Source organism: Rhizobacter terrae (assembly GCF_003852895.1).
Taxonomy (GTDB): Bacteria; Pseudomonadota; Gammaproteobacteria; order Burkholderiales; family Burkholderiaceae_C; genus Albitalea; species Albitalea terrae.
In genome coordinates, this window is the sequence record NZ_QUSW01000004.1 from 569,190 (window position 1) to 623,838 (window position 54,649).

The 54,649-nt window shown below is 68.2% G+C and carries 48 protein-coding genes (1 of these 48 running past the window's edge); 20 read left to right on the forward strand and 28 right to left on the reverse strand.

Annotation, left to right across the window (positions count from 1 at the left end; genetic code table 11):
• From DZC73_RS17375 to DZC73_RS17400, 6 genes are all read right to left on the reverse strand, one after another.
• On the reverse strand, positions 1-1,921 hold the 5' portion of the coding sequence (locus DZC73_RS17375) for a circularly permuted type 2 ATP-grasp protein (protein WP_124541605.1). 536 nt of this gene lie to the left of the window's left edge; only the first 1,921 of its 2,457 coding nucleotides appear in the window; it begins with the start codon at positions 1,919-1,921; its stop codon lies beyond the left edge, outside the window.
• An 89-nt stretch (positions 1,922-2,010) separates the two neighbouring features.
• Complete coding sequence (locus tag DZC73_RS17380; protein ID WP_124541606.1) at positions 2,011-5,415, reverse strand: transglutaminase family protein; 3,405 nt, start codon at positions 5,413-5,415, stop codon at positions 2,011-2,013.
• A 123-nt stretch (positions 5,416-5,538) separates the two neighbouring features.
• Complete coding sequence (locus DZC73_RS17385) at positions 5,539-6,339, reverse strand: transglutaminase family protein (RefSeq protein ID WP_124541607.1); 801 nt, start codon at positions 6,337-6,339, stop codon at positions 5,539-5,541.
• 6 nt (positions 6,340-6,345) lie between these two features.
• Positions 6,346-7,326, reverse strand: coding sequence for an alpha-E domain-containing protein (locus tag DZC73_RS17390; protein ID WP_124541608.1), 981 nt, complete (start codon positions 7,324-7,326; stop codon positions 6,346-6,348).
• A 6-nt stretch (positions 7,327-7,332) separates the two neighbouring features.
• Positions 7,333-8,769, reverse strand: coding sequence for a circularly permuted type 2 ATP-grasp protein (locus DZC73_RS17395; RefSeq protein ID WP_124541609.1), 1,437 nt, complete (start codon positions 8,767-8,769; stop codon positions 7,333-7,335).
• A gap of 24 nt (positions 8,770-8,793) precedes the next feature.
• Entirely contained in the window at positions 8,794-11,253 is a 2,460-nt protein-coding gene (locus DZC73_RS17400) for a DNA internalization-related competence protein ComEC/Rec2 (protein WP_124541610.1), read from the reverse strand.
• A 48-nt stretch (positions 11,254-11,301) separates the two neighbouring features.
• Here DZC73_RS17400 and DZC73_RS17405 point away from each other — a divergent pair, with 48 nt between their 5' ends.
• The 3 genes from DZC73_RS17405 to DZC73_RS17415 all read left to right on the forward strand — a co-directional run bounded on the left by DZC73_RS17405 (position 11,302) and on the right by DZC73_RS17415 (position 12,845).
• The gene (locus DZC73_RS17405) at positions 11,302-11,757 is read left to right on the forward strand and encodes a RidA family protein (protein ID WP_124541611.1); all 456 of its coding nucleotides are present in this window, start codon (positions 11,302-11,304) and stop codon (positions 11,755-11,757) included.
• A gap of 2 nt (positions 11,758-11,759) precedes the next feature.
• Complete coding sequence (locus tag DZC73_RS17410) at positions 11,760-12,236, forward strand: disulfide bond formation protein B (RefSeq protein ID WP_124541612.1); 477 nt, start codon at positions 11,760-11,762, stop codon at positions 12,234-12,236.
• 120 nt (positions 12,237-12,356) lie between these two features.
• Positions 12,357-12,845 (forward strand): hypothetical protein, encoded by a 489-nt coding sequence (locus DZC73_RS17415; RefSeq protein WP_124541613.1) that lies wholly within the window; start codon positions 12,357-12,359, stop codon positions 12,843-12,845.
• A gap of 17 nt (positions 12,846-12,862) precedes the next feature.
• Here the strand turns inward: DZC73_RS17415 and DZC73_RS17420 are convergent, their stop codons facing one another.
• The 6 genes from DZC73_RS17420 to DZC73_RS17445 form a co-directional block, all read right to left on the reverse strand.
• The gene (locus DZC73_RS17420; RefSeq protein ID WP_124541614.1) at positions 12,863-13,573 is read right to left on the reverse strand and encodes a tetratricopeptide repeat protein; all 711 of its coding nucleotides are present in this window, start codon (positions 13,571-13,573) and stop codon (positions 12,863-12,865) included.
• Between the two features lie 52 nt (positions 13,574-13,625).
• Positions 13,626-15,956 carry a DNA topoisomerase IV subunit A gene (gene parC, locus DZC73_RS17425; RefSeq protein WP_124541615.1) on the reverse strand — a complete coding sequence of 777 codons (2,331 nt, stop codon included), beginning with the start codon at positions 15,954-15,956 and terminating at the stop codon, positions 13,626-13,628.
• Positions 15,957-15,985: 29 nt separating this feature from the next.
• Positions 15,986-16,687, reverse strand: a complete 702-nt coding sequence (locus DZC73_RS17430) for a lytic transglycosylase domain-containing protein (RefSeq protein WP_235835174.1) — start codon at positions 16,685-16,687, stop codon at positions 15,986-15,988.
• A complete protein-coding gene (locus DZC73_RS17435; RefSeq protein ID WP_124541616.1) occupies positions 16,684-17,211 on the reverse strand; it encodes a GNAT family N-acetyltransferase in 528 nt (175 codons plus the stop codon). Before DZC73_RS17435 ends, DZC73_RS17430 begins: the two co-directional genes overlap by 4 nt.
• Positions 17,211-19,208: a DNA topoisomerase IV subunit B gene (locus DZC73_RS17440; RefSeq protein WP_124541617.1), complete on the reverse strand. Its 1,998-nt coding sequence runs from the start codon at positions 19,206-19,208 to the stop codon at positions 17,211-17,213. The genes DZC73_RS17435 and DZC73_RS17440 overlap by 1 nt, the downstream gene beginning before the upstream one ends.
• Before the next feature lie 76 nt (positions 19,209-19,284).
• A complete protein-coding gene (locus DZC73_RS17445) occupies positions 19,285-19,947 on the reverse strand; it encodes a TetR/AcrR family transcriptional regulator (protein WP_124541618.1) in 663 nt (220 codons plus the stop codon).
• Positions 19,948-20,070: 123 nt separating this feature from the next.
• On the opposite strand from DZC73_RS17445, the gene DZC73_RS17450 reads away from it, so the two are divergent.
• Positions 20,071-20,841: a sterol desaturase family protein gene (locus DZC73_RS17450; RefSeq protein ID WP_124541619.1), complete on the forward strand. Its 771-nt coding sequence runs from the start codon at positions 20,071-20,073 to the stop codon at positions 20,839-20,841.
• A gap of 41 nt (positions 20,842-20,882) precedes the next feature.
• Here DZC73_RS17450 and DZC73_RS17455 read toward each other — a convergent pair whose 3' ends face one another.
• Together DZC73_RS17455 and DZC73_RS17460 are read right to left on the reverse strand one after the other, a co-directional pair.
• Complete coding sequence (locus tag DZC73_RS17455) at positions 20,883-21,554, reverse strand: hypothetical protein (protein WP_124541620.1); 672 nt, start codon at positions 21,552-21,554, stop codon at positions 20,883-20,885.
• Between the two features lie 129 nt (positions 21,555-21,683).
• Positions 21,684-24,308 carry an ATP-binding protein gene (locus tag DZC73_RS17460; protein ID WP_124541621.1) on the reverse strand — a complete coding sequence of 875 codons (2,625 nt, stop codon included), beginning with the start codon at positions 24,306-24,308 and terminating at the stop codon, positions 21,684-21,686.
• A gap of 168 nt (positions 24,309-24,476) precedes the next feature.
• On the opposite strand from DZC73_RS17460, the gene DZC73_RS17465 reads away from it, so the two are divergent.
• From DZC73_RS17465 to DZC73_RS17490, 7 genes are all read left to right on the forward strand, one after another.
• Positions 24,477-25,739, forward strand: a complete 1,263-nt coding sequence (locus tag DZC73_RS17465) for an MFS transporter (RefSeq protein ID WP_124541622.1) — start codon at positions 24,477-24,479, stop codon at positions 25,737-25,739.
• A gap of 2 nt (positions 25,740-25,741) precedes the next feature.
• Positions 25,742-25,867 (forward strand): hypothetical protein, encoded by a 126-nt coding sequence (locus DZC73_RS30480; RefSeq protein WP_268879048.1) that lies wholly within the window; start codon positions 25,742-25,744, stop codon positions 25,865-25,867.
• Between the two features lie 63 nt (positions 25,868-25,930).
• The gene (locus tag DZC73_RS17470; RefSeq protein WP_124541623.1) at positions 25,931-26,722 is read left to right on the forward strand and encodes an SDR family oxidoreductase; all 792 of its coding nucleotides are present in this window, start codon (positions 25,931-25,933) and stop codon (positions 26,720-26,722) included.
• Positions 26,723-26,724: 2 nt separating this feature from the next.
• A complete protein-coding gene (locus DZC73_RS17475) occupies positions 26,725-27,264 on the forward strand; it encodes a class I SAM-dependent methyltransferase (protein WP_198414872.1) in 540 nt (179 codons plus the stop codon).
• A 42-nt stretch (positions 27,265-27,306) separates the two neighbouring features.
• Positions 27,307-28,188 carry a 4-hydroxy-tetrahydrodipicolinate synthase gene (gene dapA, locus DZC73_RS17480; RefSeq protein WP_124541624.1) on the forward strand — a complete coding sequence of 294 codons (882 nt, stop codon included), beginning with the start codon at positions 27,307-27,309 and terminating at the stop codon, positions 28,186-28,188.
• A gap of 153 nt (positions 28,189-28,341) precedes the next feature.
• Complete coding sequence (gene bamC / locus DZC73_RS17485) at positions 28,342-29,382, forward strand: outer membrane protein assembly factor BamC (protein ID WP_124541679.1); 1,041 nt, start codon at positions 28,342-28,344, stop codon at positions 29,380-29,382.
• A gap of 46 nt (positions 29,383-29,428) precedes the next feature.
• Entirely contained in the window at positions 29,429-30,208 is a 780-nt protein-coding gene (locus DZC73_RS17490; RefSeq protein WP_124541625.1) for an MBL fold metallo-hydrolase, read from the forward strand.
• 132 nt (positions 30,209-30,340) lie between these two features.
• Here DZC73_RS17490 and DZC73_RS30290 read toward each other — a convergent pair whose 3' ends face one another.
• From DZC73_RS30290 to DZC73_RS17505, 3 genes are all read right to left on the reverse strand, one after another.
• Positions 30,341-30,556: a hypothetical protein gene (locus DZC73_RS30290; protein ID WP_124541626.1), complete on the reverse strand. Its 216-nt coding sequence runs from the start codon at positions 30,554-30,556 to the stop codon at positions 30,341-30,343.
• Between the two features lie 138 nt (positions 30,557-30,694).
• The gene (locus DZC73_RS17500; protein ID WP_124541627.1) at positions 30,695-31,186 is read right to left on the reverse strand and encodes a hypothetical protein; all 492 of its coding nucleotides are present in this window, start codon (positions 31,184-31,186) and stop codon (positions 30,695-30,697) included.
• Positions 31,183-32,322 carry a JmjC domain-containing protein gene (locus DZC73_RS17505; protein ID WP_124541628.1) on the reverse strand — a complete coding sequence of 380 codons (1,140 nt, stop codon included), beginning with the start codon at positions 32,320-32,322 and terminating at the stop codon, positions 31,183-31,185. The genes DZC73_RS17500 and DZC73_RS17505 overlap by 4 nt, the downstream gene beginning before the upstream one ends.
• A gap of 35 nt (positions 32,323-32,357) precedes the next feature.
• Between DZC73_RS17505 and DZC73_RS17510 the strand changes: the two genes are divergently transcribed.
• Positions 32,358-32,879, forward strand: a complete 522-nt coding sequence (locus DZC73_RS17510) for an FKBP-type peptidyl-prolyl cis-trans isomerase (RefSeq protein ID WP_124541629.1) — start codon at positions 32,358-32,360, stop codon at positions 32,877-32,879.
• Here DZC73_RS17510 and pabB read toward each other — a convergent pair.
• Positions 32,845-34,290, reverse strand: a complete 1,446-nt coding sequence (pabB, locus tag DZC73_RS17515; RefSeq protein WP_161974625.1) for an aminodeoxychorismate synthase component I — start codon at positions 34,288-34,290, stop codon at positions 32,845-32,847. The two genes, DZC73_RS17510 and pabB, sit on opposite strands and share 35 nt — an antisense overlap.
• On the opposite strand from pabB, the gene DZC73_RS29750 reads away from it, so the two are divergent.
• The 4 genes from DZC73_RS29750 to bioF all read left to right on the forward strand — a co-directional run bounded on the left by DZC73_RS29750 (position 34,289) and on the right by bioF (position 38,164).
• Positions 34,289-34,843, forward strand: a complete 555-nt coding sequence (locus DZC73_RS29750) for a chorismate--pyruvate lyase family protein (RefSeq protein ID WP_161974626.1) — start codon at positions 34,289-34,291, stop codon at positions 34,841-34,843. The two genes, pabB and DZC73_RS29750, sit on opposite strands and share 2 nt — an antisense overlap.
• 96 nt (positions 34,844-34,939) lie before the next feature.
• Positions 34,940-36,298: an adenosylmethionine--8-amino-7-oxononanoate transaminase gene (gene bioA, locus DZC73_RS17525; RefSeq protein ID WP_124541632.1), complete on the forward strand. Its 1,359-nt coding sequence runs from the start codon at positions 34,940-34,942 to the stop codon at positions 36,296-36,298.
• Positions 36,295-36,972: a dethiobiotin synthase gene (gene bioD, locus DZC73_RS17530; protein WP_124541633.1), complete on the forward strand. Its 678-nt coding sequence runs from the start codon at positions 36,295-36,297 to the stop codon at positions 36,970-36,972. The genes bioA and bioD overlap by 4 nt, the downstream gene beginning before the upstream one ends.
• Before the next feature lie 13 nt (positions 36,973-36,985).
• Positions 36,986-38,164: an 8-amino-7-oxononanoate synthase gene (gene bioF / locus DZC73_RS17535; RefSeq protein WP_124541634.1), complete on the forward strand. Its 1,179-nt coding sequence runs from the start codon at positions 36,986-36,988 to the stop codon at positions 38,162-38,164.
• Between the two features lie 22 nt (positions 38,165-38,186).
• Here the strand turns inward: bioF and DZC73_RS17540 are convergent, their stop codons facing one another.
• The 5 genes from DZC73_RS17540 to lepB form a co-directional block, all read right to left on the reverse strand.
• Entirely contained in the window at positions 38,187-41,288 is a 3,102-nt protein-coding gene (locus DZC73_RS17540; RefSeq protein WP_124541635.1) for an efflux RND transporter permease subunit, read from the reverse strand.
• On the reverse strand, positions 41,285-42,577 hold the full coding sequence (locus DZC73_RS17545) for an efflux RND transporter periplasmic adaptor subunit (protein WP_161974627.1): 1,293 nt from the start codon (positions 42,575-42,577) through the stop codon (positions 41,285-41,287). Before DZC73_RS17545 ends, DZC73_RS17540 begins: the two co-directional genes overlap by 4 nt.
• A 155-nt stretch (positions 42,578-42,732) precedes the next feature.
• Positions 42,733-43,182, reverse strand: coding sequence for a dUTP diphosphatase (gene dut, locus DZC73_RS17550; RefSeq protein ID WP_124541637.1), 450 nt, complete (start codon positions 43,180-43,182; stop codon positions 42,733-42,735).
• The gene (coaBC, locus tag DZC73_RS17555; RefSeq protein ID WP_198414873.1) at positions 43,179-44,405 is read right to left on the reverse strand and encodes a bifunctional phosphopantothenoylcysteine decarboxylase/phosphopantothenate--cysteine ligase CoaBC; all 1,227 of its coding nucleotides are present in this window, start codon (positions 44,403-44,405) and stop codon (positions 43,179-43,181) included. The genes dut and coaBC overlap by 4 nt, the downstream gene beginning before the upstream one ends.
• Entirely contained in the window at positions 44,390-45,199 is an 810-nt protein-coding gene (gene lepB, locus DZC73_RS17560) for a signal peptidase I (RefSeq protein WP_124541638.1), read from the reverse strand. The genes coaBC and lepB overlap by 16 nt, the downstream gene beginning before the upstream one ends.
• A 113-nt stretch (positions 45,200-45,312) precedes the next feature.
• On the opposite strand from lepB, the gene egtD reads away from it, so the two are divergent.
• Entirely contained in the window at positions 45,313-46,281 is a 969-nt protein-coding gene (egtD, locus tag DZC73_RS17565) for an L-histidine N(alpha)-methyltransferase (protein WP_124541639.1), read from the forward strand.
• A gap of 30 nt (positions 46,282-46,311) precedes the next feature.
• Here the strand turns inward: egtD and DZC73_RS17570 are convergent, their stop codons facing one another.
• The 3 genes from DZC73_RS17570 to DZC73_RS17580 form a co-directional block, all read right to left on the reverse strand.
• Entirely contained in the window at positions 46,312-47,823 is a 1,512-nt protein-coding gene (locus DZC73_RS17570; RefSeq protein ID WP_124541640.1) for a tripartite tricarboxylate transporter permease, read from the reverse strand.
• A 10-nt stretch (positions 47,824-47,833) separates the two neighbouring features.
• Positions 47,834-48,322: a tripartite tricarboxylate transporter TctB family protein gene (locus DZC73_RS17575; protein WP_124541641.1), complete on the reverse strand. Its 489-nt coding sequence runs from the start codon at positions 48,320-48,322 to the stop codon at positions 47,834-47,836.
• Positions 48,323-48,432: 110 nt separating this feature from the next.
• A complete protein-coding gene (locus DZC73_RS17580; protein ID WP_124541642.1) occupies positions 48,433-49,389 on the reverse strand; it encodes a Bug family tripartite tricarboxylate transporter substrate binding protein in 957 nt (318 codons plus the stop codon).
• Positions 49,390-49,597: 208 nt separating this feature from the next.
• On the opposite strand from DZC73_RS17580, the gene DZC73_RS17585 reads away from it, so the two are divergent.
• From DZC73_RS17585 to DZC73_RS17595, 3 genes are all read left to right on the forward strand, one after another.
• A complete protein-coding gene (locus tag DZC73_RS17585) occupies positions 49,598-50,275 on the forward strand; it encodes a response regulator transcription factor (RefSeq protein WP_124541643.1) in 678 nt (225 codons plus the stop codon).
• An 8-nt stretch (positions 50,276-50,283) separates the two neighbouring features.
• Positions 50,284-51,705 (forward strand): sensor histidine kinase, encoded by a 1,422-nt coding sequence (locus DZC73_RS17590; protein ID WP_124541644.1) that lies wholly within the window; start codon positions 50,284-50,286, stop codon positions 51,703-51,705.
• A 179-nt stretch (positions 51,706-51,884) separates the two neighbouring features.
• Positions 51,885-52,370: a hypothetical protein gene (locus DZC73_RS17595; RefSeq protein WP_124541645.1), complete on the forward strand. Its 486-nt coding sequence runs from the start codon at positions 51,885-51,887 to the stop codon at positions 52,368-52,370.
• A gap of 699 nt (positions 52,371-53,069) precedes the next feature.
• Here the strand turns inward: DZC73_RS17595 and DZC73_RS17600 are convergent.
• Both DZC73_RS17600 and DZC73_RS17605 read right to left on the reverse strand, forming a co-directional pair.
• Entirely contained in the window at positions 53,070-53,762 is a 693-nt protein-coding gene (locus DZC73_RS17600) for a hypothetical protein (RefSeq protein ID WP_124541646.1), read from the reverse strand.
• Between the two features lie 86 nt (positions 53,763-53,848).
• Complete coding sequence (locus DZC73_RS17605) at positions 53,849-54,457, reverse strand: HAD family hydrolase (RefSeq protein ID WP_124541647.1); 609 nt, start codon at positions 54,455-54,457, stop codon at positions 53,849-53,851.
• Between the last annotated feature and the right edge of the window lie 192 nt (positions 54,458-54,649).

Genomic DNA, 54,649 nt, shown 5'->3' on the forward strand with positions numbered 1-54,649 from the left:
GGTCCAGCCAGGCCAGCGCCAGCGGCAGCGTCGCACCGCGCCGGAAGATGGGGTCCGACGTGAGTTGGTTCAGCGTGCGCCAGTTGTCGGCCGACATGCGGTCGCGCAGGTTGAAGGCCACGCGCGAGAGCTGCTTGAAGCGCTCGCTCAAGGCTTCGTCGGGGTGCGTCGCGGCGCGCAGCAGGTCGGGCCCCGGGTTGTCGGTGTTCTCGATGATCCCCAGCCGCTGCGCCAGCACCAATGCGGGCGGCACGCCCTCGGCCTCTTCGGCGTTGTCTTCGAGCACGCCGCCGATGGCCGTGCGCAACAGCCGCACCGCCATCTCGCAGCGCTCGCCGTAGCGGCCATACCAGAAGAGGTTTTCCGCCGAGCGCGACGGCAGGTTCGCGCGCGCCGACACCAGGTCCGTGGGCTGCACGGTGCGTGACATCAGCGAGAAGGCGACGTTCACCGGCGCATCGGACAGCACCCAGGTGTCCTTGGAGCGGCCGCCGCGCTGCATGGCGATGCCGCGGGTGTCGCCCTCGCCCGCCACGCGGGTCAGGCCGCCGGGCATCACCTTGTAGCCATCGGGCGTGGCCACCGCGAACACGCGCAGGCCGACGTTGCGCGCCCGCATGTTCTCTGAAAGGTCGTCCGGCCCGCGCTCCAGCACCGGGGCCTGCGAGCCGTGCACCCACTCCTGCGCGACGTAGCGGTGCGGCAAGGTGGCGATGCGCCTGCGAAGCGCATCGCGGTCCGCGCCCTGGAAGTCCGCGCCGAAAACGGCACGCTCGCGGCTGGAACGGTCCAGCGGCTTGATGAGGACCTGCTCCAGGCTTTGCCATGCATCGTCGAAGGCCGCCGGCTCGCCCATCCACCAGGTGGCAATGGACGGCAGCTTCAGCGGCTCGCCCAGCAGCTTCTCGCTGAGCGCAGGCAGGTAGCCCAGCAGCGCGCCGGATTCCAGCACGCCCGAGCCCAGCGCATTGGCCACCATCACCGTGCCGCGGCGGGCGCAGTCGGTGAGGCCGGGCACGCCCAGGGCGGAGTCGGTGCGCAGCTCCAGCGGATCGCAGTAGTCGTCGTCCTGCCGCCGCACGATGGCATGCACGCGCTTGAGGCCCTCGACGGTCTTCATCCACACCCGGCCATCACGCACCGTGAGGTCACTGCCTTCCACCAGCGCGAAGCCGAGGTAGCGGGCGATGAGCGCATGCTCGAAGTAGGTTTCGTTGTACGGGCCCGGGGTGAGCAGCACGGCCAGCGGCGCATCGTCGCCCTTGGGCGCCAGGTGCAGCAGCGACTCGCGCAAGGCGGCAAAGAAGGCCGCGAGCCGCTCGACGTGCAGGTCGCGAAAGAGCTGCGGGAACACGCGCGAGATGACCAGGCGGTTCTCCAGCGCATAGCCCGCACCGGAGGGCGCCTGCGTGCGGTCGCCCACCACCCACCAGTGCCCGTCGGGCGATCGCGCCAGGTCGGCCGCGTACTGGAACAGGTGCACGCCGCCCGGCGGGCGGATGCCCTGGGCCTGGTGCAGGAAGCCGCTGTGGCCGAAGATGATGGACGGCGGGATGTGCCCGTCGCGCAGCAGCTGCTGCGGCCCGTAGATGTCGGCCAGCACGCGGTTGAGCAGCTCGGCGCGCTGGGCAATGCCCGCCTCGATCTGCTCCCATTCACCGGACGAGATGATGAGCGGCAGCGGATCCACCTCCCACAGGCGATCAGCGCCCTTGGGGTCGGCGTAGACGTTGTAGGTGATGCCGTTCTCGCGGATCTCGCGTTCGGTCATCGCCAGGGTGTCGGCGACTTCGGCGCCCTGGCGGCCGGAGAGCGAGCGCAAGAAGGCATCCCAGTGCGCGCGCGGGGTGCCGGAGGCCGAGAGCAGTTCGTCGTAGCGGCCTTCCAGGGCGGAGTAGCCCGAGAGGAGCTGCCTGAGCATCGGAGGAGAAGCGGGAGAGGACACGTGGGGATTGTCGGTGCTGGCGGAAACTCCCCGCCTTGCGAAAAACACTCAGTGCCCTGCGCCCATCAGGCCCGGCGAAGATCCAGCGTGAACGGGAAGTTCGGATTGCGTGCTTCCTTCGTCACGCCCATCGTTCCCGGCGTGTGCCCGATGCGGAAGAAGCGCGCCAGCCGCCGCGCCTCGGCCTCGTAGGCGTTCACCGGGAAGGTGCTGTAGTTGCGTCCGCCCGGATGCGCCACGTGGTACTGGCAACCGCCCATGGATCGGTTCATCCAGGTGTCCACCAGGTCCAGCGTCAGCGGCGCATGCGGTGCGATCGTCGGATGCAATGCCGACGGCTGGCTCCAGGCCCGGTAGCGCACCGCACCCACGTACTCGCCCACCTTGCCCGTGGGCTGCAGGGGAACGGCGCGTCCGTTGCAGGTGAGCACGTGCCGGTCGTCGACGAGGCCCGTGGCCTTCACCTGCAATCGCTCGACGGACGAATCCACGAAGCGCACGGTGCCGCCGACGGCGCCCTCCTCGCCCATCACGTGCCACGGCTCCAGTGCCAGGCGCAGCTCCACGTCCACGCCGCGCGCATTGAAGTCGCCGATGCGCGGGAAGCGGAAGTTCAGGTGCGGCGCGAACCACTCCGGGTTGACGGGGTAGCCGAAGTCGTTGAGCTCGCTGAGCACGTCCTGCAGGTCGTCCCACACGAAGTGCGGCAGCATGAAGCGGTCGTGCAGTTCGGTGCCCCAGCGCTTGAGTTTTTCGGGCCGGTAGGGCTTCTGCCAGAAGCGCGAAACCAGAGCGCGCATCAGCAACTGCTGCGTGAGGCTCATGCGCGCGTGCGGGGGCATCTCGAAGGCGCGCATCTCCAGCAGGCCCAGGCGGCCGGTCGGCCCGTCGGGCGAATACAGCTTGTCGATGCAGAACTCGGCGCGGTGGGTGTTGCCCGTCACGTCGATGAGCAGGTTGCGCATCAGCCGGTCGATGAGCCAGGGCGGGCACGGCTGGCCTTGTTCGGTCAAACGGCGCAGCTCGGCGAAGGCGATCTCGATCTCGTAGACCGAGTCGTTGCGCGCTTCGTCGATGCGCGGCGCCTGGCTGGTCGGGCCGATGAACAAGCCCGAGAACAGGTAGCTCAGCGACGGATGGTTGTGCCAGTAGGCCACCATGCTGCTGAGCAGCTCGGGCCGGCGCAGGAAGGGCGAGTCCGCCACGGTGGCGCCGCCCAGCACGAAGTGGTTGCCGCCGCCGGTGCCGGTGTGGCGCCCGTCGAGCATGAACTTCTCGGTGCTCAGCCGCGTCTCGTGCGCCGCGTCGTACAGGTGCGTGGTCTGGTCGACCAATTCGTTCCAGCTGTGCGCGGGGTGGATGTTGACCTCGATCACGCCCGGGTCAGGCGTCACCCGCAGCGTGGCCAGCCGCGGGTCCTTGGGCGGTTCGTAGCCTTCGAGGACGACGGGCAGGTTCATCGCCTGCGCGGTGTCCTCGATGGCGGCGACGATCTCCAGGTAGTCCTCCAGCGCGGACACCGGCGGCATGAAGAGGTAGAGCCGGCCGTCGCGCGGCTGGGCGCACAAGGCGGTGCGGGTGATCCAGGCGGCGGATTGGAAGGGAGCGGGCCTGGCGTCCTGCCCAGCGGCGCTCGCGCCGGCCTCGCCGTCGCCGGTCCCCTTACCTGCACCTTCGCCACGACCCGCCAGGGCCGCGCGTCTCGCATCCATGCTGTTGTCGCCGCCCCAGCGCGACTCGTCCGCCCCCACGGCATGCCGGAAGCGGCGGTAGGGCGGCAACGGGGCGAAGGGTTGCGTCGGGTCGGGCTGGTGAATCCACGGGTAGTCGCTGGCCGACGTCCACGGCTGCGAGTCCAGCGGCAGCCGATAGCCCATGGCCGAGTCGCCCGGCAGCAGGTAGCAACGCTCCGCGCGCAGGAACCACGGCCCCGTCTGCCAGCGCGGCAGCAGGTCGGGCTGCGTGTTGCGCTTGATCGGCAGCACGTGGCCCACCACCTTGTCCAGGCCTTGCGAGAACACCTGGCGGATGCGGTCTCGCTCCAGCGGGTCGGACAGCCGTGCGTCGAAGGGGTCGACGTTGGTGGGCAGCTTGCGTTCGCGCCAGAGGTAGTACCAGACGTCCTCGTAGGCGGCGAAGATGTGCTTCGCGTCCAGTTCGAGCCGCCGCGCCACGCCGTCGAGGAACTGCTGCGACTGCGACTCCGTGACCTTGTAGTCCTGCCGCTCGCTGGCGAACAGCTCGGGGCTGGTCCACAGCGGCTCGCGGTCCTTGCGCCAGAACAGGTTCAGCGACCAGCGCGGCAACTGCTCGCCGGGGTACCACTTGCCCTGCCCGTAGTGCAGCAGGCCGCCATCGCCGTACTTGGCGCGCAGCTTGTCCATCAGCTCGGCGCTGAGCGCGCGCTTGGTGGGGCCCAGCGCCTCGGTGTTCCATTCGGCGCCGTCGCGGTCGTCCACAGACACGAAGGTGGGCTCGCCGCCTTGCGTGAGCCGCACGTCATGGCGGCGCAGGTCGGCGTCCACGCGCGTGCCCAGGTCCTGGATGTCCAGCCACTGCTCCTCGGTGTAGGGCAGCGTGACGCGCGGTGCTTCCCACACGCGCGAGACCTTCATGTGGTGCTCGAAGGTGGTCTCGCATTCGTCCAGCGCACCGGTCACGGGTGCGGCGGACGACGGGTCGGGCGAACACGCCAGCGGGATGTGTCCCTCGCCGGCGAGCAGGCCGGAGGTCGGGTCCAGGCCGATCCAGCCCGCGCCGGGCAGGAACACCTCGCACCAGGCATGCAGGTCGGTGAAGTCCACCTCCGTGCCGCTGGGGCCGTCGAGGGATTTCACGTCGCTCTTGAGCTGGATGAGGTAGCCCGACACGAAGCGTGCCGCGAGCCCGAGGTGGCGCAGCAGCTGCACCAGCAGCCAGCCGGAGTCTCGGCAGGAGCCGCTGGCCTTGGTCAGCGTTTCCTCCGGCGTCTGCACGCCCGGCTCCATGCGGATGAGGTAGCCGATGTCGCGCTGCAGCCGCTGGTTGAGCTCGACGAGGAAGTTGGTCGTCTGCTTCTTCTCGCGCGGGATGCCGGCGAGGTACTTCTCGAAGGCCGGCGTGAGCGGCGCCTTCAGCAGGTAGGGCGCGAGCTCATGCGACAGGCTCGGGTCGTACTCGAAGGGGAAGTTCTCGGCCGACGGCTCCAGGAAGAAGTCGAAGGGGTTGAGCACCGACATCTCGGCGACCAGGTCCACCTCGATGCGGAAATGCGTGGTCTTCTCCGGGAACACCAGCCGCGCGAGGTAGTTGGACTGCGGGTCCTGCTGCCAGTTGATGAAGTGCGGCTCCGGCTCCACCCGCATCGAGTAGCTGAGGATGCGCGTGCGCGAATGCGGCGCCGGACGCAGGCGCACGACATGCGGGCCGAGGTTCACCGGCCGGTCGTAGGTGTAGTGGGTGACGTGGTTGAGAGCGACGTGGATGGACATGCTTGCGTGCCTTCGAGTTCTTGCTTGTTTTTCGCTGGAACACCCCTCATCCCCGCGAACGCCGGGATCCATCGTGCCGCCCATGGATTCCGGCCTTCGCCGGAATGAGGGAGCGGGTGTGACCTAGGAATCGCCCGAGCGGATCGCCACATTGACCCGCATCGCCTCCTTGCCGCCGCCATGCCGAACGCCGCGGATCGGCAAGCAGGCCGCGTAGTCCGGGCCGACTGCCAGGCGCACGTGGCGCTCGTCCATCAGGCAGCGGTGGGTGATGTCCACGCTCAGCCAGCGCCGCGCAGCCACGTCGGCACAGACATCGATCCAGGCGTGGCTGGCCAGCGCAGGCGAGTCGGGTGCGTAGAAATAGCCGCTGACGTAGCGCGCCGGAATGCCATTGGCGCGGCAGGCGGCAATGGTGACGTGGGCCTGGTCCTGGCAGACGCCGGCGCCCAGTTCAAGCGCATCGGCGGCCGACGTCTCGACGGTGGTTTCGCCGGCCTTGTAGGTGATGCGCTCGAACACGCGCCCCGCCAGCTCCAGCGCGGATGCCTCCGTCACGCCATCGTCGAACACACCCATGCCCAGTTCCTTCAGCCCCGCGTTCTCCGCCGTCAGCGCCGTGGAGCGCAGGTACACCATCGGCGGCGGGCAGGCCGCATCATCGTCCAGCCATGGTGACGCATGCGTGACCACCAGGCCCGTGGCCTTGATGACGCCGCGCCACAACCGGCGTGCGATGGACCAGGTGTGCGACTCGTTGCCGTAGCCGTCGCGCTGCGGATAGAGCTTGCCCGGCGCATGCAGCGTCCAGTGCACGACCGTCTGGTGCTCGCTGGGCTGCGGCGTGAGACGAAGCGACTGCAACGAGTAGTGCAAGGGCGTGCTGTACTCGTAGTGCGTCTCGTGCTCGATGCGCAGCTTCATGCGGGGTCAGGCCTCCACCGGCACCAGGAAGTCGCGGCTGATGCCCAGGCCCAGCGTGCCCACGCGCTCCAGGAACTGCGTGAGGTAGGCATGCAGGCCGGTGGCGAGGATCTCGTCGATGCGGCCGTATTGCAGGTCGGCGCGCAAGCGGCCGGCCTTGCGCAAGGTCTCGCCGGACTGCTCGTTGGCCACCATGCGCAGGTTGGCCACCACCTCGTTCATGCAGGCAGCCAGCGAGCGCGGCATGTCGGGCCGCAGGATGAGCAGCTCGGCCACCTTCTCCGGCTTGATGACGTTGCGGTAGGCCTTGCGGTAGACCTCGAAGCCCGACACGGACCGAAGAATCGCGGACCAGTGGTAGAAGTCGTACTCCACGTCCTGCTTGCCGTTGCCTTGAGACTGGCTCTGGCTCTGGCCGAAGTACTCGCTCTCCACTGCATGGAACTTCACGTCCAGCAGCCGCGCGGTGTTGTCCGCACGTTCGAGGAAGCTGCCGATGCGCAGGAAGTGGAAGGCCTCGTCCTGCAGCATGGTGCCCACCGTCACGCCGCGAGACAGGTGCGAGCGGAACTTCACCCACTCGAAGCCGGCGCCCGGGTCCTTCAGGAAGTCGCCCTGCGCCACCATGCGCTGGAACTCGATCCAGGTCTGGTTCTGCGTTTCCCACACCTCGGTGGTCAGCGTGCCGCGCACCGCGCGTGCGTTCTCGCGTGCGGCCATGAGGCAGTTGCGGATGCTCGACGGGTTGTTGGCATCCGAGACCATGTACTCCATGACGTGGCGGGCCTTCACCGTGCCGTAGCGCTTGGCGAAGTCCCCGCTCAGTTCGGAGATGGACAAGAGGCCCTTCCAGCCTTTCTCGGCGGCATCGGCGGATTGCGGCAGCAGCGACGTCTGGTAGTTGACGTCCAACATGCGCGCGGTGTTCTCGGCCCGCTCCATGTAGCGGGCCATCCAGAAGAGGTGGTCGGCGGTTCTCGACAGCATGTTGTTTTAAGCCTCCAGCACCCAGGTGTCCTTCGTGCCGCCGCCTTGCGACGAGTTCACCACGAGTGATCCTTCCTTCAACGCGACGCGGGTGAGTCCACCCGGCACCATCTGCACGGTCTTGCCCGAGAGCACGAAGGGCCGCAGGTCGATGTGCCTGGGCGCCACGCCGCTTTCCACGAAGGTCGGGCAGGTCGACAGGCTCAGCGTGGGCTGCGCGATGTAGCCGTGCGGGTTGGCTTCGAGGGCCTTGCGGAAATCGGCGATCTCCTGCTTGGTGGAAGCCGGCCCGACCAGCATGCCGTAGCCGCCCGCGCCGTGCACCTCCTTGACCACCAGTTCGGGCAGGTGGTCAAGCACGTAGCGCAAGTCGTCGGCCTCGCGGCACAGGTAGGTGGGCACGTTCTTCAGGATGGGCCGCTCGCCGAGGTAGAACTCGATCATCTTGGGCACGTACGGGTAGATGGACTTGTCGTCCGCCACGCCGGTGCCGATGGCGTTGGACAGCGTCACGTTGCCGGCGCGGTACACGCTCAGGAGGCCCGGGCAGCCCAGCGTCGAGTCGGGCCGGAAGGCCAGCGGGTCGAGGAAGTCATCGTCCAGCCGGCGGTAGATCACGTCCACCCGCTTGGGGCCTTGCGTCGTGCGCATGTAGACGAAGTTGTCGCGCACGAAGAGGTCCTGCCCCTCCACGAGTTCCACGCCCATCTGCTGAGCGAGGAAGGCATGCTCGAAGTAGGCGCTGTTGTACATGCCGGGCGTGAGCAGCACGACCGTCGGGTCGTTCACAGCGGCCGGTGCGACCGCGCGCAAGGTCTCCAGCAAGAGGTCGGGATAGTGCGCGACCGGCGCGACGCGGTGCTCGCTGAACAGGTCCGGGAAGAGCCGCATCATCATCTTGCGGTTCTCCAGCATGTAGCTCACGCCGCTGGGCACGCGCAGGTTGTCTTCCAGCACGTAGTAGGTGCCGCTGCCGTCGGCATTGGCGGCACGAACGATGTCGATGCCCGCGATGTGCGAATAGACGCCGGCCGGCACGTCCACCCCCATCATCTCCGGCCTGAACTGCGCGTTCTTGAAGATCTGGTCGGCGGGCACGAGGCCGGCGCGAATGATCTCCTGGTCGTGGTAGACGTCGTGGATGAAGCGGTTCAGCGCCGTGACGCGTTGCCGCAGGCCGCGCTCCATCTCCTGCCACTCGTGCGCGGGGATGACGCGGGGAATCAGGTCGAAAGGAATGAGGCGCTCGGTGCCGGAGCCGTCCTCGTCCTTGGCGCCGTAGACGGCGAAGGTGATGCCCACGCGGCGGAAGATCATTTCCGCTTCCTCGCGGCGCGAGCGCATCACGTCGGGGGGCTGCTGAGAAAGCCAGCGCTGGTAGCTGCGGTAATGCTCGCGCACCGTGTCGCCGGTGGCTTGCATCTCGTCGAAGCTGGGTCTCATCTGCTCATCTCCTCCGCAGGCAGGTTAGCAAAAACCAGGCCAAACAGCGCATACCCCTTCGACCCGCTCTTGCGCCGTGACTCCTCGCGACCCATGGTGCCAGTAGCGCGCATCGGCGTCACGTTGGCAAACACCCTGCCCCGGCTGCAGGCTGGACCAGGACCATGCGCCGCACGACGGGCTGGAGATCGTGGTGATGTGGCGGTCCGCGTACCGCGCGAACACCAGTGGCGCGGGGTGCCCGAACGGGTTGCGGTAGCCCGCCTGGAAGACGGCAAAGCGCGGATGCACGGCATCGATGAAGGCCGGGGTCGACGAAGTCTTGCTGCCATGGTGAGGCACGACGAGCACATCGCTCGCCAATCGCGCAGCCGACGTGCTCCCTACCATCCACGTTTCGCCCTCGCGCTCGACATCGCCGGTGAGCATGGCGCTGCCACCCAGGCCGATGACACGAACGACACAGGACATGGCGTTGGACTTGAGCTGCGCGTCATACGCCTCGGCCCGCGGGTGCAGCACCTCGAATCGCACGCCGTCCCACTCCCACGACTGCCCGGCCATGCAGCGCTGGTGCGGCGGGCTCAGGGCCAGCAAGGGATGGGCGTCTTCCAGCGAGCTGTGCATCTCGCGCACCGCAACGGCAGTCACGAGGCTGGCGGCACCGCCCACGTGGTCCGCATCGCGGTGGCTGAGCATGAGGCGGTCGACTTGCCGCTCGCCCCGTGCATGCAGCAGCGGCACCAGCACGCGCTGCCCGGCATCCGCCCCCGGGCCGTATTGCGGGCCGGTGTCGAAGACCATGAGATGTCGCTGTGTCCGCACGAGCACGGCGGTGCCCTGGCCGATGTCGGCGGCCACCAGCTCGAACTGGCCGGGCGGCGGGCGGACGACGCTGGGCATCAGCAAGGGCAGCACCATCGGCACGGCCAGCAGCCGGCCCCGCCACGGCAGCGGCATGACCAGCAAGGCTGCACCGCCCAGTGCCGCGGCCTGCGCCCACGCCGGCGCAACGGGGACCGTCCAGACCGCGGCCGGCCAGGCGGTCATGGCCGCCAGCCATCCACACAGCAGGTTCACCACCCACGCCCCGGCCAGCCACAGCGGCGCGGCGATCACGCCCAGCATCGCCAGTGGCGTGATCACCAGCGTCACCAGCGGGATCGCCACCAGGTTGGCGAGGAAGCCGACGATGGACACCTGCTGGAAGAACACCAGGGTGAGCGGCGTGAGGCCGACCGTCGCGACGACCTGGCTGCGCAGCTCGCCCCGCAGCGTGTCCCATGCGCGCCGCATCCCGACACTTGGCGATGGGGACTGCGCGGTGACTGGCCCCGAGGCCATCAGCAGCCCGACCGCCACGAAGGACAGCCAGAACCCGGCCTGCAGCAAGGCCCAGGGTTCCAGCGCCGACACCAGCACGGCCGCGAGCAACAGCACCAGCGGCCAGGGCCAGCGGCGGCCGGTCGATTGCAGGAGTGTGACCAGCGCGAGCATCCAGATCGTGCGCTGCGACGGCACGCCCCAGCCGGAGAACACCGCGTAGGCCCAGGCGGCCAGCAGCCCGCCCCATCGGGCCGCCAGCGGCGCCGGCAAGCGCAAAGGCAGGTGCGGATGCCGCCGCCACGCCCAGCCGATCAGCCTCGCCGCGAGCCACGCGAACATCGTGATGTGCAAGCCGCTGATCGACACCAGGTGCGCGATGCCGGCGTTGCGGAAGAGGTCCCAGTCCTCGCGTTCGATGGCCGACTGGTCCCCCACGGCCAGAGCCGCCAGCACGCCGGCCGCACGGCGGTCGGGCACCGTCACCTCGATGGCATCGCGCAGCGCCTGTCGCCAGCGCTCCACCGGGTGGGCGGCCTCGCGCCCCAGCAGGCGAGGCGGCACGGCATCCCGCACATGGCCGGTGGCGCGGATGCCCTGCGACAGCATCTGAAGCTCCGCATCGAAGCCATGCGGGTTGACGAGCCCGTGCGGCTGCTTGAGCTTCACGCCCAGGCGCCAGCGCTGCCCGGCGCCAAGCGCCATCTGCGGCTGGGTGAGCACGGCGTCCTCGTGGAATCCCGCATACCAGCCCAGGGCCAAGGTGGGCGGAAGCTGCACCGGGCGATCACCCTGCGCGGCCTGCTCCACCTCGAAGCGAAAGCGCACGCCCGACGGCCCGCGCTGCGGCAGGCCGGCCACCACGCCGGTGACGACCAGCTCCACGCCCTCCAGCGACGGGTCCAGCGCCCCGGCCAGCCGCGACGCGGCCTGCCACTCGGCCGTGCCCCAGCCCAGCACGGCCAGGCCCAGCAGCGGCGCCATCCACACGCGCCGCCACCGCCAACCAGCCAGGCACATCGCCAGCCCGGCCAGGCAGGCGGCCTGGTGCCACGCGGCCGGTAGCAAGGCCGCCTCCTGCAACTGAACGGCCATGCCCGCCAGCCAGGCCGTGCAAAGCCCTGCGATGCGCCAGCCTGTGAGATGCCTGAGGTCCGTCATGGGGCGCGCAGTGTAGGATTTGCGGCCTCCCCTTCGGACTACAAAATCATGTCCATCTACGACCGCCTCAAGGACCTGGGCATCGAGCTTCCGCCCATTGCCATCCCCGCCGCTGCCTACGTGCCCTTCGTGCGCACCGGCAACCTGGTGTTCCTCTCGGGCCACATCGCCAAGCGCGATGGCAAGCCCTGGGTCGGGCAGCTCGGCCGCAACATCGACACCGCCACCGGCAAGCTGGCTGCGCGCGCCGTGGCGATCGACCTGCTGGGCACGCTGCACGCTGCGGTGGGCGACCTGAACAAGGTGGAACGCATCGTGAAGGTGATGAGCCTGGTCAACAGCACGCCCGAGTTCATCGAGCAGCACCTCGTCACCAACGGCTGTTCCGAGCTGCTGGGCGAGGTGTTCGCCGACAAGGGCGCCCACGCCCGCAGCGCCTTCGGCGTGGCGCAGATCCCGCTGGGCGCCTGCGTCGAGATCGAGCTGATCGCGCAGGTGTCCTGAGCATGCTGCCGCGTTGGACTTCACGCCAGTGGCTGCTGGCGGTGGCGGTGCTGTGCGCCGCGAGCATCGGGCTGGCGCTGCTGGCGCAGTACCGCTTCGGCATGGAACCGTGCCCCTACTGCATTCTTCAGCGGCTGCTGTATGCGGCCATCGGCGTGCTCGCGCTCATCGGCGCGGTCCTGCCCGGCATGCTGCGCAAGCTGCTGGCCGTCGTGGCATTGCTGCTGTCGGCCTGCGCGGCGGCAGCGGCCGTCTACCAGCACTTCGTGGCCGCCAAGTCGGCCTCGTGCGCCCTCACCTTCGCCGACAAGATCATCACCGCCTTGCGCATCGATGAGTTCGCGCCCTCGCTGTTCGCCGTCCGTGCGAGCTGTGCGGACGCAGCGGTGTCGGTGTTCGGCGTGCCCTTCGAGTTCTGGAGCCTGCTGCTGGCGCTGCTGCTGGCGGCCATGACGGTGCTGGCGCTGCGCAGCCGTTGACGCACATCAAGGGAAGACCGCACCCGCTGGTTGCACATCCCCCCGCGGCGGGCATGAGGCACTAGAGTTGTTCAATTCCGCGCCGGCTCCATGGCCGGCGCGCCAACTCTTGGAGCCGCCATGCCGAATCGTTCCGAATCGCCCAGCTCGTTCCAGATCCCCTTCCAGGTGCCGTTCCAGATGCCGCTGGCACCGTGGTTCGTGAACTCCGCCAACCAGGCCCAGGGCGAGACCGACTCGCCGGCCGCGGTGTGGGGCCAGGCGCTGGAAGCCCAGATGCGCCTGTGGGGGCAGATGGTGGACCTGCAGCGCAAGTTCTGGTCGTTCTACATGCCGCTGATCGAGCGGGCACCGGTGTTCACCAACGGCGGCGCCCGGACGGTGGCCGAGGAAGAGCACGGCCTGGAGCCTGCGGAAACGGCAGACGGCATTCCCGATGCCATGGAGTTGCAGCTGCGCACCTGGAACCACTTCCTCGACGCGCAACGCAGTTTCTGGACGAAGCTGCCGTGGACAGCCGCTGAAGCCGAGGCCAGCGAGCAGGAACCTGCCGACGACGAGGAGCCCGCCCCCGCGCCGAAGCCGCGCAAGACCCCGCGCCGTCGCTGACCCCGCGAGCGGGCCGGCTACTCGAAGCGGCCCATCATGTCCTGGAAGCCGCCCACGGTCTTGAAGACCTGGTCGAGCATGGAGCAGGCGTTGCTCACGGTCTTCATCCAGTCCGGGTGTTGATCGGCACCGGCCGATCCTCCGCCAGCCGCACCGCCACCCCACCCGTTCCCGCCGGGCATGTTCATCGGCGGCTGAGGCGCGCCCCAGCCTGGCATGGCTGGCACCGCCATGGCCGGCGGCAGCATGTTCTGCATCATCGCCAGCATCTGCTGCGACATCGCCTCGCCCGGCTGCAATTGCTGCGCGTTCATGAAGGCGCGCCAGGCATCGTGGAGGTTGCCCATGGACATGAGCACCGTGCCGGCCGCTGCGTGGTAGGGCGCGAACTGAGGGCACTGGGCGATCGCCTGGTTCAGTTCGAACAACGCCTGCTGCCAGTGCGGCCACGCGAACGGGGCCTGCCCCAGGGCGGTCTTCGCCCGCCCCGCACAAGCATGGGCATGGGCCAGCGCCGCATGCACCCCATGAGGGATGAACACGCCCCATTGCTGGGCTGTGCCCATGGACTGCTGGATCCAGCCGATCGCCTGCTCATAGAGCTGGGCCGCCATCATCGCGTTGCCCTGCGACTCGGCCATCATGCCCTGCTGGCCCATGGCCGCGCCGGACATGAGCTGCTGGTTCAGCGTCGCGTTGATCGCGGGGTTCATCGCCGGGTTCATCATGGCCCGCCCTCCTTCGCGCAGGCAGTATGCGCGCGATGAACCGCGGCTTCAATCAGGTCTTGGCCGCCGCCAGCACCCGCATCGCCTTGACCATCAGCTCCTGCTTCTTGCCCTTGCGCGCCCGCTTGCCCTCGTAGCCGGCGAGCGAGCCACCCTTGAGCGTCTCGTCCTTGGGCGTCGTGCCGCCTCGCCCGGTGCCCAGCACCTGCAGCACGTCGGTGAAGGCAGCCACGCTGACCAGCGCGTCCTTGGGCTCCATGTCGATGAGCGTGAGGCCGCGGCCGCCGTTGGGCTGCAGCTTCAGTTCGTCGATGCCGAACACCAGCAGGCGGCCCTGCAGCGTGAGGCAGGCGATGCGCGTGGCGGCATCGGCCAGGCTGGGCGGCAGCGGCTTGTCTTGCGCCTCCAGGCTGAGGAAGGACTTGCCGCCGCGCTGGCGCGAGGTCAGGTCGCCCACCCGTGCCAGCAGGCCGAAGCCGCCGGTGTTGGCCAGCACCAGGGTGCGGTCGGCGGCGCCTGCGAAGTAGTGCGAAGGCTGCGTGCCGGTTTCCAGGTCGATGAGCGTGGTGATCGGCTGGCCGTCGCCGCGCCCGCCGGGCAGCTGGCTCACGGGCGCGGAGTAGACGCGGCCGTTGCTGCCGAAGACCAGCAGCGTGTCCACCGTGCGGCAGGGGAACACGCCGTACAGCGCATCGCCCGACTTGAACTGCAGGCCGCCGGCTTCCACCTCGTGGCCCTTGAGGGCACGCACCCAGCCCTTCATGCTGACCACCACCGTCACCGGTTCATCGACGACCTTCACCTCGGCCACGGCCTTCTTCTCGGCCTGGATGAGCGTGCGGCGGTCGTCGCCGTACTGCTTGGCGTCGGTCTCGATCTCCTTGACCACCGTGCGCTTGAGGCTGGACGGGTTGTCCAGGATGTCCTGCAGCTTGCCCTGCTCGACGCGCAGGTCCTTCAGCTCCTGCTCGATCTTGATGGCTTCCAGCCGTGCCAATTGGCGCAGGCGGATTTCGAGGATGTCTTCGGCCTGCCGATCGCTGAGCTTGAAGCGCGCAATCAGCGCTTCCTTGGGCTCGTCGGCGTTGCGGATGATGCGGATGACTTCATCGATGTTCAGCAGCACGAGCTGCCGGCCTTCGAGCACGTGGATGCGGTCGAGCACCTTGCCCAGGCGATGCCGCGTGCGCCGCTGCACCGTGCCCATGCGGAAGTCGATCCACTCCACCAGCATCTGGCGCAGGCTCTTCTGCGTCGGCCGGCCGTCGGCGCCCACCATCGTGAGGTTGATGGGCACCGAGCTTTCCAGCGTCGTGTGCGCCAGCAGCGTGGTGATGAGCTCGCTTTGCTCGATGCGGCTGGTCTTGGGCTCGATGACGATGCGCACCGGCGAGTCCTTGCTCGACTCGTCGCGCACGGCATCCAGCAGCGAGAAGATGGTGGCCTTGAGCTGCGTCTGCTCCGCAGTGAGCGACTTCTTGCCTGCCTTGACCTTCGGGTTGGTCAGCTCCTCGATCTCCTCGAGCACCTTCTGCACGCTGGTGCCCGGCGGCAATTCGGTGACCACGAGCTGCCACTGGCCGCGGGCGAGGTCCTCGATCTTCCAGCGGGCGCGCACCTTCAGGCTGCCGCGGCCGCTGGCGTAGGCCGAGCGGATGTCTTCCGCACTGCTGATGATCTGGCCGCCGCCCGGGTAGTCGGGGCCGGGCACGAGCACGGCGAGTTCTTCCTCGCTCAGCTTCGGGTCGCGGATCAGCGCGACCGTGGCCGCCGCGATCTCGCGCAGATTGTGCGAAGGCACTTCGGTGGCCAGGCCCACCGCGATGCCGCTCGCGCCATTGAGCAGCACGAAGGGCAAGCGCGCGGGCAGCAGCTTGGGCTCCTGCTGCGAGCCGTCGTAGTTGGGCACGAAGTCGACCGTGCCTTCATCGAGTTCGTCGAGCAGCAGGCGCGAGATGGGCGCCAGCCGCGCTTCCGTGTAGCGCATGGCCGCCGCGCCGTCGCCATCGCGCGAGCCGAAGTTGCCCTGGCCGTCGATGAGCGGGTAGCGCTGCGAGAAATCCTGCGCCATGCGCACCAGCGCGTCGTAGGCCGCCTGGTCGCTGTGCGGGTGGAACTTGCCGAGCACGTCGCCCACCACGCGGGCACTCTTCACCGGCTTGGCACCGGAGGCGCCCGAGAAGCTCAGGCCCATGCGCTCCATGGCGAAGAGGATGCGCCGCTGCACCGGCTTCTGGCCGTCGCACACGTCGGGCAGGGCACGGCCCTTCACCACGCTCAGGGCGTATTCGAGGTAGGCACGCTCGGCGTAGTGGGCGAGGGTGATGGCGTCGCTGGAGCCGCCGTCGCCGCCGGAGAAATCGATGGTCGTCTGGGTCGTCATTGTTGTTGTCGCTTCGGCCGCACGCGTCTTCAGCGCGGGTCGGCCTGCTGGATGTGCAATTGATGAGCGCCTCGCTGCAGGTTGTTCTGCAGCAAGGCCCAATAGAGTTCGAGCACCAGGTGCACATGCGCCTGGGTCTCGGGAATGTCCGGCATCTTGCCGCCGCTCTTGCGCACCGTGCCTTCGCCGGCGTTCCATGCGGCCAGTGCGACGTCGATGCTGCCGAAGCGGCGCAGCAGGTCGGCCAGCATGCGGGCGCCGGTGAGCACGTTGGTGCGCGGGTCCTTCAGGCGTTCAGCGGCGGGCTGCTGCGCTTCAGCTTTCGTGGCGTAGCGGTCGGCCGTCTCGGGGGTGATCTGCATGAGCCCGATCGCGCCCCGCGGCGACACGGCCTTGTCGTTGAAGCCGGACTCGACGGCGATCACGGCCTTGAGCAATTCGATGTCCACGCCATGCGCCTTCGAGGCCTCGCGCAGCACCGGCGACAGGCGCTTCACTTCAGGGGCGAAGTCCAGCCAGGTGATGAGGCCACCCGCACCGTCTGTCTTGCCCGGCACCCGCGGGTCCACCGCCTGGCGCTCGCCCAGCACGAGGCGGTAGCGCGAGTCGATCTGCGTGGTCGCCACATGCGCCACGCCGGCACCGTCGACGTAGCCCCACAGCTGCGCCTGGGCCAAGGTGCACCAGGCACCGGCCAGCACGGCAGCGAGCAGGCGGCCCATGCGGCTCATGCAGCGCCCTTCTCCTGCGCGCTGCGCAAGGCGGCGTATTCGCTTTCGAGCATGGACATGACGATGAGCGAGTCGTACCCGCTGTCCGTCTTCACGCTCTCGCGCAGCCGCCCTTCCTCCACGAAGCCTTCGCTGCGGTACAGCGCCTGCGCGCGGTCGTTGAGCGACTTCACGTCCAGCCAGAAGCGGTGCGCGCCCAGATCGCGGAAGGCCATCTGCATCAGCAGCCGCACGCAAGCCCGGCCATAGCCCTGCCCCTTGGGCTGCAGCACGATGCGCTTGAGCTCCACCGAACGATGCGGGTTGCGGCAGCCCTGCAGGATGACGAAGCCCGACGACTCATAGCTCGTCCCGGTCTCCACGATGAAATGCCGGAAGTCCGGGAAGCGCACCGCGCCCTCATGCTGCGTGCGTTCCCACGGTGTGATGAACGGCCGGTTGCCTTCGTCCTGCTCCACCGAGATGACGAAGTCCAGGTCCGACAGCATGGTCGGGCGCAGACGGATGCTGGGGCGGTCGGCCATCAGATGTCGACTTCGACGGCGTCGCCGTGAAGCTCCATCAGCTCGCGGCGCGCCTGCGCCTCGCCCTTGCCCATCAGCCGCGTCAGCGAATCGGTGGTCGCCGCAAAGTCCAGCGCACCGAACTCCACCTGCAGCAGGCGACGCGTGTCCGGATTGAGCGTGGTCTCCCACAACTGCTCGGCATTCATCTCGCCCAGGCCCTTGAAGCGGCCGATGCTCCAGGAGCCTTCGCGGGCGCCTTCCTTGCGCAGCTTGTCCAGCGTGGCGGTGAGTTCGCCATCGTCCAGCGCATAGATCTTGGCCGCGGGCTTCTTGCCGCGGGCCGGCGCATCCACGCGAAACAGCGGCGGCTTGGCCACGTAGATGTTCCCGCGCTCGATGAGCTTCGGGAAATGCCGGAAGAACAGCGTCAGCAGCAGCACCTGGATGTGCGAGCCGTCCACGTCGGCGTCGGAGAGGATGCAGATCTTGCCGTAGCGCAGGCCACTGAGATCAGGCGTGTCGTTCGGGCCATGCGGGTCCACGCCCACCGCCACCGCGATGTCGTGGATCTCGTTGTTGGCGAAGAGCCTGTCGCGCTCCACCTCCCACGCATTGAGCACCTTGCCGCGCAGGGGCAGCACGGCCTGCGTCTCCTTGTTGCGGCCCATCTTGGCGCTGCCGCCGGCGGAGTCGCCCTCGACGAGGAACAGCTCGTTCATCCCCAGATCGCGGCTCTCGCAGTCGGTGAGCTTGCCCGGCAGCACGGCCACGCCGGATCCCTTGCGCTTCTCGACCTTCTGGCTCGCGCGCTGGCGCGTCTGCGCCTGCTTGATGACGAGTTCGGCGAGCTTCTTGCCGAGGTCCACATGCTGGTTCAGCCACAGCTCCATCGCCGGCTTCACGTAGGTGGACACCAGGCGCAGCGCATCGCGGCTGTTCAGGCGTTCCTTGATCTGCCCCTGGAACTGCGGGTCCAGCACCTTGGCGCTGAGCACGAAGTTGGCGCGGGAGAACACGTCCTCGGGCATCAGCTTCACGCCCTTGGGCAGCAGGCTGTGAAGCTCGATGAAGCTCTTCACCGCGCCGAAGAGGCCATCCTTCAAGCCGGATTCGTGCGTGCCGCCCGCCACCGTGGGAATCAGGTTGACGTAGCTCTCGCGGATGGGCGCGCCCTCCTCCGTGAAGGCCACGCACCACGCGGCGCCCTCGCCCTCGGCGAAATTCTCGGTCTCGCCGCCGTCGGCGTAGTGCTCGCCCTCGAACAGCGGAATCACCGGGTCGGCGGTGAGCGTCTGCATCAGGTAGTCGCGCAGGCCGCCCTTGTAGACCCAGGTCTGCACCTCGCCGCTCTTCTCGTTCTTGAGCGACACGGTCACGCCCGGCATCAGCACGGCCTTGCTGCGCAGCAGGTGGGTCAGCTCGTTCTTCGGGAACTCGGCGCTCTCGAAATACTTCGGGTCGGGCCAGGCACGCACGGTGGTGCCGTTCTTGCGGTCGCCGGCCGAGGCACGACGCGTCTTCAGCGGCTCCACCACGTCGCCGCCCGAGAAGGCGATGTCCGCCACCTGCCCCTCGCGCCAGACCGTCACCTCCAGCCGCTTGGCCAGCGCGTTGGTCACGCTCACGCCCACGCCGTGCAGGCCGCCGGAGAAGCTGTAGGCGCCGCCCGCGCCCTTGTCGAACTTGCCGCCGGCATGCAGCCGGGTGTACACGATCTCCACCACCGGCACCTTCTCTTCGGGGTGCAGGCCGATGGGAATGCCGCGGCCGTCATCCTGCACGCTCACCGAGCCATCGGCATGCAAGGTCACGTCGATGCGCTTGCCGTGGCCGGCCAGGGCCTCGTCGGCCGCGTTGTCGATCACCTCCTGGATGATGTGCAGCGGGTTGTCGGTGCGGGTGTACATGCCCGGCCGCTGCTTGACAGGCTCGAGTCCCTTGAGGACGCGGATCGAGGCTTCGCCGTAGGTGGCGTCGGCCTTGGAACTGGGTTTGCTGGGGGGTTTGGTAGCCATCGCGGCGGATTGTAGGCAGAGCCCGCCGTGCGAAATTCCCGAAGCCCCCGGATGTCAGCGAATGCGACTGCGGGCGTCAATTGATCGCCAATCGCACCAGCGCCTCCACGCCGAACTCAAAGGTCTTGTCCCAGTGGGCGGACTGGAAGAACTCGGCGCTGTCCATGAGGTTCGGGCAGTGCTCGGCGATGTACTCGTTGCTGACCGGTTCAGCAGCCGACGGCCCCTTGGCGTAGCCGGAGGTCTCGTCGATGCAGGCGCCCACGAGGTAGTAGCCGAGCACCCTGAATTGCCGCGCTGCCAGTTCGCGGTCGGGCACCACGGCACGGACGATCTCCAGGATGGATTCGATGAAACGCACGCCCGCCGGCATGTTCAGCCGGTGCACCGCCACCAGCGGGAACAGCGCCGGGAAACGGTGGGCCATGTCGCGGTAGGCGTGCATGGCCGAGCGCAGGCGCTCGACGGGCGGCAGGCCGTCGCCTGGCATCTGCACGGAGTTGATTGCGTACTCCACCAGCGCGTCCATCAGGTGCTGCTTGCTGGGGAAGTGGTGGTAGATGCTCATCGCCTCGCAGCCCAGGCGTTCGCCCAGCTTGCGGGTGCTGAAACCGGCCAGCGTCTCCTCGGCCACCAAGGCCAGCGCCGCCGACACGATGCGCTCTCGCGACAGGGGCTGGGCGGTCGCCTTGCCCGCGGCCTTCTTACTCGGGGGCTTCTTACTCGGGGTTTTCGCCATGACACGATCTTACACCGTAAGTCTACAGTTCCCAACATCGCCTTACGGTGTAAGACATCTTCCACGGCCCCCGACATAGCCCGTGACGCCAGCCCGGCGCCGCCTCTCCTGGAGATCACCACCATGGACCCCGCAGACCTCATCGGACTCCTGATTCCCGCCACCTACCTCGTCATGCTGGCCATCGAGAAGTGGCGCCCGGCCCGCGCCTTCCCCGAACGCCGCGGCTGGACATGGATCGGCATCGGCTTCCTGCTGCTGATCGGCATCGTGTCCGGCGTCGTGCCGCTGGCCGTGCCGACCGACTGGCTGGCCGCACACCGGCTCATGGACGGTACGGGCCTCGGAATCATCGGCGGCACCGTCGTCGGCTACATCGTGCTGTCGGCGGTGATGTACGCCTACCACCGCACCGTGCATGCCGTGCCGGCGCTGTGGCGGCTCACGCACCAGATCCACCACAGCCCGCAACGCGTGGACATGTCAGGCTCGGTGCTGTTCCACCCGGTGGAGATGGTCATCCAGGTGCTGATGCAGCTGTTCGTCACGCTGATCGTGCTGGGGCTGGACCCCATCGCTGCCGCGCTCACCGGCTACGTGGCCGCGTTCTACGGCATGTTCCAGCACTGGAACGTGAACACGCCGCAATGGCTGGGCGTACTCATCCAGCGGCCCGAAGCGCACTGCGAGCACCACCGCAAGGGCGTGCATGCGAACAACTACGGCGACCTGCCGATCTGGGACATCCTGCTGGGCACCTTCCGCAATCCGAAGACCTTCAGCGGCGAATGCGGCTTCGAGTCGCCGGTGGACCGCCAGCTCGGCGCGATGCTCGCCATGAAGGACGTGAACGAGCCGGTCTACGGCCCGGCCAGCGCGGGCGTGCAGCATTGACGCCTCGAAAAAGGGCGGGCCAGCCCGGCCCGCCCGCGGCATCAGTTGAAGCTCCACTGGTCCTCTTCCCAGTCCTCGATGCGCTTCCAGTTCTTGTTCATGCTGGCATCCCACTTGGGCTTGAGCAGCAAGTACGCGAAGGTCGTGCGCGGCTCCAGCTCGATGGTGGTGCTGCCGCTGCTGTCGCTGCCGCCATGGGCCGTGACCTTCACACCCTTGACGGTGGCCGACACGTCCAGCGAGGCGCTGTTGCTGAAGGCCTGCGCCGTCTTGGCCTGCATGGCGACGATGACCTTGTGCACCAGCCGCCCGTCGTTGCCGATGCGCTTGAGCGACTCGATGACGTGAGGCGTGGCGTTGGCCGCGGCCACGAGGTCCTTGGGCAGGATCTCGAACAGCACGAGCTTGAGCGTGTCCTCGCGCATCTGCTTGCTGGCATCCGCGGCGCTGATCTTGCCCACCAGGGGCACGGTGACCGACAGGTCCACGTTCTTCTCGGTGGCACTGCTCTGGTCGATGTCCAGCGTGGTGACCTTGCGGATCTGCAACTTGTCGGCCGGCACCGAGTCCTCGACGAGGATGTGGTTCTGGCCGATCAGCGGCGTCTCCTTGTCGCCGACGCAGGCGATGTAGACGCTGGGCGCGTTGCCGCGGAAATACTTGATGCCGAACGCGGTGACGTGGTTGGTCGTGATGGTGACGTCTTGAGACATGATGGAACTCTCCCGTTGGATGTGCCGTGCGAACTTGCACGGTGACTCAACAGTAGGCAGCGAACCCCTGCGGCGGCATGCGTGGCGCCACGCAAAGACGGGGTGCCGGGCACCCAATGTCAGTGCATCTCAGCGCATCCGCCCGGCAGCCTCGGGCTGCAGTGCAGCACTGCGCGACACCGCCTCGCCGCGCGACGCCACGCCCAGCTTGGCCAGCAGGGCCGACACGTGGTGCTCCACCGTCCGCTCCGAGCGGTGCAGCCGTGCCGCGATCTCGCGGTTGCTGCTGCCTTCGCCCAGCAGGTGCAGCACCTGCCGTTCGCGCGGCGTGAGGCCCAGCGGATCATCCCGCGTGCGGTTCTTGGGCCCGACCCGGGCATGCCGCAAACCCAGCGCACGCAGGCGCCGCCGCGCGATCGAGGCGGCCGGTGCCGCGCCCAGGGTATCCAGCAGGGCCAGGGCCTGCTGCTGTGCGTTGCCGTCACCGCCCAGCAAGGCCAGGGCCTGTTCGTAGACGCAGCCCCGGCGCGCCCAGGCCTGGGACGCGGCCTGCCAGTGCCCCGCCAGCTCCAGCCGGGCCGGCTCGCAGACCTGCTGGAGGAAGCGGGGCGGCATGCTGGCCGGCAGGCGCCCCACCCGGCGCAGCCAGCAGGCCAGCTGGCCCATGCGCCAGGGCTCTGCGGCGCGTTCCGCCATGGGCAGCGCGTCCAGCGCGATGCACGCCACGGCCTCGTCGTCACCGCGCAGCCATGCAGCTTCCACGCGGACCACGGCCGGCGGCAGGTACCAGGGCGCGAGGCCCAGGGCCCGCACGCCATCGATGTGATCGCGCCAGTAGGCCTGCACCGCAGCACCGCCATCGCCTCGCCGCAGCGCGCGGATCATCTCCACATGCAGTGCCTGTTCGGCCTCCACCGGCGTGAGCTCGGGCAGTTGCCTCACCGCCTGCAGTTCGGCCGGCACCTCGCTCCAGCGGCCCAGCTCCAGCAAGGCGTAGGCACGGCGGATGCGCAAGCGGGCCACGTACATGTCCAGGTCGCGCGACTCGCAGAAGGCGATGCCCTCTGCGCACACCTGCAAGGCCTCGTCATGCCGGCGGTGCACCAGCATGAGCGACGGCAGGTTGGTGTAGGCCCGCGCCGCATGCTCCTCCTGGCCGGACTCCAGCGCCAGCGCGAGGCTGCGGCGAAGCTGCCGCCAGTGGGCCGGCTTGTCCTGCGTGCGCAGCGATGCGGTGCCCACGGTGTTGAGCGCATAGCTCGTGACCTCGGCATCGCCCAGGCCCTCGGCCAGGCGCAGGGCGCGGCGCCCCCAGCGCAGCGAGTCGACGGCCAGCTCATCCAGCACGTGCACCTGCGCCATCGTGGCGTAGGCCATGGCCAGCTCGCGCCGGTCGGACTGTTTCTCCAGCAGCCGAACCGCGGCCTGCGCGTGCGGCAAGGCCGCGGCCGGGCCGGTTCGGAAGTATTCGAGCCGTGCCATCCAGCGCAGGTTGATGCCGGCGCCGCGCACGTCGCCCATGCGTTGCCGCAACGCCAGGGCCTGCTGCCGCGAGGCCATGGCCTCGCCGATGGCATTCACGAACATGCTTTCGTTGGCCTGCGCCTCCAGCAGGCCGGCCTGCGCGCTCGCCTCCAGCGGCCCGGCGTGCTCCAGGGCCAGGCCGTAGAGGCCGGCCGCCTGCCGGTGCGCCGAGGCCTGGGCCGCCTCACGCGCCGCCACGCAGGCCAGCGAGAACACCTCGCCCAGCAGCCCCGCCCGCTGCGCATGGTGGACCTGCCGGCTGGCCATGCCGGGACGTCCAGCCAGCAACGCGAACATGCCCGCATGCAAGGCCTTGGCGCGTGGCGCAGCGATGGCGTCTTCCACGCTTTGCCGCGCGATCTCGTGGCGGAAGCTGAGCTGCCCGTGCTGCTCCACCAGCAGGCCGGCGCCCAGGCATTCGGCAATGGCCTGGGGCGAGCCGGCTTCGGTGGCCAGTGCGCGCTCCAGCGGCACCGTGGCCACGCTCACCTGCTCCAGCATGGCCCTGGCTTGCGCCGACACGCCCGCGACGCGGGCCAGCACGGCGTCGCGCACGGACGCCGGCAGGCCGGCACCCGGCGTGGCCAGCAACTCGGTCACGTAGAAGGGGTTGCCCTGCGTGATGCGGTGCAGGTGGCGCGCATCCCGGCCCGCGCGCCGGGCCAGCTCGTCGACCCCTTCGGATGACAGCGGCAGGAGCCTCATGCGCAAGGTCGATGGCGCCGGCAGCCGGCCCAGCACCGCTCGCAACGGGTGGTCGGGGTCCAGCCCCTCGTCACGGTGGGTCAGTACCAGCAGCGAGCAGGTCGCGTCCAGCCGCCGGCCGATGAAGCGGATGAGGTCCAGCGTCGCGCCATCGGCCCAGTGCACGTCCTCGAACACCATCACCGCCGGCCGTGCCCTGTCCCGCAGCAGGGCGAGCATGCCCGACAGCACGCCCTGGATGGGTGCGCTGCCGCGCACCGCCTCGGCCAGCGAGACGGGCAGTTCGTCCACCATGTCGATCAGCGGCCCCAGCGGCGGGGCCGACAGCAGCGGCTCGCAGGCGCCCCACCACCATGACGCCTGCGCCTCGGTGCGGCGGCGCAGCTCGCGCAGCAGGCTGGTCTTGCCCACGCCGGCCTCGCCGTGCAGCAGCACGCAACCGCCCTCGCCTTGCCGCAGGCGCATCACGCGATCGGCCAGCACGACCAGGGCGTGATCGCGCTCGACCAGGGGGAAGTCGTCCATGGTTCGTGTGGGCAGGTCCCGACGGAACCAAGGCTAGCGCGATCGGCCCACCCGAACATCCCTGGCCATGCGTTCAAGCTAGGGAGCACGAGCATGCAAATTGGGGATGCCCTGCGCACAAGCCCCCGCTGCGACAAGCGGAAACAGTTGTAGATACATTCGTCCGCCATGAACACCGCCTCCCATCCCGCGGCGGCGCAGCGCCTGTCCATGACCCAGGTGCTGCTGTGCGGTGCTGCCATCGTCACGTTGTCCATGGGCATCCGCCATGGCTTCGGGCTGTGGCTCGGGCCCATCACCACCGAACGGGGCTGGACGCGCGAGACCTTCGCCTTCGCGCTGGCCGTGCAGAACCTCGCCTGGGGCGCAGCCGGGCCGTTCGCGGGCGCGCTGGCCGACCGGTTCGGCGCCTTCAAGGTGCTCATCGCAGGCAGTCTGCTGTATGCCCTGGGGCTGGTGCTGATGGGGCTGTCGACCACGGGCCTGGCCTTCACTGGCAGCGCGGGGCTGCTGCTGGGCATGGCGCAGTCGGGCACGACCTACGCGGTGGTCTACGGCGTCATCGGCCGGCAGGTGGACCCCGCCAAGCGCAGCTGGGCCATGGGCGTGGCAGCGGCGGCCGGATCGTTCGGCCAGTTCCTGATGGTGCCGGTGGAGAACGGGCTCATCAACGGCGTTCATCTGCCTGCGCTGGGCATCGCCATCGAGGGCGCCGGCTGGCAGCATGCGCTGTTCTACCTGGGCTGCCTGGCGCTGGCCATCATCCCGCTGGCCGCCGGCCTGAAGGAGCCCGACGCCGGCCCCCGCAGCGCGTCGCACCAGAGCCTGGGCCAGGCCCTGCGCGAGGCCTTCGGCTACCCGAGCTTCCGCTGGCTGATGGCAGGCTACTTCGTGTGCGGCTTCCAGGTGGTGTTCATCGGCGTGCACATGCCCAGCTACCTGAAGGACCACGGCTTGTCGCCCAGCGTCGCGACGACCGCGCTGGCGCTCATCGGCCTGTTCAACGTGTTCGGGACCTACGCGGCGGGAACGCTGGGGCAGCGGCTGGCCAAGCGCCACATCCTGTCGACCATCTACGCGCTGCGGTCGGTGGCGATCATCATCTTCCTGAACGTACCGCTCACGCCGATGAGCGTGTACGTGTTCTCGGCGGTGATGGGCGTGCTGTGGCTGTCCACCGTGCCGCCCACCAACGCGGTGGTGGCACAGATCTTCGGCGTGCAGTACCTGTCCATGCTGGGCGGCTTCGTGTTCTTCAGCCACCAGATCGGCAGCTTCCTGGGCGTGTGGCTGGGAGGCAAGCTGTACGACAGCACAGGCAGCTACGACGTCGTCTGGTGGATCGCGGTGGCGCTGGGCATCTTCGCGGCCATCGCCAACCTGCCGGTGAAGGAGTCGGCGATCCCGCGCGGGGCGCCGGCGGCAGCCTGATGATGCGGCGGCTGCGACGCAGCCTGCTGTGGCTGGCAGCGGGCATCGTGCTCGCACTGGTCTTCCTGGCCTACCTGCGGCCTGACATGGCGATGGCGGTGGCCAACCAGATCTGGGCGTGTTTCTAGGCCCTGCGGAGATTGTCGCCAAAGCGAATATCTTGGCGATGCCGCTGGGCTACATTCGCCGGCATGAATGTCATCGTGATCACCGGCGCGTCCGACGGCATCGGCGCGGAGATGGCCCGCCAGTGGGCGGGCCGCGGCAAGGATGTCGCACTCGTGCTCGCGGCGCGCAGCGTGGACAAGCTCGAAGCCGTGGCCACCGAGTGCAAGTCGCGCGGCGCGCAGGTGCTGGTGCAGCGCTGCGACGTGGGCGTGCAGGCCGACTGCATCGCGCTGGTGGATGCCGCGCTGAAGGCCTTCGGCCGCATCGACACCTTCGTCAACAATGCCGGCATGTCGGCCCACGCCACCTTCGAGGACGTGACCGACCTGACCTGGTACGAGACGCTGATGCGCATCAACCATTGGGGCAGCGTGTGGTGCACGCATGCAGCGCTGCCTCATCTGAAGAAGACGCAGGGCCGGCTCGTGGCCGTGGCCAGCCTTGCCGGCCTGGTGGGCGTGCCCGGACGCACGGCCTACAGCGCCACCAAGTTCGCGATGACCGGCTTCTTCGAGGCCTTGCGGGTGGAACTGCAAAACAGCGGCGTGAGCGTGACCATCGCCTACCCCGGCGTGGTGGCCACCGAGATCCGCTACCGCGGCTTCAATGCCGCGGGCCAGGCAGCCGGCAAGAGCGGCCTGGATGAATCCGGCGCAATGAGCGTGGAGGAATGCGCCCGGCTCATCGTGCAAGGCACAGAGGCGCGGCAGCGCGACATCGTCATGAGCACCAAGGGCAAGCTGGGCCGCTGGCTCAAGCTGATCGCGCCGGGCATGGTGGACAAGATGGCGCTCAAGGCGCTCAACAAGCATTGAGCATGCACGCGGGGCTGGCGCCATCGGCCTGGGTGGGGCGCTGGGCGCACCTGGCGCCCGCAGGCGGCTCGGTGCTGGACGTGGCTTGCGGGTCGGGCCGGCACGTGCGCTTCTTCGCCGAGCGGGGCTGCCGCGTCACCGGCGTGGACCGCGATGCCCGGGCGCTGGCCCCCCTGGCCGGCATGGCCGAAACCGTCGTTGCCGACATCGAGAACGGGCCCTGGCCCTTCGCCGGACGCCATTTCGATGCGGTGATCGTCACCCACTACCTCTGGCGCCCGCTGCTGCCGGCCATCGTCGATGCCGTCGGCCCTGAGGGCGTGCTGATCTACGAAACCTTCGCCCTGGGGAACGAGTCGGTGGGCAGGCCGTACAACCCCGACTTTTTGCTGCGGCCCGGCGAGCTGCTGCAGGCGGCGGACGGCCTTCGGGTGCTGGCCTACGAGGACGGTTTCCTGGCCGATCCCGACCGTTTCGTGCAGCGCATCGCCGCCGTGCGGCAAGGTGCACGAAGCCATGGGCCCCGGCGTTACCCGCTGTGATCCCGGCCGCGGGCTAAAATCGTCGGATTCAGAGGAAACTGCATGAACCCCATTCTTGGCAGCATCGTGGCGCTGGTGACGCCCATGCGTGAAGACGGCAGCGTCGACTACGACGCCCTGCGCCGCCTCATCGACTGGCACGTCGCCGAAGGCACCGACTGCATCGGCGTCGTGGGCACCACCGGCGAATCACCCACGGTCTCGGTCGAAGAGCATTGCGAGATCATCCGCGTGGCCGTCGACCACGCCAAGGGCCGCGTGCCCATCATGGCCGGCGCCGGCGGCAACTCCACCCGCGAAGCCATCGAGCTCGCCAAGTACGCCAAGAAGGTCGGCGCCGACTGCACCCTCTCGGTCGTGCCCTACTACAACAAGCCTTCGCAGGAAGGCATCTACCAGCACTTCAAGTCCATCGCCGAGGCGGTGGACATCCCCATGGTGCTGTACAACGTGCCCGGCCGCACCGTGGCCGATATGCAGGTCGACACCGTGCTGCGCCTGGCGCAGATCCCGGGCATCGTGGGCATCAAGGAAGCCACCGGCCAGATCGACCGCGCCGGCTGGCTCATCAAGCAGGCGCCCAAGGGCTTCGCCATCTACTCCGGCGACGACAGCACCGCCGTCGCGCTCATGCTGCTGGGCGGCCAGGGCAATGTCAGCGTCACCGCCAACGTCGCCCCGAAGCTGATGCACGAGATGTGCATGGCTGCCATCGAAGGTCGCGTGCGCGAGGCCAGCGCCATCCACCTGAAGCTGCTGCCGCTGCACAAGAACCTGTTCTGCGAATCCAGCCCCGCACCCACCAAGTGGGCGATGAAGCAGCTGGGCCTGTGCGGCGAGACGCTGCGCCTGCCCATCGTGCCGCTCACCGCCGCCGGGCAAGCCACCGTGGGCCAGTCGCTGCGCGACAGCGGCCTGCTCTGAGACCCCCACTCTTCCGATCAACACCGGGCCTGCCCACGAGGCCAGCCCACCGGAGACCTTGACGTGATTCTTTCGCCCCGCTCGACCCCTGTGCGCATCGCCTGCCTGGCTTTCGTGGCTGCCCTGTCGGCATGCTCGTCGATCGACAACTTCATGAGCGGGGAGAAGGTCGACTACCGCAGCGGCGGCCAGACGCGCACCCAAGGCCTGGAAGTGCCACCCGACCTGAGCCAGATCAGCCGCGACGCGCGCTACACGCAGCAAGGCGGCAGCATCAGCGCCACGCAGTTCCAGGCCGGCAACAACGCCACCGCCGCCGTCAACAACAGCGTGGCGCCCAAGGACATCGGCCCCGTGAAGCTGGTGCGTGAAGGCAACCAGCGCTGGCTGTCGGTGCCCATGCCGCCCGAGCAGGTGTGGCCGCAGCTGCAGGGCTTCTGGAAGGAGCGCGGCTTCAACCTCGTGGTCGACCAGGCCGACACCGGCGTGATGGAGACTGACTGGGCCGAGAACCGTGCCAAGCTGCCCAACGACTTCATCCGCAACACCGTCGGCAAGGTGTTCGACTCGCTGTACTCCACCGGCACCCGCGACAAGTTCCGCACCCGCGTCGAGCGCGTGGCCGGCGGCAGCGAGATCTACGTGACCCACCGCGGCGTGGAAGAGGTCTACAGCGGCGACCGCAAGGAAACCACGGTGTGGCAGCCGCGCGCGGCCGATCCGCAGCTGGAAGCCGAGATGCTCCAGCGCATCCTGCTGCGCCTGGGCGTGAAGGAAGAAGTGGCCAAGACTGCCGTGGCCGCGCCTGTCGCCGCGCCGGCCCATGCCCGCGCCGTGGAAGGCCAGGCCGCCGCCACGCTGACGGTGGACGACGCGTTCGACCGCGCATGGCGCCGCGTGGGCCTGGCGCTGGACCGCAGTGGCTTCACGGTGGAAGACCGTGACCGTACGCAAGGCTTGTACTTCGTTCGCTACGTCGATCCGGCACAAGCCGGCAAGGACGAGCCGGGCTTCCTGGCCCGCGTGTTCAGCTTCGGCAAGAAGGACGAGAACACCGGCCCTGTGAAGTACCGCGTGCAGGTCAAGGGCCAGGGCGACGTGTCCACCGTGACGGTGCTCAACGCGCAAGGCCAGCCGGAGAACGGCGAGGCCGGCCAGCGCATCGTCAAGCTGCTCGTCGAAGATCTGAAGTGAAGCGTGTCCCGAGGCGATTGACGTCTCGGGCCTGCCGCCAACCTCCATGCTCCGGTTCTGCAGTCTCGGAAGCGGCAGCAGCGGCAACGCGACGCTGATCGAAGCCAGCAGCGGCATCACCACCAGCCGGGTGCTGCTGGACTGCGGCTTCACGCAGCGCGAACTCAAGATCCGCCTGGAGCGTGCCGGGCTGACCGTCGACGGCATCGATGCGATCTTCGTCACGCACGAGCACGGGGACCACATCGGCTGCACCACGGCGCTGGCCAAGCGGCATGACATCCCGATCTGGATGAGCCGCGGCACCTGGCGCGCGGCCGGCCAGCCCGACCTGGGCGACCTGCTGCACTTTGCGCGCGATGGCGATTGCATCGAACTGGGCGACGTGCAGCTCATGCCCTACACCGTGCCCCATGACGCGCAGGAGCCCTTGCAGGCCTGCTTCTCCGATGGCGCCTTGCGCCTGGGCGTGCTCACCGATGCAGGCAGCATCACCGAACACCTTCTCGCGATGCTCAAGGGCTGCGATGCCCTGCTGCTGGAGTGCAACCACGACCGTGAGTTGCTCGCGCAGTCGCGCTACCCCTGGTCGCTCAAGCAGCGCATCGGCGGGCGACTGGGCCACCTGGCCAACGACACGGCTGCAGAGATCCTTTCAGCCTGCATGCACAGCAGCTTGCGCCACGTGGTGGCGGCACACCTGAGCCGCGAGAACAACCGACCTGAACTGGCCCTGACTGCACTGGCCCAGGCCGTGGGTGCGGATGCGTGCGACATGCGCGCGGCGGGGCCGCAATGGGGTTTTGACTGGATTGATCTGGCCTGAGAACTCAGGCCAGCAAATGGACCAACAAATCGGCCAGCAAAAAGCCCAGCTTCAAAGTGGTCTAGGCAAGAAAATCGCGGGCAACAAAAAAGCCGCCCGAAGGCGGCTTTTTCATGAACCGGTGTGAACCGATTACTTGGAGGCAGCGCTGGCAGCGGCCGAAGCAGCGTCGGCAGCCGACGAAGCAGCAGCGGCGGCGCTGGAAGCAGCAGCGTCAGCAGACGAAGCAGCCGGAGCCGGGGCAGCCATCGGGGCGGGAGCCGGGGGAGCAGCTTCTTCCGGCTTCTTGCCGCAGGCGGCGAGAGCGACGGAAGCAACCAGGGATGCCAACAGAAGCGACTTTTTCATACTTGTCCTCAAAGCTAAAGGTCGAACAATTACCGGTAATTGTGGGACCCCTCCAATTCCACAGAGCCCCAACGCTCAAAAGACCACGAGAGCTCGAGCATCTCAATGGCCTAGCCGACCATTATATGCGGAAGACTGTCACAGTCCGAGGACCGAGGCGGGGAAGCTCTCTACCGAGCGTTGCGAAACCGCATCAAACAGCTCGCGGTTCCGAATCATGTCACCGTTTTCATGCGTGAGGCCACCACGATAGCGCAGCGGGTCGAACAGGCGCACACACACTACCGGAGGAGCCAGAAGCATGCACGGCAACTCGGCGTTCTCGTCGTCTTCGAGGGCCTTGCATTCCATCACGTGGGCATAGGTGCGGCGCCATTCAACGAAGCGTGCATGCTTGCGAGGCATCTCGTCGAAGTGCCGCGCCACCATGAAGAGCTTGCGATGCGGCAGCACCCAGCTCGTGAGCGCCTCCAGCACCGGCGCATCGGACAAGGGCCAGTCGGCGAAGTCCTCGTCGCACAGGAAGACCTCGCGGCAGCCCTTGTGCGAGAACTCCTTGAACGCGGCGCGCAATGCATCGTGGAACTCTAAGCGAGTCGTGATGTCCACGTGCCCGGATTCATCATTCATTGGTCGTGCTCCTCGTCGCCTTGCGAATGCAGCCAGCCGGCCTCGGCCCATTCTGCAATCAATTGCCGCGCCTCGTCACTGGCCTTGGCCCATTGCGAGGCCGTGAGCCGCCGCTGATCCGACAACTGGCGCATCAGCATCGCGTCCTGCCCCGCGGCGCGGTAGGACTCGCCGTTGATGAACACATGCTCGTCGTCGTAGAGCATGCGGGTGCGCCGATCCAGCGCGATGTCGGCCTCGGGTCGCAGTTCATCGCCGTCGTCGAAGGCAACGATGGGTTTGGGCTCGCTCAGCCATTCGCCCAGCGACACGGCCAGGGCCTTCTGGTTCTCGGCCAGCTTGGCCACGGCTTCCTTCGTGAACTCCAGCAACGTCGATGGAATGCGGCCCGGCGCATCGGTCGCGGGCTGCGACGGGTCGCGGTACAGCGTGGGCTGGGCCGCGGGCTCCTCGCCGTCGAGCAGGCGCTGCAACACCTCGCGTCCCACCTCATCGCGAGCCGGCGCACGAAAGCCGATCGAGCAGGTCATGCACTCGCCTTCAGCCACGCCATCGTGCGCCCAGCGCGGCGGCAGGTACAGCATGTCGCCGGGCTCCAGCACCCACTCCTCTTCGGGCTGGAAGTTCGACAGGATCTTCAGCGGCAGGCCGGGCACCAGGGCCGCATCGTTCATGCGGCCGATGCGCCAGCGGCGCTTGCCATGCACCTGCAGCAGGAACACGTCGTAGGAATCGAAATGCGGGCCGACGCCTCCGCCATCGGTGGCGTAAGACATCATGAGATCGTCCAGCCGGGCGTCGGGCACGAAACGGAAACGGCTGAGCAATTCATGGGCGGCCGGCACGTGCAGGTCCACGCCCTGCACGAGCAGCGTCCAGGCATTGGTCTTCACCGTCGGCAACTGGCGGCGGGCGATGGGGCCCTGCTTCATCGACCACTGGCCATCCTTCAGCTGGACCAGCCGCGACTCCACCTCGTCGCTCGCGGCCATGGCGAAAAGGTCGTTGCGGGCCACCGGCGGCACGATGCCGGGAATGGCCTGCCGGATCAGCAGCGGCTGCTTCTGCCAGTGGCGCCGCATGAAGACCTGCGGCGTGAGCCCGCCCAGGAGCGGGGATGCGAGAGAGACGTCCATGGAACTGGATTGTGGCCTGTGCGATCATTTCCGGGATGAACATCACCGCACCGTGCGTCGTCAGCCTTGTCTGGCGGCTCGAAGACACCCAAGGCAACATCATCGACGAACTCAAGGACCCGGTGGAGTTCTTCTTCGGCGGCGACGACCTCCTGGCCAAGGTGGAAGAGGCACTGGCCGACCAGGACGTGGGCTTCGAGGCCAAGCTGCACCTCGAACCCGAGCATGCCTTCGGCGAGTACGACCCCGACCTGGTCTTCTTCGAGGAGCGCTCGGTGTTCCCCGACAAGGTGGAGCCCGGCATGCAGTTCGACGGCGTGCCCGAAGGCGCGACCACGCAAGGGATGCCGGTGGACGCGATCTACACCGTGACCGAGGTCTACCCTTCCCACGTGGTGCTGGACGGCAACCACCCGCTGGCCGGCATCGCGCTGCGCCTGGAACTGAAGGTGCTGGACGTGCGCGAGGCCACCGACGAGGAGATCGAGGCCGGCAGCGTCGGCCAGCCGGTGTTCTCGGTGGTCAACGCGGCGCCGCCGGGCTCGCAGATCCACTGAAGCCCGCGTCCAGCACGCGCACGAGGCGCTCGCCCTTGGCGACCGTCTCGTTCCATTCGCTGGCGGGGTCGGAATCGGCCACGATGCCGCCGCCCACCTGCACCATCACCTTGCCCCGCGCCACCACCGCGGTGCGGATCACCACCGACAAGTCCATGTTCCCGCGGCAATCGATGTAGCCGATGGACCCTGCATAGAAGCCACGCCGCAGCGGTTCCAGCGCCTCGATGGCCTGCATGGCCGCCAGCTTGGGCGCGCCCGTCATGGAGCCCGGAGGCCAGCAGGCGCGCAGCAGGTCGGCCGGGCCGAGGCCCTCGCGCAAGGTGGCCTGCACGGTGGACACCATCTGCCACACGCTGGCGTAGGGCTCCAGCGCGAAGAGGTCGGGCACGCGCACGCTGCCGAGTTCGGCCACGCGGCCGATGTCGTTGCGCATGAGGTCGACGATCATCAGGTTCTCGGCGCGGTTCTTCTCGCTGGCGGCGAGCCAGTCGCGGTTGGCCGCGTCTTCGTCGGGCGTGCGGCCGCGGGCCACGGTGCCCTTGATCGGCCGGGCCTGCACGGTGCGCCCCTGCAGCTTCAGGAACCGCTCGGGTGAACAGCTGGCGATGCTGAAGTCCGGCGTCTCGATGAAGGCCGTGAAAGGCACGGGATGCGCCGCCACGAGGTCTTCGTACAGCGACCAGGCATCGCCCTGGAAGGCCGCATCCTCCCGCCGCGTGAGGTTCACCTGCAGGACTTCGCCGTTGGCGATGGCCTCGCGAATGTGCTCGACGCCGGATTCGAACCCCTCCCGCGACATGCGCAACTGCCGGGCGCCGGCCATCCACGGACGACGCGAGGGCGCCGGTCGCCGGGCGCGTGCCAAGGTGTCGGCCCAGGCCGCGAGGCGATCCGTGGTGGTCCAGGGCCATCCATCGCCTGGGCCGCTCGATGTGCATTCCCACCATTGCCGCGAGGGCTGGTGGTAGGCCAGCACCTGGTCCACCGCCATCCACCACATCTGCGGCAGCGAGGGTTCGTCTTGCGCCGTCTCAGGCAGCCGATGCAGGTGGCGTGCAGCGTCGTAGCCCAGCACGCCCACCCATCCGCCGATGAAGCCCAGCCCCTCGGGCACGGGCTCGTCGGCCACCACGCGAACCTGCTTGGCCGATGCCATGGCCTCCAGCGCCTCGAAGGGATCGGCGAAGCCCATGTCCGCCTGACCGGTCCGCCGCAAGACCGTGCCGCCCGCATCTGTGTAAAGTGTGGCCCGCGCCGCTCCTGCGACGTAAGACCATTGGCCCTGCCCTTCCATCGGCAAGGCACTTTCCAGCAGGACACCGGGCGCATCGCCCCGCAACGCCGCCATCGTCTCCCGCGGCCCATGCGGCAGGTCGATGCGCCGCACGCTCACCACAATCTCGCTCATGTCTTCAAGTTCTTCCAACCCGCCCCGGCGCGAACGCTTTGCCGACGCGGCAGCCACACCCGCACAGGCCACCCTCGAACGCCAGGTGCTGCGCCTCTTGATGGCGCAGGACGGCTCCACCACGCGGCTGTGCGAAGCCGTGGCAGGCGGTCCGGTCGAGCTGGTGCTGATCAAGCAGCACGTCACATCCGCCGTCCCCGCCATCGTCCGCGAGCAATTGCCCGGCACGCAGTTCATCGAGCGCATCACCAGCCTCGCCGCGCACGGCCAGGTGCTGATGGACAACCTCACCTACATCTCGCTGGACGGCCTGGAGCCTGCCATCGAAGCTGACCTGCGCGCAGGCACGCTGCCGATCGGCCACCTGCTGGCCAGGCTGTGGGTGCGGCGCGAGCGCATCACGCAGGCCGACGAGTTGATGGACCGGCTGTGGGACACCGTGGGCCAGCCCGATGCACCCGCCACGCGGGCGTACCGCATCGCCACGCCGACCGCGGCGCGGATGGTGATCGCCGAGACGTACCGGCGCGGGATGCTGATGGATCGCGCCTGAGCGCGGAGGTCGGATGATGAACTGCAACTTGGGCGACATTCTCCGCCATGCCCGGCGAGGTACATTGCGCGCCTTTCCCGCGAGCCGGCCGAATCGATGACCCCCACCCGCAACCAAGACCTGCTCACGCGCAGCCGCCGCGCGGTGTGGCACCCCTGCACGCAGATGAAGCACCATGAGTCGCAGCCGCTCGTGCCCATCGTGCGGGCCGAGGGCGCGTGGCTGTTCGATGCGGACGGAAACCGGATCCTCGACGCGGTGAGTTCGTGGTGGGTGAATCTCTTCGGGCATGGGCATCCGCACATCAAGGCGGCCTTGCATGATCAGGTCGAGACGCTGGACCACGTGATGCTGGCGGGCCTGACCCACGAGCCGGTGATCGAGCTCTCGGAGCGATTGTCCACCTGGACTGGTCTAGGCCACTCGTTCTACGGCAGCGACGGGGCGAGCGCCACGGAGATCGCGCTGAAGATGAGCGCGCATTCATGGCGCAACCTGGGGCGGCCCGGCAAGAACGGATTCGTGAGCCTGGCCCAGGGCTACCACGGCGAGACCGTGGGTGCGCTGGGCGTGACGGACATCCCGTTGTTCCGCACCGCGTACGGCCCCCTGGTGCGGCCGGCCGCGGTGGTGATGAGCCCCGATGCAAGACGAGCGGAACCCGGCGCCAGCGCGAAGGACCATGCCGAGCTCGCGGCGCGCGAGCTGGAAGCGTGGCTCGAGGCGCACCACGAGGAAACCGCAGCCATCATCCTGGAGCCCCTGGTCCAGTGCGCCGCCGGCATGGCCATGCACGACGCCCACTACCTGCGCCGCGTCCGCGCCCTGTGCGACCGCTTCGAGGTGCACCTCATCGCCGACGAGATTGCCACCGGCTTTGGCCGCACGGGCGAGCGCTTCGCCTGCGACGCGGCGGGCATCCGGCCGGACTTCATCTGCCTGTCCAAGGGCCTCACGGGCGGCACGCTGCCCTTGTCGGTGGTGCTCACCACCGACGCGGTGTACGACAGTTTCTACGACGACGACACCACACGCGGCTTCCTGCATTCGCACTCCTACACCGGCAATCCGCTGGCATGCCGCGCGGCGCTGGCCGCCACCGAACTGCTCGACGATGCGCAGATCGAGCGCAACCGCGCGACGGCGCAGGCGCTGAGCCGCGCTGCCCGCGTGCTGGACGAGCATCCACGCATCGCCCATGCCCGGCACCTGGGGATGATCTGGGCGTGGGACGTGCAGACCGACGACCCGACCTTCTCGCGCCGCTACCACCGCGCCGCATTGGCCGAGGGGCTGCTGCTTCGCCCCATCGGCCGCACGCTGTACTTCATGCCGCCCTATGTGATCGACGAGGAAGCCATCGAGCATCTCGTGAAGGGCGCGATGAGGGCACTCGACCGCACACTCGCGCAGTCGTCGGCGGCGCCAACGCAACCCACACAGGCACTCGCATGACCGCCTGGTTCGTCACCGGCACCGACACCGAAGTCGGCAAGACCCTGATCGCCGCGGCGCTGGTCCACCGGCTGCGCGAGCGCCATCCGCGAGTGGTGGGCATGAAGCCCATCGCCGCGGGCTCCATGCAGTTGCCTGACGGCTCGATCGGCAACGAAGACGTGGCCGCCTTGCGCGCAGCCAGCTCCGTCGACGTGCCGCCGAACCTGATGAACCCCTACCTGCTGAACGCACCGGTATCGCCGCACATCGCGGCGAAGAAAGAAGGCGTGCTCATCGACATCCGCCAGATCGTCGACGCCTTCCACGCACTGCAGGAACGCGCCGACGCGGTGATCGTCGAAGGCGCGGGCGGCTTTCGCGTGCCCATCACCGACACCATCGACGGTGCGGACCTCGCGCAGGCACTGGGGCTGCCCGTCATCCTCGTGGTCGGGCTGCGGCTGGGCTGCCTCAACCACGCGATGCTGAGCGCGGAGTCCATCCAGGCCCGCGGGCTGCGCCTTGCCGGCTGGGTCGCCAACCGCATCGCGCCCGACATGCCCGAACAAGCCGCCAACCTCGAATGGCTGGCTCGCCGGCTGGACGCGCCCTGCCTGGGCGACGTGCCCTGGCTGCCCACACCCGATGCCCGCGTGGCCGCGCAGCACCTGCGCCTGCCCGCCCCGCACTGAGAACGGAACACCCATGAGCTTCCTCGACACCTATGCCAACGAACTGGCCGCGCTCGACGCGGGCAAGCTGCTGCGAACGCGCCGCGTGGTCGACGCCGCCAAGGGCTCGCGCCTGCGCGTGGGCGGCCGCGACATGCTGGCCTTCTGCGGCAACGACTACCTCGGCCTGTCGCAACACCCTGCGCTGATCGAGGCCAGCCTGCGCGGCGCGCAGCGCTACGGCGTCGGCGCCACGGCCTCGCCGCTGGTATGCGGCCACAGCGCCTCGCACGAGGCGCTGGAGCAGGAGATCGCCAACTTCCTCGATCTGCCCCGCGCGCTCTATTTCTACGCCGGCTTCGCCACCAACGTGGGCATCGTGCCCGCGCTGGTCGGCCGCGGCGATGCCGTGTTCTGCGACGCGCTGAACCACGCCTGCCTGATCGACGGTGCCCGACTGTCGCGTGCCGAGATCAAGGTCTATCCACACAGCGACCTCGCCGCGCTGGAAAAACTGCTGGGTGAATCCACCGCGCAACGCAAGCTCATTGCCACCGACGCGGTCTTCAGCATGGACGGCGACGTGGGACCTCTGCGGGAACTGCTGTCGCTGGCCGAGCGCCATGACGCACTGCTGCTCATCGACGATGCCCACGGCTTCGGCGTGCTGGGGCCGGACGGCCGCGGCACCGCGGCGCACTTCAACCTGCGCTCGCCGAACCTGCTGGTGATGGGCACGATGAGCAAGGCCGCCGGCGGTGCAGGCGGTTTCGTCGCTGGGCACGAGACGATGATCGAGTGGCTGATGCAACGCACCCGCAGCTACATCTTCGCGACTGCCGCACCGGCGATGGTCACCGAGTCGCTGCGCGCGAGCTTGAAGCTCATCGAGACCGAAGACTGGCGGCGCGAACGCCTGCGTTCCCACACCGCTCGCCTGCGCAGCGCGATCGCCTTGCCTGCCGGCGCCGATGTCGACGCCCTGCCCCGCCTGCTGCCCTCGCCCACCGCCATCCAGCCGCTGATCGTCGGCGAGAACGGCGCCGCGCTGGACCTGATGGCCCACCTCTGGCGCGAAGGCCTGTGGGTGCCGGCCATCCGTCCGCCCACGGTGCCTCCGGGCACGGCGCGGCTGCGCATTTCGCTGTCAGCCGCGCACAGCGACGCAGACATCGATCAGCTGATCACGGCGCTGCGCGTGGTGAACCGCTGACGCACCTGACCGCCACGCAAGATCACTTCGCAGGCACGGACTGCGTCGCCTGCGACTCCGGCGTCGTCACCGGCCCCTTGCCGCTGAAGCGGTCCAGCGCCAGGTAGATCACCGGCGTGATGAACAGCGTGATCGCCTGCGAGAACACCAGGCCGCCCACCACCGCCAGGCCCAGCGGCTCGCGCAGCTCGGCGCCGGCGCCCAGGCCGAGCGCGATGGGCAAGGCGCCCATCAGGGCCGCCAGGGTGGTCATCATGATCGGCCGGAACCGCAGGATGCAGGCCTCGCGGATCGCATGCGTCGGGTCCATGCCCTGGCTGCGCTGCGCATCGAGCGCGAAATCGATCATCATGATCGCGTTCTTCTTCACGATGCCGATCAGCAGCAGGATGCCGATGGTCGCGATCAGCGTGAGGTCCTTGCCGGCGATCTCCAGCATCAGCAGCGCGCCCACCGCCGCCGACGGCAGGCCGGCGAGGATGGTGAGCGGGTGGATGTAGCTCTCGTACAGCACGCCCAGCAGCACGTAGATGACCAGCAGCGCCGCGATGATGAGGATGGCCTGGCTGCCCTGCGAGCTCTTGAACACCGCCGCGTCACCGCCGTAGGCCGCGATGATGGAATCGGGCATGTGCAGATCGGCACGCGCCTTGTCGATCTTGGCCGTGGCGTCGCCCAGCGCCGCACCCGGTGCGAGGTTGAAGGAGATGGTCACCGCCTGCAGCTGCCCCACGTGGTTGATCGACGTCGGTCCGACCGTGCGCTCCACCGTCGCGAAGCTCGACAAAGGCACCAGCGACCCGCTGGAGGAACGCACGTAGATGTTGTTGAACGCGCTCTCGTCCTGCTTGGCCTGCGGCGCCACTTCCATGATGACCTGGTAGCTGTCCACCGGCGTGTACATGGTAGACACCTGGCGTTCGCCAAAGGCGCTGAACAGCGCGCTGCGCACCGCGTCGATGGACACGCCCAGCGTGTTGGCACGGTCGCGGTCGATCTTCAGCGACGCCTGCAGGCCGCGCAGCTGCGAGTCGCTGGTCACGTCGCGGAAGATGTTGTCGCGGCGCATGGCGTCCTGCAGCTTGTTGGCCCAGTCGCTCAGCGCATCGGCCTGCACGCTTTGCAGGATGTACTGGAACTGCGCCTTGCTGGGGCGCCCGCCCAGCTGCAGGTTCTGGATGGGCCGCATGAACACGCTGATGCCCGGCACCTCGCGGAACTTCCGGCGCAGGCCTTCGATGACCTGCTTCATCTCCGGCCGCTCGGCTCGCGGCTTGAGGTTGACGAACATGCGCCCGGTGTTCTGCGCACCGCCGCCGCCGTTGAAGGAGCTCACGCTGAGCACCGCCGGATCGTCGCGCAGCACGGCGGCGACGCGGTCCTGCAGGCGGACCATCTCGGGGAATGACGTGTCCTCCGAAGCCTCGGTGGAGATCTGGATCTGCCCGATGTCCTCTTCCGGGAAGAAGCCCTTGGAGATGTTGACGAACATGAAGCCGGTGGCGACGAAGGTGGCCAGCGCCACCAGCAGCACGGCCACGCGGTGGCGCAGTGCCAGGTCCAGCGCGCGGGTGTAGCCGGCCAGGGTCTTGTCGAAGCCGCGCTCGAACAGGCGCACCAGTGCGCCGGGCTGCTTCTTGTGCGCTTCGTCGGTGAGGAAGCGGCTGGCCATCATCGGCACCAGCGTCAGCGAGACGAAGGCCGAGGCGACGATGGCCAGGGACACGATCCAGGCGAACTCGTGGAACAGCAGGCCGATGACGCCCGGCATGAAGAAGATGGGGATGAACACCGCGATCAGCGACGACGAGATCGAGATGATGGTGAAGCCCACTTCGCGCGAGCCCTGCAGTGCGGCCTGGAAAGGCGGCATGCCGTCTTCCACGTGCCGCATGATGTTCTCCAGCATCACGATGGCGTCGTCCACCACCAGACCCACGGCGAGCGTCAGGCCCAGCAGCGAGATGTTGTCCAGCGTGTAGCCGAAGGCCCACAGCAGGGCGATGGCGCCCACCAGCGACACCGGCAGCGACAGCGTGGGAATGACGGTGGCGATGAAGCGGCGCAGGAAGAGGAAGATCACCAGCACCACCAGCGCGACGGTGCCGAGCATCGTGAGCGTCACGTCGTGCAGCGACTCGCGGATGGACTTGGAGCGGTCGTTCACCGGATCCATGCGCACCGAGGCCGGCAGCTGCGCACGGAAGCCCGGCAGCGCGGCGCGCACGGCGTCCACCACCTTCACGGTGTTCGCATCCGGCTGGCGCAGGATGGCCAGGGTGATGGAGCTTTCACCGTTGAAGCTGGCGAAGGTCTTCACCGTCTCGAAGCTGTCTTCCACCTGCGCCACCTCACGCAGCCGCACCGGGTTGCCGTTGCGGCTGGCGACGATGAGGTCGGCGAATTCCTGGGCGTTGCGCAGTTGGCGGTTGGCCTGCAGCGTCAGCGTCTGCTTGGGGCCTTCCAGCGTGCCCACCGGCGTGTTGGCGTTGGCCGCGCGCAAGGCGTTCGTCAGCTCGTCCAGGCTGATGTTGCGCGCCGACAGCGCATCGGGCAGCACGCGCACGCGCACCGCGTAGCGCTTCTGGCCGAAGATGTTGACCTGTGCCACGCCATCCAGCGTGGACAGCGTGGGCGAGATGAGGTGCTCGGCGTAGTCGTTGAGGTCCGACAGGTTCAGCGACGGCGAGGTGAGCGCGATCAGCAGCACCGGCGCATCGGCCGGGTTGACTTTGCGGTAGGCCGGCGGCTGCGTCATGTCCTGCGGCAGCGACCGCTGGGCACGCAGCAGCGCGGCCTGCACGTCCACCGCGGCGGCGTCGATGTTGCGGCCTTCGTCGAACTCCAGGGTGATGGAGGTGTTGCCCAGCGTGTTGGTCGAGCTGATGACGCTGATGCCGGGAATGGTCTGGAACTGTTTCTCCAGCTGCAAGGCCACCGAGGTGGCCATGGTGTCGGGGCTGGCACCCGGCAGCGAGGCCGAGACGTTGATGACCGGCGTGTTGTAGCTGGGCAGTGCAGCCACCGGGATGCGCATGATGGCCAGGACACCCGCCACGACGAAGGCGGCATTGAGCAGCACCGTCATCACCGGACGGCGGATGAACAGTTCCGACAGGTTCATGACGTGCTCTTGGTCAAAGGCAGCACGGCGCGTGCCGAGTCGCTGGCTTCATGGGCGCTGACACCCGAAGCGGCCGCGCCGGAGCCGCCCGAGGCCGGAGCGGAGGCACCGCCACCGCGGCGACGGCCACCACCGGCTGCTCCGCTGGCGCCATCCGCCGGCCGCTCGATCACGCTGGCGCCGGGCCGCACGTTCTGGCGGCCGTCCACCACCACGCGCTCGCCGGCGCGCACGCCGGTGATCACCGCATCAGTGCCGGCGGCGTAGACCACCTCCACCGGACGCATCGCCACCTTGCCCTGGTCGACCACGAACACCACCCGGCCGCGCGCGCCCTGCACGATGCTGGCCTGCGGCACGACGATGGCGTCCTTGATCGTCTGCACGGCCAGCTTCACGACCACGAAGGCGCCGGGCCACAGCTTCTCGTCCTTGTTGTCGAACTGGGCCTTGACCTTCACGGTCCCCGAGCCGGCATCCACCGAGTTGTCGACGAAGGACAGCTTGCCGGTGATCGTGCCGCGTCCTTCGGGCAGCACGGCCGTGACACTGCCCGCGCCCGAGCGCATGGACTGCAACGCATCCTGCAGGTTGCGCTGGGGCAGGTTGAAGCTCACCGCGATGGGGTCGAGCTGGGTGATGGTGACCATGGCCGTCGCCGAGCTGGGCTGAACCAGCGTGCCCGGGAACACGTTGACCACGCCGGCACGACCGGCCCCGGTGGCGACGATGCGGTTGTAGGACAGCCCCACCTGCGCCGCCTTGAGCGCCGCACGGTCGGCTTCGACCGCGGCCTTCTGCGCATCGGCCAGCGTCTGGTTGGTGTCCACCGCCGTCTGCGAGACGAAGTTCTGGGCCAGCAGCTCCTTGCTGCGCACGAGCTGGCGCTGCGCGTCGGCCAGCGATGCCAGGTCTTTCTGGAGCTGGGCCTGGGCCTTGGCGACGTTGGTCTCGTCGGAGCGCGAGTCCAGCGTGAAGAGCAACTGGCCGGCCTTGATGAACTGGCCTTCCTTGAAGTGGACGGCGGTGACGGTGCTGCTGACCTGGGGCTTCACGTCCACGCTGTTGAGGGCGGCCACGGTGCCGGTGGCTTCCAGCTGCACGTCGAAGTCGCGCTTTTGCGCCACCACCGTGCTGACGCTGACCGGCGGTCCGCCGGCACCGGCGCCGGAGGCGGCCGAGGCGGGCGCCGAGGCTGACGAAGCACCGTCGCCCGAACCCTTGCCACATGCCGAGAGCATCGCCACACACACGAGGGCTGAACAGGCCCCCAACAGCTTGTTGTCCATGCGAGTCTTGGTTCTCTTTGTTGCGGCGCAAATGCCGCGGCGCCCATGATGCGCCCGGGGTGTTGCTGCCATGTTGCGCAAAACCCGGGGGTAACCAATTGTCGCGCCGGTCAGCGCGGCATTCGCCAGGAATTGCCGCTTTCCGGACGGCGGTTTCAGTGCTTGCCGGTGGACCCGAACCCGCCCTCGCCGCGCTCGGAGGCGCCGAACTCCGTCACCACCTGGAAGCTGGCCTGCACCACCGGCACGATCACCAGCTGCGCAATGCGCTCCAGGGGCTGCACCGTGAAGGCCGTGCTGCCGCGGTTCCAGCAGCTGACCATCAGCGGGCCCTGGTAGTCGGAGTCAATGAGGCCCACGAGGTTCCCGAGGACGATGCCGTGCTTGTGGCCCAGGCCCGAACGGGGAAGGATCATGGCGGCCAGCCCCGGGTCGCCGATGTGGATGGACAGGCCGGTGGGGATGAGCTGCGACTGGCCGGGTTCCAGCACCAGGGGCGCATCGAGGCAGGCGCGCAGGTCCAGGCCGGCACTGCCGGGGGTGGCGTAGGCCGGCATCTGGTCGGCCATGCGGGGGTCGAGGATCTTGACGTCGATTCGGGTCATGAATGGCTCAGGCGCTTGGAAATCTCTTCGATCAGTTGCCGCGCCAGCGTGCGCTTGTCGGCCTGCGGCAGCTCGCGGTGGCCCTGGACATCCACCAGCATCAGCGCGTTGTCGTCGCGCCCGAAGGTGGCAGGCCCCAGGTTGCCCACGATGAGCGGCACGTTCTTGCGCACCAGCTTCTCCTGCGCGTGCTTGAGCAGGTCGTGGCTCTCGGCGGCGAAGCCCACGCAATAGGGGCGGTTGGGCAGCTTCGCGACCGCAGCGAGGATGTCGGGGTTTTCAGTCAGCTCGAAGGTCGGCGCGACCTTGTTGCCGTCCTTCTTGATCTTGTGGTCGGACAGCGACGCTGGCCGCCAGTCGGCCACGGCCGCGGTGGCGACGAACACGTCATTCAAGGCCGCCGAAGGCAGCACCGCGTCGTACATCTGCTGGGCCGAGCGCACGTCGATGCGGCGCACGCCGCGCGGCGTGGGCAGGTGCACGGGGCCGGCCACCAGCGTCACGTCGGCACCCGCCTCCTGCGCGGCGCGGGCGATGGCAAAGCCCATCTTGCCGCTGGACAGGTTGGTGATGCCGCGCACCGGGTCGATGGCCTCGAAGGTCGGGCCCGCGGTGATCAGCATGCGCTTGCCGCGCAGCGTCTTGGGCTGGAAGAACGCGATCATCTCGTCGCGCAGTTCCTCGGGCTCCAGCATGCGGCCATCGCCGATCTCGCCGCAGGCCTGGTCGCCGGCACCGGGGCCGAGGATGGTGGTGCCATCGGCGATGAGCTGCTTCAGGTTGCGCTGCGTGGCAGGGTGCGCCCACATCTCGCGGTTCATGGCCGGCGCCACGAGCAGGGGGCAGGTACCGATGGGCCGCGCCAGGCACATCAGGCTGAGCAGGTCATCGGCCGCGCCATGCACCAGCCTGGCCAGGAAGTCGGCGCTGGCCGGCGCCACCAGCACCGCATCCGCCTCGCGGGTGAGGTTGATGTGCGCCATGCTGTTGGGCTCGCGCGCATCCCACTGGCTGGCGTAGACATTGCGGTTGGACAGCGCCTGCATCGTCACCGGGGTGATGAAGTGCTCGGCGGCCTCGGTCATCACCACCTGCACCGTCGCGCCGGCCTTGACCAGCTCGCGCGTGAGTTCGGCCGCCTTGTAGCAGGCGATGCCGCCCGACAGGCCCAGCACGATGTGCCGGCCGGCGAGGTCCAGGGGCGTGCTCACAAGGCTGTCCATGCGCGCTTGAGGTCCGAGAAGTTGATGAGCACGCGCACCGCCTTGCCGTAGATCTCTTCGTGCGGCGCGAAGCCCCACACCCGGGAGTCGGCGGAGTTGTCGCGGTTGTCGCCCAGCATCAGGTACCGCCCCTGGGGCACGGTGCATTCCCACAGGCCCGGCCGCTCGGTGGAGCAGTTGTCGCGCAACTCGGGAACGGCCATGTTCAGCGGCGCCGTCCCCTGGTAGAACGGGTGGATCTTCAGGGTGCGGGTCTTGCCCGCCGAGGTCTCGCGCACCAGCACCTGGCCGCGGTCCTCCGGCTCGGTGCCGTCGCCCAGCACCTGCACGTCGAAGGGCTCGCCGTTGACGCTGACCGCGCCGTCCTTGAACACCACCTTGTCGCCGGGCAGGCCCACCAGCCGCTTCACGTAGAACTGCGACACGTCGGGCGGGTAGCGGAACACCACCACGTCGCCACGCTGCGGCTTGCCCATCTCGATGGCGGTGTTGGTGAAGGGCAGGCGCGGGCCATAGGCCAGGTGGTTCACCAGCAGGTAGTCGCCCACCCGCAGGGTCGGCTCCATCGAGCCGGAGGGCACCTTGGGCCAGTCGGCCACCGCGATGCGGCAGGTGAACATCAGCGCCACCACCACGAAGAGCTCGGAACCGAAGGTGACCCACAGCGGCTTGCGCACAGGCGGCGCCGGCATGCGGCGCAGCTTGATGCGCCAGGCCAGCCAGCACAGCCCGGTGGCGAGCGAGATGAGGAAGAGGATTTCGTTGATCGAGAAGCCGATCTTCACGGATTGCATGTGGCGGACGACGGACAACCGGGGTGGCGCGATTATGTCCGTTCGCAGCCCTGCCCTCGCAAGGGCTACCGCGGCCGGGCAAGATGGCCAGAATCCAACAGTCCGGGGCCGAGATGACACGACACACGCCGCATTTCATCCAGACACACCGAAGCGATTCGCATGACGAACGGGAGGACGTCGTCGCCGGCCTCTCGCGCATGCCGGCGCAGGCCTCGCCCAAGCATTTCTACGACCGGCTGGGCTCGCACCTGTTCGATGCGATCACCGAACTGCCGGAGTACTACCCGACCCGCACCGAGGCGGCCATCTTCACGGCGCATGGGCAGGCCATGGCCGACGAGATCGGCCATGGGTCCACCTTCATCGACCTGGGCGCGGGCAACTGCGCGAAGGCGGCACGGCTGCTGCCCCTGCTGATGCCCTCGCGCTACGTGGCGGTGGACATCTCCGCGGACTACCTGCGCGATGCGCTGCGCAAGCTGCAGGGGGAGCATCCCGCCCTGGACATCCTCGGCCTCGGGCTGGACTTCTCGCGCTCGCCGGCGCTGCCCGAAGGCGTGCTGAGCGCCGCGGACCGGCCGGTGTTCTTCTACCCCGGCTCCAGCATCGGCAACTTCACGCCGGCCGAGGCCTCGTCGTTCCTGCACGGCATCCGTGCACAGGCCTCGGGCGGCGGGCTGCTCATCGGCGTGGACCTGGTCAAGCCGCGCGAGGTGCTGGAAGCCGCCTACGACGACGCGCTGGGCGTGACGGCGGCCTTCAACCTGAACCTGTTGCGCAACCTCAACCGCGCGGCCGGAACGGACTTCGACCCGCGCCAGTGGCGTCACCTGGCGTTCTTCAACCAGCGCGAGTCGCGCATCGAGATGCACCTGGAGGCCCGCGAGGCGCTGAGCGTGTCGTGGAGCACGGGCTCAAGGCGCTTCGAGCGCGGCGAGAAGCTGCACACCGAGAACTCGTACAAGTACACGGTGCCTTCGTTCACGCACGCCTTGGAGCGGGCCGGGTTCCGGTCCGTGAAGCACTGGGCGTCGGCAGATGGGTGGTTCGCGCTGTTCTGGGCGCGGGCCCAGGCTTGACGCCTGGCCCGCGACGCCGTCGCGCGACGATCAAGTCGTCGCCACGGCCACCGCTTCAGCCTTCGCCGCTCGCCTGCGCAGCACGACCGGCAGGGCGATCACCAGCACGCACAGCAGCAGCACCGAGGCCGACAGCGGGCGTTCGATGAACACCGACAGCTTGCCCTCGCCGATGGACATGGCGTTGCGGAACTGCGCCTCGGCCATGGGCCCGAGGATCATGCCCACGATCACCGGCGCGGTCGGGAAGTCGAAGCGCCGCATCAGCACGCCCATCAGGCCGATGCCGTAGAGCAGGTACAGGTCGAAGGCCGATTGCCGCATGCCGTACACGCCCACCGTGGCGAACACCAGGATGCCCGCATACAGCCAGTGGCGCGGGATCTTCAGCAGCTTCACCCACAGGCCCACCAGCGGCAGGTTGAGGATGAGCAGCATCACGTTGCCGATGTACAGCGAGGCGATCAGCGCCCACACCAGGGCGCTGGACGTCTGGAACAGCTGCGGCCCGGTGGTGATGCCGTAGTTCTGGAAGGCCGACAGCAAGATGGCCGCGGTGGTCGAGGTGGGAATGCCCAGCGTCAGCAGCGGCACCAGCACGCCCGCGGCCGTCGCGTTGTTGGCGGCCTCGGGGCCTGCCACGCCTTCGATCGCCCCCACCGTGCCGAACTCTTCCTTGTGCTTGGACAGCTTCTTCTCGGTCGCGTAGGACAGGAAGGTCGGGATCTCCGTGCCGCCCGCGGGCACCGTGCCGAAGGGGAAGCCGAGCAAGGTGCCGCGCAGCCACGCCGGCCACGAGCGCTTCCAGTCCTGGCGGGTCATGTACAGGCTGGTCATCTTGTTGGTGGTCTCGGCCACCCGGCCTTCGAAGAGGCCGAAGTACAGCGCCTCGCCCACCGCGAACAGGCCCACGGCCATCAGCGTCACTTCGATGCGGTCGACCAGCTCGGGAATGCCCAGCGTGTAGCGCGCCGTGCCCGAGATCTCGTCGATGCCGATCAGCCCGATTGCCAGGCCCAGCAGCAGCGAGGTCATGCCGCGCAGCACGCTGGAGCCCAGCACCGCCGACACGGTGATGAAGGCCAGCACCATCAGCGCGAAGTACTCGGGCGGGCCGAAGCGCAAGGCGACCTCCGCCAGCCACGGCGCGAACAGCGTCAGCAGCACGGTGGCGATGGTGCCGGCGAAGAACGAGCCGATCGCCGAGGTGGCCAGCGCCGCCCCTGCCCGGCCGTGCTTGGCCATGAGGTTGCCCTCCAGCGCGGTCACCATCGAGGCGGTCTCGCCCGGGGTGTTCAGCAGGATGGAGGTGGTCGAGCCGCCGTACATGGCACCGTAGTAGATGCCGGCGAACATGATCATCGAGGCGGTGGGTTCCACCTGCGAGGTCATGGGCAGCAGCATCGCCACGGTAAGCGCGGGGCCGATGCCCGGCAGCACGCCGACGGCCGTGCCGACCATGCAGCCCACGAAGGCCCACAGGAGGTTGATGGGCGTCGCCGCCGTGGCGAAGCCGTGCAGGAGCTGGGTCCAGATGTCCATGTCGTCGTCCTCAGATCCAGCCGCCGGTGATGAGCGCAGGCAGGCTCACGTGCAGCACCTTGGTGAACAGCCAGAACACGGGCGCGCTGATCGCGGCGCCGATGCCCAGGTCCTGCACCAGCATCACCAGCGTGGGCTTCTGGTCCGACCCGACGCGAAAGCCTCGCGCCGCGAGCGCGAACAGCACGGCGCAGGACCCGACGAAGCCGATGTGCTCGATGAGCGCGGCATTCAGGATGAGCCCGAGCGACACCCACGCCACCGCACGCCAGCGCGGCGGGAAATCCGGCACGCTCACCAGATCGTCCTTGGCGCGCAGCGCGCTGACGATGAGCAGCACGCCCACCAGCGCCATCGCGGCGGACACCACCCACGGCAGGAAGTTCGGGCCTGCGCCCGCATAGCCTGCATCCGACGGAATCTGCGTGGCCCCAACGGCCAACAGCATGGCGATGAGCACGATGCCCGCGCCGATACCCAGGAATCCCCGGTTCTTCATGTGTTTACTCCTATTGCCTCACGGCCCCGAAAGAAAAAACGCGGCGCGGCCTGGTCGGGCCGCGCCGCGTCGTCCCAGGGCCCCTCACGCCGCCGTCGGAACGGGGTTGATCACACCATGCCCAACTTGGCCATCAGAGCCCGGATGCGTGCATGGTCTTCGTCCACGAATTTCTCGAAGTCGGGGCCGGTCAGCAACGCAGGCGACCAGCTGTTCTTCTCCAGCGTTTCAGTCCAGCTCTTGGTCTTGGTGGCCTTCGTCACCGCGGCCTCGAGAGCCTTGCGCTGGTCAGGCGTGATGCCGGGCGCTGCGTACAGGCCGCGCCAGTTGCCGATCTCCACGTTCACGCCCTGCTCTTTCAGCGTGGGCACGTTCACGCCCTTCACGCGCTGCGGCGAGGTGATGGCGATCGCGCGCATCTTGCCGGTGGTGATGAACTCCTGGAGTTCGGCCCAGCCGCTGGTGCCCACGGTCACGTGGCCGCCCAGCACGGCCGCAGTGGCCTCGCCGCCGCCCTTGAAGGGCACGTAGTTGACCTTGGCCACGTCCACGCCGGCTTCACGGGCGATCATGGCCACGCTCAGGTGGTCGATGGAGCCCTTGGAGCCACCGCCCCACTTCACGCTGGCGGGGTCCTTCTTCATCTGCTCGACCACGTCGTGCATGGTCTTCAGCGGCGAGTTGGCCGGCACCACGAACACGTTGTACTCGGCCATCAGGCGCGCGACGGGGGTCGCGTTGGACAGGTTGATGGGCGGCTTGTTCTGCACGATGGCGCCCACCATCACGCCACCCACCACCACCATGGCGGTCGGGTCGCCCTTCGAAGAATTGACGAACTGCGCCAGACCGATGGTGCCGCCGGCGCCGCCCTTGTTCTCATAGGTGACGCTGCCGGCCAACCCTGCTTCCTGCATGGCCTTGCCAATGCCGCGTCCGGCCTGGTCGTAGCCGCCGCCGGGGTTGGCGCCGATCATGATCTTGTAGTTCTCTGCGGCCTGCGCGTTGAACGAAAACGCGGCCAGCACGAGGGGAAGTGCGAGTGCCTTGAGCGCGAGTCGACGCATCGAGTTGTCTCCTGTGTTTCGGAAGGGATGAGGCATGGTGCCGCGCGATGAATGATCAAGGCTTCGGGGCAACCCGCAGCCCCGCGGTCGAAGCTGTCAACGGGCTGTCAAAGGCTATCGCCACGGCTGTCAGGTGCCTGTCAGGCTCGCGCGACCGGGGCAAGACCCCCATGCCATGGGCTTCGCGCAGGGGGCACACTGCGTGCCCATGAAACTGCTGCTGGTGGAAGACGACGTGGCAATGGCGCAAGCGCTCCAGCTCGCGCTGGAACGCCGTGGCTTCGAGGTGACGCATTGCGGCGATGGCGGCGAGGCGCTGCAGCGCCTGCGGCACTACCCGCCCGATGCAGCCTTGCTGGACCTCACCCTGCCCGGCATGGACGGGCTCCAGGTGCTGCACAAGGCGCGCACCGAAGGCATCGCGGTGCCCATCCTCGTGCTGACCGCACGCGGCGCGGTGGGCGACCGTGTGCTGGGCCTCAACGCCGGCGCGGATGACTACCTCGCCAAGCCCTTCGATCTCGATGAGCTTGAAGCTCGCGTGCGCGCCCTGCTGCGCCGCCGTGCGGGACGTGACGACGAGACGAACCAGTCCTGCGGCCCGCTCACGCTGGAGCGCGACTCCGGCGCGTTCTACCTGGGCGGCAAGCCGCTGGAGGTCACGCCGCGCGAGCAGGCCTTGCTGAAGGCGCTGATCGCCAAGCCTGGCCATGCGGTCGCCAAGGAAAAGCTGTTCCGCCTGGTGTTCCCGATGGAGCAGGACATCCAGTTCGAGGCGGTGGAGGTCGTGGCCTACCGCCTGCGCAAGAAGCTGGCGGGCTCGGGCGTGTCGCTCATCACGCTGCGCGGCCTGGGCTACCTGCTGCGCGAAGACACCAAGGCTTGAGGGCGCGGATGCCATCGAACGGCACACGGCGCTCGCATTCGCTGGCGCGCTATCTGCTCGCAGGCATCGTGCTGCCCATCACGCTGTTCGTGGCCGTCGATGCGGTGGGCAGCTACCGGCGTGCGCTGCACTCCATCAACATCGCCTACGACCGATCTCTGCTGGCCTCGGCGCGCTACATCGGCGAGCTGCTCCAGGCCGACGGCGAGACGCTGAAGGTGGACCTGCCCTTCGCCGCGCTGGACATCTTCGATGCCGCCAACAACGGCCGCATGTACTACCGCATCAGCGGCTTCAAGGGCGAGTTCCTCTCGGGCTACGAAGACCTGCCCGCCTACACGCGGCAAATGCCGCAGCGAAACGAATACGCCGCGCTCGTGGACTTCTACGACGGCGAGTTCCGCGGCGAGCGGGTGCGCATGGCCGCGCTCTACCAGCCGGTGTCAGGCCAGAGCCTGCGCGGCGTGGCGCTGATCCAGGTGGCCGAGACGCTGGAGGTGCGAGAGACGCTGGCGCGCGGACTGCTGCTGGACACCTTGCTGCGCGGCGCGCTGCTCATTGCCATCGTGGGCGGCGTGGCCTGGCTGGTGGTCGCGCGTGCGTTGCGCCCGGTGAACGACCTGCGCCGCGAAGTGCTGCAACGCGGCGAGCGCGACCTGTCGCCCGTGACCACACCGGGCCTGCCCACCGAGCTGCATCCGGTCGTGGGCGCCATCAACGAGCTGATGCAGCGCGTGCTGCGCATGGTGGGCCACCAGCGCCAGTTCGTGCGCGACGCCTCGCACCAGTTGCGCACGCCGCTGGCTGTGCTGAAGGCACAGGCACAAAACGGCTTGTCGGGCCATGCGGATGCACGCGCCACGCTGGCGCAGATGCACGAGACGGTGGACCGCGCCATCCGCCTGGCCAACCAGATGCTGGCGCTCGCGAAGGTCGAGCAGGTTCACGGGCAGGACGCGCCGGCACCGGTGGACCTCAGCGAGATCGCGCGCGAGGTCGCGCTGGACCTGTCGCCGCTCATCGGAGAGAAGGCCCTGGACTTCGAGCTGCATGCCGACTCACCGGTGATGGTGCTAGGCCATGAGTGGATGCTTCGCGAGCTCACGCGCAACCTGCTGCACAACGCCTTGCGCGAGACACCCGAACATGGCGCCCTGAGCATCCTGGTGGCCGAAGAGGCGCACGATGCGCTGCTGCGCGTTCGCGACAGCGGGCCGGGCCTGAGCGAGACACAGCGCGAGCACCTGTTCGAGCCGTTCCGCACCGGCCATCCCACCACCGGCAGCGGACTCGGACTTGCAATCTGCCGCGATGTCTGCGACCGGCACGGCGGAAGCATCGAGCTCGTGAACCGGCACGAACAAGGCCGCGTGGGCGGGCTCGATGCAATCGTCCGCTTGCCGCTGGCCGCTACAAAAAGTGGAGCATGACAAACGCGGGCGTGTCGTGTTGAACGGCAATCGACGTGCCCGCGATGACTTGTTAACAACTGATGACCACTGCAACGAGAACAGCATGCTTGCATGGTCAACGACGAAGGTCAGCGCCCGTTGTGGATGCACGGCCGACAAACCGGTCGCGCATTTCCCAACTACTGAAGCAGGACCGTATGAACAAATTGCTCGCCACCCTGATCGCTGGTTTCTTTGCCTCCGTGGCCATGGCACAGACCGCCGCGCCCGCGGCATCGAGCCCCGCGGTGGTCAAGGCTGAAGCCAAGGCCGAGAAGGCCACCGCCGATGCCAAGGCCAAGGAAGCCAAGGTCGACGCGAAGGCGGATGCCAAGGTGACGAAGGCCGATGCCAAGGCCACCGAAACCAAGGCGGATGCAAAGGCCGATGCGTCGAAGAAAAAGGCCAAGGCGCATGAAAAGGTTGCGAAGGCCGATGCCGACGACAAGGTGAAGGCCGAAGCCAAGGCCGAGAAGACCGACGCGCAGGCCGACGAGAAGGCCGCCAAGAAGAGCATCAAGGCCGACAAGAAGGTCGCGAAGACCAAGGTCGAAGCTGGTGCCGACAAGGCCGAAGCGAAGGCCAAGACCGATGCAGTCAAGGCCGAAGGCCAGGCGGATGTGAAGGCCGCGACTGGGAAGTAAGCCTTTCTTGTTGCACGTGTGAAGGGCCAGGCATTGAATGCCTGGCCCTTCTGCTTTTGTGCTGCTGATTCGGTGGGGCAAAGGCGTGGGTGGGCTGGCTGGGGCGCGCGGCGGAAGCGGTCGGCGCGTTGCGCCGACTTCGCTGCGGTGCTCGGGCTTGTGGTCCGGCGAGAAACTCGCTTCAGGCCCCTTCGGTGCCTTACGCTCAAACAGTCTCGCCGAGTATGAGGACGAAGCGCGCTGCGCGCGCGACCACAAGCCCTGCGCTCCTCGCCGCTTCCTGATGCGCGCCCCAGCCAGCCCACCCACGCCTTTGCTATTGCGGCACTGGGTTTTCTCGTCGAGCCAACCTCACGTCACTTGAGCGGCAGGCGGCATGGGCCAGGGGCTGCGTCTGTGGCGGCGAGCAGCGCAGCACCGAGGGGTGGCGTGCGCAGCACGCTTCGTCCTCATACTCACGGGGACTGTTTGACCACAGCGCACCGCAGGGGCGCGGCGGGAGTTTCCCCGTGCACCCCTCGGTGCGAGCAGCACAGCGCAGTCGGCGCTCCGCGCCGACCGCCACAGCCGCAGCCCCTGGCCCATGCCGCCTGCCGCGGAACCACCCGACGGAGGCAAAAAGCACACAGCCGCCCAAAAGAAAACAGCCGAGGGGCCAAACGGCCACCCGGCTGCATTCAGAGGGCGAAAGGAAGAAGCTCAGTCACCCACCAGCTGCACCGCATCGACTTCCTTGTACCCAGTGTGCACATTGTTGGCGATGGTGAACTTGACGGCCTTCACCTTGTATGGCGTCTTGTCGAAGGTCTTCACGAACCAGGTCCGGTCACCACGGTTGTCTTCCTTCTGGTCGGACAAGCCCGACCACACCGTGACCCACTTGCCGTCGGTGTCCTGCAGTTCAAGCTTGGTCACGGCATCCACGCCATTGCCGTGGGAAAAGACGATGCGCACTTCGGTCGCCGAGACCGGCTTCGCATACGTCGTCTCCAGCCAGTCAAAACCGATGTCCTGGTTGTTGTTGGTCCAGACCTTGTTGTCCACCGGCCCGAGCACCCGCTTGACCTTGCCGCCATCTTCCGGCGGGTTCTTCGGGTCTTCGCTGAACGACGAACTCGCCTTCGCGTCAGAGGCCCACTGCCCGCGGGGATCGTTGATGTACTTGTCCTCCATGGTCGCGAAGTCCAGGGCCTTCTGCTTGGACTCCTTCTCGCGCTGTTCCTTGGACTTGGCAGCGGGGTCATCCGCCGGCGCAGGAGCCGGGGTCGGTGCCGGAGCAGGTGCCGTCGCCGTGGGCGCCGGCGCGGCGGCCGTTTCTTCCTTGTGCTTCTTGCCGCAGGCCGTGAGTGCGACGGTGGAGACGATGAGTGCGGCCAGGGACAGGTGTTTCATGACGGCAGGCTGACGAAATTCAAAACCGCGGATGATGCCAGCGCAATGTTTCTGGATGACACCCAAACTAGGGGGAAGCCTTGCGGTTATCGCGCGAGCTGCTGTAACCAGTGGTCAGCGAAGCCAGCCAGGTCCTGGTGAATGGATCGGGCGAGCCTGAGGTCTTCGCCGGCGTTCGGGCTGCCGTTGGGCGCTCGGGTGACGAGTGCCAGATGCACTTCTGGCGGCATGCCGCGCAGGTAAGGGAGGTAGTCGTCCACGAAGGCCAAAGGGCGCAAGGCCTCGATGGCGTCGGCCTTCGGGCTGCGTGTGCCGGACGCATTGCCGGTGGCATGCACCCGTTCGATGGGAAAGCCCAGTTCGCGCAGGTTGCGCAATCGGGCGGCTTCGTGACGCGCTTCGAGGGCCGAGACGCACACCAGGTCGAAGCCGGCTTCCTGGAGGCGATGGCAGGCCTCGACGGCCCCGTCCATGGCTGGCAGCGTGGACCAGAACTGCTCGTCGAAATGACGGCCGAAATGGGTCAGGCGTTCGCCTTCCAGCCGTTCGACCTGCCAGCGGTCCATGGGCCAGTAGGCCTGGGGGTCGCGTTCGGCCGGAAACTGGCCGAACGCGCGTTGCCACGCATGCGCGTAGCCGACGTGGAAGTCGACGAGCACGCCGTCGGCATCCAAAGCGATGAGGGGTCGGGACATGGTCCCGACTGTATCGTCCAAGATGCGCCCAGGGCTTTCGCCCGGGCGACACCTTGTCACGCCAACAGCATCAGAACCAGATCTCGACCTGAGCGCCGTAGCTGGTGCCGCTGGTCTTGCCGTCGCCGTTGCCGGTGAGGCCGCCGGCGCCCGCTGCCGCGTTGGCCGCGTCGTTCCACTTGGCGCTGGTCA

Coding starts and splice junctions, on each gene's coding strand:
- egtD (WP_124541639.1), top strand. CDS start 45,313: ATGACACGACACACGCCGCATTTCATCCAGACACACCGAAGCGATTCG.
- DZC73_RS17455 (WP_124541620.1), bottom strand. CDS start 21,554: ATGTCTCAAGACGTCACCATCACGACCAACCACGTCACCGCGTTCGGC.
- dapA (WP_124541624.1), top strand. CDS start 27,307: ATGAACCCCATTCTTGGCAGCATCGTGGCGCTGGTGACGCCCATGCGT.
- DZC73_RS29750 (WP_161974626.1), top strand. CDS start 34,289: ATGTCTTCAAGTTCTTCCAACCCGCCCCGGCGCGAACGCTTTGCCGAC.
- DZC73_RS17450 (WP_124541619.1), top strand. CDS start 20,071: ATGGACCCCGCAGACCTCATCGGACTCCTGATTCCCGCCACCTACCTC.
- DZC73_RS17415 (WP_124541613.1), top strand. CDS start 12,357: ATGCCGAATCGTTCCGAATCGCCCAGCTCGTTCCAGATCCCCTTCCAG.
- DZC73_RS17420 (WP_124541614.1), bottom strand. CDS start 13,573: ATGATGAACCCGGCGATGAACCCCGCGATCAACGCGACGCTGAACCAG.
- DZC73_RS17510 (WP_124541629.1), top strand. CDS start 32,358: ATGAACATCACCGCACCGTGCGTCGTCAGCCTTGTCTGGCGGCTCGAA.
- DZC73_RS30480 (WP_268879048.1), top strand. CDS start 25,742: ATGCGGCGGCTGCGACGCAGCCTGCTGTGGCTGGCAGCGGGCATCGTG.
- DZC73_RS17505 (WP_124541628.1), bottom strand. CDS start 32,322: ATGGACGTCTCTCTCGCATCCCCGCTCCTGGGCGGGCTCACGCCGCAG.
- DZC73_RS17395 (WP_124541609.1), bottom strand. CDS start 8,769: ATGAGACCCAGCTTCGACGAGATGCAAGCCACCGGCGACACGGTGCGC.
- DZC73_RS17470 (WP_124541623.1), top strand. CDS start 25,931: ATGAATGTCATCGTGATCACCGGCGCGTCCGACGGCATCGGCGCGGAG.
- dut (WP_124541637.1), bottom strand. CDS start 43,182: ATGACCCGAATCGACGTCAAGATCCTCGACCCCCGCATGGCCGACCAG.
- DZC73_RS17400 (WP_124541610.1), bottom strand. CDS start 11,253: ATGACGGACCTCAGGCATCTCACAGGCTGGCGCATCGCAGGGCTTTGC.
- DZC73_RS17465 (WP_124541622.1), top strand. CDS start 24,477: ATGAACACCGCCTCCCATCCCGCGGCGGCGCAGCGCCTGTCCATGACC.
- DZC73_RS17385 (WP_124541607.1), bottom strand. CDS start 6,339: ATGAAGCTGCGCATCGAGCACGAGACGCACTACGAGTACAGCACGCCC.
- DZC73_RS17430 (WP_235835174.1), bottom strand. CDS start 16,687: ATGAGCCGCATGGGCCGCCTGCTCGCTGCCGTGCTGGCCGGTGCCTGG.
- DZC73_RS17540 (WP_124541635.1), bottom strand. CDS start 41,288: ATGAACCTGTCGGAACTGTTCATCCGCCGTCCGGTGATGACGGTGCTG.
- parC (WP_124541615.1), bottom strand. CDS start 15,956: ATGACGACCCAGACGACCATCGATTTCTCCGGCGGCGACGGCGGCTCC.
- DZC73_RS17585 (WP_124541643.1), top strand. CDS start 49,598: ATGAAACTGCTGCTGGTGGAAGACGACGTGGCAATGGCGCAAGCGCTC.
- DZC73_RS17435 (WP_124541616.1), bottom strand. CDS start 17,211: ATGGCCGACCGCCCCAGCATCCGTCTGCGCCCGACCATGCTGTCGGAC.
- DZC73_RS17595 (WP_124541645.1), top strand. CDS start 51,885: ATGAACAAATTGCTCGCCACCCTGATCGCTGGTTTCTTTGCCTCCGTG.
- DZC73_RS17605 (WP_124541647.1), bottom strand. CDS start 54,457: ATGTCCCGACCCCTCATCGCTTTGGATGCCGACGGCGTGCTCGTCGAC.
- bioA (WP_124541632.1), top strand. CDS start 34,940: ATGACCCCCACCCGCAACCAAGACCTGCTCACGCGCAGCCGCCGCGCG.
- DZC73_RS30290 (WP_124541626.1), bottom strand. CDS start 30,556: ATGAAAAAGTCGCTTCTGTTGGCATCCCTGGTTGCTTCCGTCGCTCTC.
- bioD (WP_124541633.1), top strand. CDS start 36,295: ATGACCGCCTGGTTCGTCACCGGCACCGACACCGAAGTCGGCAAGACC.
- bioF (WP_124541634.1), top strand. CDS start 36,986: ATGAGCTTCCTCGACACCTATGCCAACGAACTGGCCGCGCTCGACGCG.
- DZC73_RS17460 (WP_124541621.1), bottom strand. CDS start 24,308: ATGGACGACTTCCCCCTGGTCGAGCGCGATCACGCCCTGGTCGTGCTG.
- coaBC (WP_198414873.1), bottom strand. CDS start 44,405: ATGGACAGCCTTGTGAGCACGCCCCTGGACCTCGCCGGCCGGCACATC.
- pabB (WP_161974625.1), bottom strand. CDS start 34,290: ATGAGCGAGATTGTGGTGAGCGTGCGGCGCATCGACCTGCCGCATGGG.
- DZC73_RS17590 (WP_124541644.1), top strand. CDS start 50,284: ATGCCATCGAACGGCACACGGCGCTCGCATTCGCTGGCGCGCTATCTG.
- DZC73_RS17545 (WP_161974627.1), bottom strand. CDS start 42,577: ATGGACAACAAGCTGTTGGGGGCCTGTTCAGCCCTCGTGTGTGTGGCG.
- DZC73_RS17440 (WP_124541617.1), bottom strand. CDS start 19,208: ATGGCTACCAAACCCCCCAGCAAACCCAGTTCCAAGGCCGACGCCACC.
- DZC73_RS17570 (WP_124541640.1), bottom strand. CDS start 47,823: ATGGACATCTGGACCCAGCTCCTGCACGGCTTCGCCACGGCGGCGACG.
- DZC73_RS17580 (WP_124541642.1), bottom strand. CDS start 49,389: ATGCGTCGACTCGCGCTCAAGGCACTCGCACTTCCCCTCGTGCTGGCC.
- DZC73_RS17600 (WP_124541646.1), bottom strand. CDS start 53,762: ATGAAACACCTGTCCCTGGCCGCACTCATCGTCTCCACCGTCGCACTC.
- DZC73_RS17410 (WP_124541612.1), top strand. CDS start 11,760: ATGCTGCCGCGTTGGACTTCACGCCAGTGGCTGCTGGCGGTGGCGGTG.
- DZC73_RS17390 (WP_124541608.1), bottom strand. CDS start 7,326: ATGCTGTCGAGAACCGCCGACCACCTCTTCTGGATGGCCCGCTACATG.
- DZC73_RS17380 (WP_124541606.1), bottom strand. CDS start 5,415: ATGTCCATCCACGTCGCTCTCAACCACGTCACCCACTACACCTACGAC.
- DZC73_RS17445 (WP_124541618.1), bottom strand. CDS start 19,947: ATGGCGAAAACCCCGAGTAAGAAGCCCCCGAGTAAGAAGGCCGCGGGC.
- bamC (WP_124541679.1), top strand. CDS start 28,342: ATGAGCGGGGAGAAGGTCGACTACCGCAGCGGCGGCCAGACGCGCACC.
- DZC73_RS17490 (WP_124541625.1), top strand. CDS start 29,429: ATGCTCCGGTTCTGCAGTCTCGGAAGCGGCAGCAGCGGCAACGCGACG.
- DZC73_RS17500 (WP_124541627.1), bottom strand. CDS start 31,186: ATGAATGATGAATCCGGGCACGTGGACATCACGACTCGCTTAGAGTTC.
- DZC73_RS17405 (WP_124541611.1), top strand. CDS start 11,302: ATGTCCATCTACGACCGCCTCAAGGACCTGGGCATCGAGCTTCCGCCC.
- DZC73_RS17475 (WP_198414872.1), top strand. CDS start 26,725: ATGCACGCGGGGCTGGCGCCATCGGCCTGGGTGGGGCGCTGGGCGCAC.
- DZC73_RS17575 (WP_124541641.1), bottom strand. CDS start 48,322: ATGAAGAACCGGGGATTCCTGGGTATCGGCGCGGGCATCGTGCTCATC.
- lepB (WP_124541638.1), bottom strand. CDS start 45,199: ATGCAATCCGTGAAGATCGGCTTCTCGATCAACGAAATCCTCTTCCTC.